The 56,436-nt window shown below is 45.0% G+C and carries 60 protein-coding genes and 1 pseudogene (2 of these 61 running past the window's edge); 36 read left to right on the top strand and 25 right to left on the bottom strand.

The genetic code is table 11. The features are described from left to right. Together FFM78_RS03895 and thrC are read right to left on the bottom strand one after the other, a co-directional pair. On the bottom strand, positions 1-148 hold the 5' portion of the coding sequence (locus FFM78_RS03895) for a hypothetical protein (RefSeq protein ID WP_137637133.1). 107 nt of this gene lie to the left of the window's left edge; the window shows 148 of its 255 coding nt (coding positions 1-148); its start codon is at positions 146-148; the stop codon falls past the left edge of the window. 244 nt (positions 149-392) lie between these two features. Continuing rightward, a complete protein-coding gene (gene thrC, locus FFM78_RS03890; protein ID WP_137637132.1) occupies positions 393-1,889 on the bottom strand; it encodes a threonine synthase in 1,497 nt (498 codons plus the stop codon). Positions 1,890-2,549: 660 nt separating this feature from the next. Between thrC and FFM78_RS03885 the strand changes: the two genes are divergently transcribed. The 4 genes from FFM78_RS03885 (at position 2,550) to leuD (ending at position 6,903) form a co-directional block, all read left to right on the top strand. After that, positions 2,550-3,716, top strand: a complete 1,167-nt coding sequence (locus FFM78_RS03885) for a 2-isopropylmalate synthase (RefSeq protein ID WP_223877001.1) — start codon at positions 2,550-2,552, stop codon at positions 3,714-3,716. After that, positions 3,713-4,765 (top strand): 3-isopropylmalate dehydrogenase, encoded by a 1,053-nt coding sequence (gene leuB / locus FFM78_RS03880; RefSeq protein WP_137637130.1) that lies wholly within the window; start codon positions 3,713-3,715, stop codon positions 4,763-4,765. The genes FFM78_RS03885 and leuB overlap by 4 nt, the downstream gene beginning before the upstream one ends. Positions 4,766-4,786: 21 nt before the next feature. After that, positions 4,787-6,160 carry a 3-isopropylmalate dehydratase large subunit gene (leuC, locus tag FFM78_RS03875; protein ID WP_137637129.1) on the top strand — a complete coding sequence of 458 codons (1,374 nt, stop codon included), beginning with the start codon at positions 4,787-4,789 and terminating at the stop codon, positions 6,158-6,160. A 155-nt stretch (positions 6,161-6,315) separates the two neighbouring features. Beyond that, on the top strand, positions 6,316-6,903 hold the full coding sequence (gene leuD / locus FFM78_RS03870) for a 3-isopropylmalate dehydratase small subunit (RefSeq protein WP_137637128.1): 588 nt from the start codon (positions 6,316-6,318) through the stop codon (positions 6,901-6,903). Positions 6,904-6,912: 9 nt separating this feature from the next. Here the strand turns inward: leuD and FFM78_RS03865 are convergent, their stop codons facing one another. Further along, a complete protein-coding gene (locus FFM78_RS03865) occupies positions 6,913-7,824 on the bottom strand; it encodes a LysR family transcriptional regulator (protein ID WP_137637127.1) in 912 nt (303 codons plus the stop codon). Between the two features lie 81 nt (positions 7,825-7,905). Here FFM78_RS03865 and vprA point away from each other — a divergent pair, with 81 nt between their 5' ends. Both vprA and FFM78_RS03855 read left to right on the top strand, forming a co-directional pair. Beyond that, complete coding sequence (gene vprA, locus FFM78_RS03860; protein WP_137637126.1) at positions 7,906-9,363, top strand: vinyl phenol reductase; 1,458 nt, start codon at positions 7,906-7,908, stop codon at positions 9,361-9,363. A gap of 34 nt (positions 9,364-9,397) precedes the next feature. After that, a complete protein-coding gene (locus FFM78_RS03855) occupies positions 9,398-9,955 on the top strand; it encodes an NADPH-dependent FMN reductase (RefSeq protein WP_137637125.1) in 558 nt (185 codons plus the stop codon). A 90-nt stretch (positions 9,956-10,045) separates the two neighbouring features. On the opposite strand, the gene FFM78_RS03850 is transcribed toward FFM78_RS03855, so the two are convergent. From FFM78_RS03850 to FFM78_RS03835, 4 genes are read right to left on the bottom strand one after another with little or no spacing between them, the layout of a single operon-like run. After that, positions 10,046-10,975, bottom strand: coding sequence for an ABC transporter substrate-binding protein (locus FFM78_RS03850; protein ID WP_137637124.1), 930 nt, complete (start codon positions 10,973-10,975; stop codon positions 10,046-10,048). 17 nt (positions 10,976-10,992) lie between these two features. Next, a complete protein-coding gene (locus FFM78_RS03845; protein ID WP_137637123.1) occupies positions 10,993-12,000 on the bottom strand; it encodes a FecCD family ABC transporter permease in 1,008 nt (335 codons plus the stop codon). After that, positions 11,997-12,980, bottom strand: a complete 984-nt coding sequence (locus tag FFM78_RS03840; protein ID WP_137637122.1) for an iron ABC transporter permease — start codon at positions 12,978-12,980, stop codon at positions 11,997-11,999. Before FFM78_RS03840 ends, FFM78_RS03845 begins: the two co-directional genes overlap by 4 nt. 2 nt (positions 12,981-12,982) lie before the next feature. Beyond that, complete coding sequence (locus FFM78_RS03835; RefSeq protein WP_137637121.1) at positions 12,983-13,792, bottom strand: ABC transporter ATP-binding protein; 810 nt, start codon at positions 13,790-13,792, stop codon at positions 12,983-12,985. Positions 13,793-14,157: 365 nt separating this feature from the next. Between FFM78_RS03835 and FFM78_RS03830 the strand changes: the two genes are divergently transcribed. Continuing rightward, positions 14,158-14,403: a YdeI/OmpD-associated family protein gene (locus FFM78_RS03830; protein WP_137637120.1), complete on the top strand. Its 246-nt coding sequence runs from the start codon at positions 14,158-14,160 to the stop codon at positions 14,401-14,403. Positions 14,404-14,431: 28 nt separating this feature from the next. Here FFM78_RS03830 and FFM78_RS03825 read toward each other — a convergent pair whose 3' ends face one another. From FFM78_RS03825 to map, 3 genes are all read right to left on the bottom strand, one after another. After that, positions 14,432-15,628 (bottom strand): DUF2075 domain-containing protein, encoded by a 1,197-nt coding sequence (locus FFM78_RS03825; RefSeq protein WP_137637119.1) that lies wholly within the window; start codon positions 15,626-15,628, stop codon positions 14,432-14,434. Between the two features lie 99 nt (positions 15,629-15,727). Beyond that, entirely contained in the window at positions 15,728-15,976 is a 249-nt protein-coding gene (locus FFM78_RS03820) for a hypothetical protein (RefSeq protein WP_137637118.1), read from the bottom strand. Between the two features lie 202 nt (positions 15,977-16,178). Then, positions 16,179-16,970 (bottom strand): type I methionyl aminopeptidase, encoded by a 792-nt coding sequence (gene map, locus FFM78_RS03815; RefSeq protein ID WP_137637117.1) that lies wholly within the window; start codon positions 16,968-16,970, stop codon positions 16,179-16,181. 143 nt (positions 16,971-17,113) lie between these two features. On the opposite strand from map, the gene FFM78_RS03810 reads away from it, so the two are divergent. The 3 genes from FFM78_RS03810 to FFM78_RS03800 all read left to right on the top strand — a co-directional run bounded on the left by FFM78_RS03810 (position 17,114) and on the right by FFM78_RS03800 (position 19,512). Further along, a complete protein-coding gene (locus FFM78_RS03810) occupies positions 17,114-17,824 on the top strand; it encodes a B3/B4 domain-containing protein (RefSeq protein ID WP_137637116.1) in 711 nt (236 codons plus the stop codon). A gap of 182 nt (positions 17,825-18,006) precedes the next feature. Next, a complete protein-coding gene (locus FFM78_RS03805) occupies positions 18,007-18,360 on the top strand; it encodes a DUF1827 family protein (protein ID WP_137637115.1) in 354 nt (117 codons plus the stop codon). Between the two features lie 378 nt (positions 18,361-18,738). Further along, positions 18,739-19,512, top strand: a complete 774-nt coding sequence (locus tag FFM78_RS03800) for a hypothetical protein (protein WP_137637114.1) — start codon at positions 18,739-18,741, stop codon at positions 19,510-19,512. An 87-nt stretch (positions 19,513-19,599) separates the two neighbouring features. Here the strand turns inward: FFM78_RS03800 and FFM78_RS03795 are convergent, their stop codons facing one another. Further along, on the bottom strand, positions 19,600-20,910 hold the full coding sequence (locus tag FFM78_RS03795; RefSeq protein WP_137637113.1) for an NCS2 family permease: 1,311 nt from the start codon (positions 20,908-20,910) through the stop codon (positions 19,600-19,602). 300 nt (positions 20,911-21,210) lie between these two features. On the opposite strand from FFM78_RS03795, the gene FFM78_RS03790 reads away from it, so the two are divergent. Together FFM78_RS03790 and FFM78_RS03785 are read left to right on the top strand one after the other, a co-directional pair. Beyond that, positions 21,211-22,029 (top strand): glycosyltransferase family 2 protein, encoded by an 819-nt coding sequence (locus FFM78_RS03790; RefSeq protein WP_137637112.1) that lies wholly within the window; start codon positions 21,211-21,213, stop codon positions 22,027-22,029. Between the two features lie 17 nt (positions 22,030-22,046). Further along, complete coding sequence (locus FFM78_RS03785) at positions 22,047-22,703, top strand: carbonic anhydrase family protein (protein ID WP_137637111.1); 657 nt, start codon at positions 22,047-22,049, stop codon at positions 22,701-22,703. A 122-nt stretch (positions 22,704-22,825) separates the two neighbouring features. On the opposite strand, the gene FFM78_RS03780 is transcribed toward FFM78_RS03785, so the two are convergent. From FFM78_RS03780 to FFM78_RS03765, 4 genes are all read right to left on the bottom strand, one after another. Then, complete coding sequence (locus tag FFM78_RS03780; protein ID WP_137637110.1) at positions 22,826-23,512, bottom strand: hydrolase; 687 nt, start codon at positions 23,510-23,512, stop codon at positions 22,826-22,828. Positions 23,513-23,593: 81 nt separating this feature from the next. After that, on the bottom strand, positions 23,594-23,926 hold the full coding sequence (locus tag FFM78_RS03775) for a hypothetical protein (protein WP_137637109.1): 333 nt from the start codon (positions 23,924-23,926) through the stop codon (positions 23,594-23,596). Between the two features lie 8 nt (positions 23,927-23,934). Then, the gene (locus FFM78_RS03770) at positions 23,935-24,705 is read right to left on the bottom strand and encodes a tyrosine-protein phosphatase (RefSeq protein ID WP_137637108.1); all 771 of its coding nucleotides are present in this window, start codon (positions 24,703-24,705) and stop codon (positions 23,935-23,937) included. Between the two features lie 125 nt (positions 24,706-24,830). Then, positions 24,831-25,067 (bottom strand): hypothetical protein, encoded by a 237-nt coding sequence (locus FFM78_RS03765; RefSeq protein WP_223877000.1) that lies wholly within the window; start codon positions 25,065-25,067, stop codon positions 24,831-24,833. A 324-nt stretch (positions 25,068-25,391) separates the two neighbouring features. Between FFM78_RS03765 and FFM78_RS03760 the strand changes: the two genes are divergently transcribed. The 13 genes from FFM78_RS03760 to FFM78_RS03700 all read left to right on the top strand — a co-directional run bounded on the left by FFM78_RS03760 (position 25,392) and on the right by FFM78_RS03700 (position 37,162). Continuing rightward, positions 25,392-26,786 (top strand): FAD-binding oxidoreductase, encoded by a 1,395-nt coding sequence (locus FFM78_RS03760; protein WP_137637106.1) that lies wholly within the window; start codon positions 25,392-25,394, stop codon positions 26,784-26,786. 306 nt (positions 26,787-27,092) lie between these two features. After that, the gene (gene larD, locus FFM78_RS03755; RefSeq protein ID WP_137637105.1) at positions 27,093-27,809 is read left to right on the top strand and encodes a D/L-lactic acid transporter LarD; all 717 of its coding nucleotides are present in this window, start codon (positions 27,093-27,095) and stop codon (positions 27,807-27,809) included. A 139-nt stretch (positions 27,810-27,948) separates the two neighbouring features. Continuing rightward, entirely contained in the window at positions 27,949-28,371 is a 423-nt protein-coding gene (locus FFM78_RS03750; protein ID WP_137637104.1) for a GNAT family N-acetyltransferase, read from the top strand. A gap of 133 nt (positions 28,372-28,504) precedes the next feature. Further along, positions 28,505-29,239 (top strand): 16S rRNA (guanine(527)-N(7))-methyltransferase RsmG, encoded by a 735-nt coding sequence (gene rsmG, locus FFM78_RS03745; protein WP_137637103.1) that lies wholly within the window; start codon positions 28,505-28,507, stop codon positions 29,237-29,239. 107 nt (positions 29,240-29,346) lie between these two features. Continuing rightward, on the top strand, positions 29,347-30,111 hold the full coding sequence (locus FFM78_RS03740) for a ParA family protein (RefSeq protein WP_137637102.1): 765 nt from the start codon (positions 29,347-29,349) through the stop codon (positions 30,109-30,111). Further along, entirely contained in the window at positions 30,104-30,973 is an 870-nt protein-coding gene (locus FFM78_RS03735; protein ID WP_137637101.1) for a ParB/RepB/Spo0J family partition protein, read from the top strand. The genes FFM78_RS03740 and FFM78_RS03735 overlap by 8 nt, the downstream gene beginning before the upstream one ends. 28 nt (positions 30,974-31,001) lie before the next feature. Next, entirely contained in the window at positions 31,002-31,193 is a 192-nt protein-coding gene (locus FFM78_RS03730; RefSeq protein WP_137637100.1) for a DUF951 domain-containing protein, read from the top strand. A 61-nt stretch (positions 31,194-31,254) separates the two neighbouring features. After that, entirely contained in the window at positions 31,255-32,355 is a 1,101-nt protein-coding gene (gene ychF / locus FFM78_RS03725; protein ID WP_137637099.1) for a redox-regulated ATPase YchF, read from the top strand. Positions 32,356-32,367: 12 nt separating this feature from the next. Further along, on the top strand, positions 32,368-33,060 hold the full coding sequence (locus tag FFM78_RS03720) for a DUF1129 domain-containing protein (protein ID WP_137637098.1): 693 nt from the start codon (positions 32,368-32,370) through the stop codon (positions 33,058-33,060). 398 nt (positions 33,061-33,458) lie between these two features. Further along, positions 33,459-34,946 (top strand): IMP dehydrogenase, encoded by a 1,488-nt coding sequence (gene guaB / locus FFM78_RS03715; RefSeq protein ID WP_137637097.1) that lies wholly within the window; start codon positions 33,459-33,461, stop codon positions 34,944-34,946. 167 nt (positions 34,947-35,113) lie between these two features. Next, on the top strand, positions 35,114-35,548 hold the full coding sequence (locus FFM78_RS03710; protein ID WP_137637096.1) for an SHOCT domain-containing protein: 435 nt from the start codon (positions 35,114-35,116) through the stop codon (positions 35,546-35,548). A gap of 15 nt (positions 35,549-35,563) precedes the next feature. Next, positions 35,564-36,193, top strand: a complete 630-nt coding sequence (locus FFM78_RS03705) for a hypothetical protein (RefSeq protein ID WP_137637095.1) — start codon at positions 35,564-35,566, stop codon at positions 36,191-36,193. A gap of 66 nt (positions 36,194-36,259) precedes the next feature. Then, a complete protein-coding gene (locus tag FFM78_RS03700) occupies positions 36,260-37,162 on the top strand; it encodes a YihY/virulence factor BrkB family protein (protein WP_137637094.1) in 903 nt (300 codons plus the stop codon). Positions 37,163-37,173: 11 nt separating this feature from the next. Here the strand turns inward: FFM78_RS03700 and rbsK are convergent, their stop codons facing one another. Then, a complete protein-coding gene (gene rbsK, locus FFM78_RS03695) occupies positions 37,174-38,103 on the bottom strand; it encodes a ribokinase (protein ID WP_137637093.1) in 930 nt (309 codons plus the stop codon). A 129-nt stretch (positions 38,104-38,232) separates the two neighbouring features. Further along, entirely contained in the window at positions 38,233-38,421 is a 189-nt protein-coding gene (locus FFM78_RS03690; protein WP_223876999.1) for a hypothetical protein, read from the bottom strand. A 139-nt stretch (positions 38,422-38,560) separates the two neighbouring features. Between FFM78_RS03690 and FFM78_RS03685 the strand changes: the two genes are divergently transcribed. The 3 genes from FFM78_RS03685 to FFM78_RS03675 all read left to right on the top strand — a co-directional run bounded on the left by FFM78_RS03685 (position 38,561) and on the right by FFM78_RS03675 (position 40,889). Further along, positions 38,561-38,887: a hypothetical protein gene (locus tag FFM78_RS03685; protein WP_137637092.1), complete on the top strand. Its 327-nt coding sequence runs from the start codon at positions 38,561-38,563 to the stop codon at positions 38,885-38,887. 368 nt (positions 38,888-39,255) lie between these two features. Then, positions 39,256-40,356 (top strand): prephenate dehydrogenase, encoded by a 1,101-nt coding sequence (locus FFM78_RS03680; protein WP_137637091.1) that lies wholly within the window; start codon positions 39,256-39,258, stop codon positions 40,354-40,356. A gap of 2 nt (positions 40,357-40,358) precedes the next feature. Next, positions 40,359-40,889 carry a shikimate kinase gene (locus FFM78_RS03675; RefSeq protein ID WP_137637090.1) on the top strand — a complete coding sequence of 177 codons (531 nt, stop codon included), beginning with the start codon at positions 40,359-40,361 and terminating at the stop codon, positions 40,887-40,889. Positions 40,890-41,033: 144 nt separating this feature from the next. On the opposite strand, the gene FFM78_RS13795 is transcribed toward FFM78_RS03675, so the two are convergent. Beyond that, positions 41,034-41,183, bottom strand: a complete 150-nt coding sequence (locus FFM78_RS13795) for a hypothetical protein (RefSeq protein WP_171001829.1) — start codon at positions 41,181-41,183, stop codon at positions 41,034-41,036. Between the two features lie 176 nt (positions 41,184-41,359). Continuing rightward, entirely contained in the window at positions 41,360-42,634 is a 1,275-nt protein-coding gene (gene hflX, locus FFM78_RS03670; RefSeq protein WP_137637089.1) for a GTPase HflX, read from the bottom strand. A gap of 221 nt (positions 42,635-42,855) precedes the next feature. On the opposite strand from hflX, the gene FFM78_RS03665 reads away from it, so the two are divergent. Further along, the gene (locus FFM78_RS03665) at positions 42,856-43,233 is read left to right on the top strand and encodes a YueI family protein (RefSeq protein ID WP_137637088.1); all 378 of its coding nucleotides are present in this window, start codon (positions 42,856-42,858) and stop codon (positions 43,231-43,233) included. Here FFM78_RS03665 and FFM78_RS03660 read toward each other — a convergent pair whose 3' ends face one another. The 4 genes from FFM78_RS03660 to FFM78_RS03645 form a co-directional block, all read right to left on the bottom strand. After that, on the bottom strand, positions 43,234-44,409 hold the full coding sequence (locus tag FFM78_RS03660; protein ID WP_137637087.1) for a multidrug effflux MFS transporter: 1,176 nt from the start codon (positions 44,407-44,409) through the stop codon (positions 43,234-43,236). 172 nt (positions 44,410-44,581) lie between these two features. After that, the gene (locus FFM78_RS03655) at positions 44,582-45,376 is read right to left on the bottom strand and encodes a metal ABC transporter permease (RefSeq protein WP_137637086.1); all 795 of its coding nucleotides are present in this window, start codon (positions 45,374-45,376) and stop codon (positions 44,582-44,584) included. Beyond that, positions 45,369-46,085, bottom strand: coding sequence for a metal ABC transporter ATP-binding protein (locus tag FFM78_RS03650; RefSeq protein ID WP_137637085.1), 717 nt, complete (start codon positions 46,083-46,085; stop codon positions 45,369-45,371). Before FFM78_RS03650 ends, FFM78_RS03655 begins: the two co-directional genes overlap by 8 nt. Positions 46,086-46,140: 55 nt before the next feature. After that, positions 46,141-47,040 (bottom strand): metal ABC transporter solute-binding protein, encoded by a 900-nt coding sequence (locus FFM78_RS03645; RefSeq protein ID WP_137637084.1) that lies wholly within the window; start codon positions 47,038-47,040, stop codon positions 46,141-46,143. A 521-nt stretch (positions 47,041-47,561) separates the two neighbouring features. Here FFM78_RS03645 and FFM78_RS03640 point away from each other — a divergent pair. Then, positions 47,562-48,122, top strand: a complete 561-nt coding sequence (locus FFM78_RS03640; RefSeq protein WP_137637083.1) for a hypothetical protein — start codon at positions 47,562-47,564, stop codon at positions 48,120-48,122. A gap of 182 nt (positions 48,123-48,304) precedes the next feature. Here the strand turns inward: FFM78_RS03640 and FFM78_RS03635 are convergent, their stop codons facing one another. Continuing rightward, entirely contained in the window at positions 48,305-49,261 is a 957-nt protein-coding gene (locus tag FFM78_RS03635; protein WP_137637082.1) for a ketopantoate reductase family protein, read from the bottom strand. Positions 49,262-49,880: 619 nt separating this feature from the next. On the opposite strand from FFM78_RS03635, the gene FFM78_RS03630 reads away from it, so the two are divergent. The 3 genes from FFM78_RS03630 to FFM78_RS03620 all read left to right on the top strand — a co-directional run bounded on the left by FFM78_RS03630 (position 49,881) and on the right by FFM78_RS03620 (position 52,076). Then, positions 49,881-50,879, top strand: coding sequence for an acyltransferase family protein (locus FFM78_RS03630; RefSeq protein ID WP_137637081.1), 999 nt, complete (start codon positions 49,881-49,883; stop codon positions 50,877-50,879). Between the two features lie 27 nt (positions 50,880-50,906). Continuing rightward, positions 50,907-51,788, top strand: a complete 882-nt coding sequence (locus FFM78_RS03625; RefSeq protein WP_137637080.1) for an alpha/beta fold hydrolase — start codon at positions 50,907-50,909, stop codon at positions 51,786-51,788. Between the two features lie 93 nt (positions 51,789-51,881). Further along, positions 51,882-52,076, top strand: coding sequence for a hypothetical protein (locus FFM78_RS03620; RefSeq protein ID WP_137637079.1), 195 nt, complete (start codon positions 51,882-51,884; stop codon positions 52,074-52,076). 119 nt (positions 52,077-52,195) lie between these two features. Here FFM78_RS03620 and FFM78_RS03615 read toward each other — a convergent pair whose 3' ends face one another. Beyond that, positions 52,196-52,672, bottom strand: coding sequence for a universal stress protein (locus FFM78_RS03615; protein ID WP_137637078.1), 477 nt, complete (start codon positions 52,670-52,672; stop codon positions 52,196-52,198). A 305-nt stretch (positions 52,673-52,977) separates the two neighbouring features. On the opposite strand from FFM78_RS03615, the gene FFM78_RS03610 reads away from it, so the two are divergent. The 3 genes and pseudogenes from FFM78_RS03610 to FFM78_RS03600 form a co-directional block, all read left to right on the top strand. Then, positions 52,978-53,160 (top strand): PspC domain-containing protein, encoded by a 183-nt coding sequence (locus FFM78_RS03610; protein WP_137637077.1) that lies wholly within the window; start codon positions 52,978-52,980, stop codon positions 53,158-53,160. 183 nt (positions 53,161-53,343) lie between these two features. After that, positions 53,344-53,751, top strand: a complete 408-nt coding sequence (locus FFM78_RS03605) for an ArsC/Spx/MgsR family protein (protein WP_137637076.1) — start codon at positions 53,344-53,346, stop codon at positions 53,749-53,751. Positions 53,752-53,939: 188 nt separating this feature from the next. After that, a pseudogene (locus FFM78_RS03600) lies at positions 53,940-56,436 on the top strand (YhgE/Pip family protein); it runs 712 nt beyond the window's last position.

Genomic DNA, 56,436 nt, shown 5'->3' with positions numbered 1-56,436 from the left:
AGAATAATGGATCTTCACGTTGTTTTTCAGAAGTTTTGATCGTTAAAACTTCACCACTTTCTGCTTTAGCTACGATCTGCGGATAGGCCACGCTGACTAGTTGGGCGGTGATGATATTTTTCATTTTCTGGTCATAATCAAGAATCATATTTAGTCATCCCTTGCTTTAGTTGATAAATACAGTTTACTGGTGCTGGCTTAAAGCAAACCTAAAAAAGTGTGATCAAAGTGTAGCGATTTGCTTAGGAAAAGGTTAAAGGATTAAACAAAGGTAAAGAACAACCGGAAAATCGGTTGAAAGCCAGTTTTGGCGTAGGTGCTTCCACGCCAAAAAAACAAGCGACCAGGGCAAAAAGTCCTGGTCGCTTGTTTTGGATTGATCAGCTAGTTATTTAGGCGTGTAATTTAAGCACATCAGCAATAATGCTGCGCATTTGTTCAGGCGTTGTTTCCCGTTTATGCAGGACTGGGGCGCCGATCAAATCACTGACGGCGCTGGGCAAAGGTAGGTTAATGAAGTTAGCTAAACGTTCATCAGCTAAAACGCCATCAGTTGCCTCACGTTCACCGGCTAAAGCCGCTAAAACGGTATTCGGGAATTTAAACGGACTAGCAGTCGCCACCGTAACCGTCAAAGTTTTGTCACCAGTGGCTTCCCGGTATTGGCGCGCAACGGCTGATGCCACTGCAGTATGGGGGTCGATCGTATATTGATTTTCCCGGAAAATACGGTTGATTTCTTTGGTCGTTGCTGCTTCATCCGCGTAACCGGCGTAGAAGCCACTTAATTCCGCTCGCATCGTTTCATTGATGGCATAGGAGCCGGTGGTGGTCAATGTTTCCATGAGCCGTTTTGTTTGTTCACTGTTGTGGCCAGTCAGCCGGAACAATAGCCGCTCTAAATTACTGGAAACTAGAATATCCATTGATGGCGAAGAAGTGACGAAAAATTCACGATTGCGATTATAAATACCGGTGCGGAAGAAATCGGTGAGCACATTATTTCGGTTAGAAGCACAGATCAACTTATTGACCGGTAAGCCTAGTAACTTAGCGTAGTAGGCAGCCAGAATATTACCGAAGTTACCAGTAGGTACGCTGATATTGATTTTATCACCCAGCTGGATTGCTTTTTGATTTAATAACTGCGCGTAAGTATAAATGTAATAAGCAATTTGAGGCACTAACCGGCCGATATTGATTGAATTAGCTGATGAAAACTGATAATGATTGCGCGCTAATTCTTGCCGAAAAGCTGTGTCGTTGAAAATCGCTTTAACGTGGCTTTGGGCTTGGTCAAAGTTACCGGTTAAGGCAACTACGGCAGTGTTAGCGCCAGTTTGAGTCACCATTTGCTGCTTTTGGATCGGGCTGACACCATCACGCGGATAAAATACGATAATTTTCGTGTGCGGTACATCCGCAAAACCAGCCATTGCCGCTTTGCCAGTATCACCAGAAGTTGCCGTTAAAATGACGATGTCCTTAGCGACCTGATTTTTCTTAGCCGCTGTGGTCATTAAGTGTGGTAATAGCGAAAGCGCCATATCTTTAAACGCGATCGTCGGGCCATGGAATAATTCTAAAAAGTAGCCATCTTGTGATTGGCGTAAAGGCGCGATCGCCGGCGTATCGAATTTCTTATCGTAAGCTTGATCAATACAAGCGCGTAATTCTGTTTCAGTGAAGTCGCTGAAAAAAGGCTGCATGACCTGGTAAGCCACTTCTTGATAAGAAAAAGTGCTTAGCTTAGCAAAATCTAAATTGATCGTTGGCATTTCCACAGGAACATACAAACCACCATCGGGAGTTAAACCTTGCAAAATAGCTTGCGAAGCTGTGACTGCCTTAGCAGCCGCATCCCGAGTACTACGGTAAAGTGTTTCCATAATCAAATAATTCTCCTTCAAAGTTAGAATTAAGCTTCGCTAGCGAAGTTTTATTAGCAATTATTAAGTATCTATTCTGATCATTGCGGTATTTTTAAACCGTAAGTCCAGTATGACTAACGGTTGCATTACTTTACTTACAGTCAGAAAATTGACTACCCAAATGATACCATATTGCCGGCTGGTTTTTGCAGCCCTTGCAGTAACTTTTACTAAAATGTTAGGCGGCCTGCTGCGTATTTTGCTGGCTAGTGGGAACACCACTTGATTGGTGCCTTATGAGGATAGGATTAGTTATAAGTTATAAATGAAAAATAAATGAAAATTAATGTTGACAAAGAAAAATTAAATTGATAGGATAAGGACATCAAATCAAGCAAATGAATCGTGAAAGGGAGCTGATCGTTATGACGAAACAAATTAATAATCAATCGAACACCTCCTTATTCTTTGCCCTCCTCCTCTAAACAGGACTCTACACAATCTGTGTTGAGTCCTATTCGCTTTAGGGAAGTAGGGCTCAATGCAAGGCAATTAGCTTAGCACCCTATTTCTTAACCGAGATAGGGTGCTAATTTTTTTGCTGTGAGTGTGATGCAAGGCGGTCAGCTTGCAGAGCACGTTGATATAGACAAAACTTAAATGAGGAGCGTGTTCAAAATGAAAAAAATTCAATTCTTCGACACAACGTTACGTGATGGTGAACAAACGATCGGGGTCAATTTCAGCATTGAACAGAAAGTTCAGATTGCTAAACAATTAGAAAAATGGGGCGTTGATGTTATCGAAGCCGGCTTTCCCATTGCTTCACCCGAAGACTTTGCTGCTTGTAAAGCTGTTTCTGAAGCCGTGACCCACACTATGATCACTGGCTTAGCCCGCTGCAAAAATGCGGATATCGACTCTTGTGTTCAGGCCACGCAGAACGCGCAACATAAGCAGATCCACGTCTTTATTGCCACTAGCCCGATCCATCGCGAAGATAAATTACACATGACCAAAGCCGAAGTGATTCAAAGCATTCATGATCACGTTACTTACGCTAAACGTTTCTTCGATATCGTTCAATTTTCGCCAGAAGATGCCACCCGAACGGAATTAGATTTTCTGGCTGAATCAGTTCAAACTGCGATCGACGCCGGAGCGACAGTGATCAATATTCCGGATACCGTTGGTTATACTAATCCGGCTGAATTCGCACATTTGTTCCAATACTTACAGCAACATATCGCTAACTTTGCTGAGATCACGTTCTCCTCTCATTGCCATAATGATCTAGGGATGGCCACCGCCAATACATTAGCCGCCATCGAAAATGGTGCCACCCGTGTTGAAGGGACGATCAATGGGATCGGTGAACACGCCGGTAATGTTGCGTTGGAACAAATTGCCGCTAACTTCTATGTCCGCCATGATTACTATCAATGTGAAGATAACATTAAATTGGAATATACCAAGGAAACCAGTGAAATGGTCAGCCGTTTCTCCGAAATGACGGTTGCCAATAACCAACCAGTTACTGGGGTCAATTGTTTCGCAATCGAATCAGGGATCCATCAAGATGGCTTCTTGAAGAACCCACAAACTTACGAAATTTTAACGCCGGAAACCGTGGGCATGCCCGCAACGGCCTTACCATTAGGTAAGTTATCTGGTAGCCACGCAGTTATGGAAAAATTGAACCACATTGGTTACCGCGTCGATCGCGGTGACATGCGGCGGATCTTCCCGATGTTCAAAGACATCGCTGACCACACCAAATTAGTTTCCGACGCAGAATTACGCACTATGATGCAAGAATACAAGAAGGACGTGATCTCGGCATGAGCGCAACAATAGCCGTATTACCTGGTGATTATATTGGCCCAGAAATTATGCAAGCAGGTTTAGCGGTGCTGGCCGCCGCTGCCGCAACAACGGATTTCACTTATTCGCTAAAAACTTATCCCTTCGGTGGCGCTGCAATCGACGCAACTGGTGAACCATTGCCGGAAGCGACATTAAAGGGTGCGCAAGCTGCTGATGCGATTTTACTGGCCGCAATTGGTGGGCCTAAGTGGGATGCTGCCCCGCAACGGCCTGAGGCAGGTTTGTTGGCGATCCGTAAAGCATTAGGCTTGTTTGCAAATATTCGGCCGACCCAGGTGCTACCTGCGTTGGTACCGCGCTCACCATTAAAGGCAGAGTTGGTTAACGGTACTGATTTTGTGATCGTTCGGGAACTGATCGGTGGTATTTATTTCGGCCAACCACGGGAATTAGCGGCGGATCACGCCATTGATACGATGGTCTATCAGGCTAGTGAGATCCAGCGAATCCTTCAGGCTGGGTTTGAACTAGCCCAGACGCGGCGGCACCACGTAACGGTTGTCGATAAGGCCAATGTGTTGGCGACCAGTAAACTTTGGCGGCGGATCACTGAGAAAGTGGCCGCTGCTTATCCGGATGTGACCGTCGACTTTGAATATGTGGATGCTGCTTCAATGAAGATCATTCAACAGCCGACGCACTTTGATGTGATCATTACCGAAAATTTATTTGGGGATATTCTCAGCGATGAGGCCGCGACGATCACGGGTTCACTGGGAACGATTCCGTCAGAAAGTCGGGGGATCAGCGGGCCTAGTCTATATGAACCGATTCATGGTTCGGCGCCGGATATTGCTGGCACTGGTCAGGCCGATCCATTGTCAATGATCAACTCGATCACGTTGATGCTGCGCAATAGTTTTCAAGCGACAGCGACGGCCGCCAAAATTGATCAGGCGCTTGCGGCAACGTTAGCCGCAGGGATCATGACCCCTGATCTAGGGGGCAGTGCAACCACCGATTCAATGACGCAAGCCATTATTGAACGGATCAAAGCAGCAGATTAAAACGAAAGAAGCGATGAACGAATGGCACAAACAATGTTTGATAAAATTTGGAATAAACATGTGATCACAGGTGAACCGGGACAACCACAATTAATTTACGTTGATCTACACCTTGTGCACGAAGTGACATCGCCTCAAGCATTTGAAGGCCTACGAGAAAATAAGCGGCAAGTTCGCCGCCCTGAGCGGACTTTTGCGACGATGGATCATAATGTTCCCACTGAAGATATTTTCAACGTTAAAGACGTGATCTCACGGCGGCAAATGGATACTTTGAAGAAAAATTGTACTGAATTCGGGGTCCGTTTAGCGGCATTAGGTGATCGCCAACAAGGGATCATTCACGCGATCAGCCCCCAATTAGGCTTGACACAGCCCGGCCAAGTCGTTGTTTGTGGGGATTCGCATACCTCAACGCATGGTGCATTTGGTGCGATTGCTTTTGGGATCGGGACCTCCGAAGTGGAACATGTCTTTGCGACCCAGACCATCTGGCAAGCCAAACCTAAAACCATGGGGATCCATGTGTCAGGTAAGCTACCAAAAGGGGTTTACGCTAAGGATTTGATCATGGCCTTGATCGCCCAAAATGGGGTCGATTTTGGTACGGGTTACGCCATTGAATTTTACGGTGATACGATTGAACGCATGTCCATGGAAGAGCGCATGACGATCTGTAACATGGTGATCGAAGGTGGCGCTAAATCAGGGATCATTAAACCAGATCAAACGACTTTTAACTATGTAGCAGGCCGTGAATACGCACCGCAAGATATGGCAGCAGCCAGTGACTATTGGTCACAATTCTATACAGATGACGAAAGTGCTTTTGATCAACAGTACGATTTTGATGCCACTAAGTTAGCGCCTTATGTTTCGTGGGGGACTAATCCAGGGATGGCCGTGCCGATCGATCAGCCTTTTCCGGAACCTAAAGATATCAATATGCAGAAAGCTTATGATTATGAGGGCCTAAAGCCGCAAGGGCAGGCTAAGGACATTGATCTAGGTTTTGTATTCATTGGTTCTTGTACTAATGGTCGCTTATCGGATCTGGAAATTGCGGCTAATATTATGCGTGGTCGTAAAATCGACCCAAACATTACGGCGTTGGTGGTGCCCGCCTCACGAGCAATTCGTGATGAGGCCGAACGGCGTGGCTATGCTAAAATTTTCCAAGATGCAGGCTGTGAATGGCGTGAACCTGGCTGCTCCGCTTGTTTAGGCATGAACCCTGATCAAGTGCCAGCTGGTGTGCACTGTGCTTCCACCTCTAACCGTAATTTTGAAGGCCGCCAAGGGGCCGGCTCAATGACCCATTTGGCCAGTCCAGCCATGGTCGCCGCGGCTGCAATCCACGGCCACTTTATTGATATTCGCAGTGAAACGATTTAGCGTGTAAAAATGGTGTTTAAATTGTGTGTAGCGAATCATTTGACTGACACAAGCACACAACAAGCGCTCTTTTTTACGCCGTTTTAGCTAACTCAATGCTGAGAAAATTAAGGCCATAGAAGTTGTTATTTATTAAATGAAAGGCGGCAATTAAAATGGAACCAATCACAATTCATACAGGTAAAAGTGTTGCTTTGATGCGCAACGATATTGATACTGATCAAATTATTCCTAAACAATTTTTGAAAAATATTTTAAAAACTGGCTACGGGATCCATGCCTTTTTTGACTGGCGCTATTTAAAGGGAAGTGGCCGGCCTAATCCCGACTTTATTTTAAACAAACCAAGTTCCCAAGGCGCAACGATCCTTGTGACCGGTAATAACTTTGGCTGTGGTTCTTCCCGAGAACACGCGGCGTGGGCGATCAAAGACTGGGGCTTTAAGGTGATCATTGCTGGTGGGTACAGCGATATCTTCTACATGAACTGTACTAAAAATGGGCTATTGCCGATCGTATTACCGCAAGCAGCTAGAGATATTTTAGCGCAGGCTACGCCAGAAGAAACGATCACTGTCGATCTAGAGCACCAAAAAGTGAAGTATAATGGCCGCGAATTTGCTTTTGACATCAATCCAACTTGGAAAGATAAATTTATCAACGGGATCGATGATATTGATCTGACCATGAGCCATGAACAAGAAATCGAAGCCTTTGAAGCCCGCATCCCTAGTTTTGGTTAAAGGCTGATGTTAGTCCGGCCGATTTAATTGAATGAATTGTTTCAATAGCGGGTTTTGATTCGTCGGCTTATAGAAAGCAATGATCGCGTAAGTTTGTTGGCTAGCAGGTGCACTGATCGGTCTAAATGTGATCTCCCGGTTGTGTTCTAAGTTGGCCAGTATATTAGCGTGTAGCAGTCCTTGGGGATAAAAGGCCAGGGCCTGATTCAAGGCGACCAGGAGTTGCATTTGCTCAAAACTGGGAACGCGTTGAATGTGTTCGTAATTTTGAATACCTGGATTATTGGCTAAAAAGCTCTCCAATAAAAAGGTGGAGCCTTCAGGGCTGTAGTACAGAATCGGCTGGCGTTGTAGATCGTTTTGTGTGATCACCGTTTGTTTGGCCAGTGGATTAAGCGGGCTAAGGCCTAAAACCATTTGATTTTGATACAGATTAAAACTGGCTAATCCGGAAGTTAGGGCCAATGGGTCGATCCCAAAATTGATGGAAAAAGCGAGATCCAAATTATCATTAATAATGCTTTCAGTTAAATGCTCATTACTCAATTCTTGCAACACGAATTGACTAGTGGGTATTTTTTGTTGCAGTTTTTTTAATGAGCGCTGCACCAACGCTGCTTCAAAAATGGAAAAATAACCGACCCGGAGCACGGTGGTTTGTTGATCAACAGTTTGCAGTTGTTGCAGCGCACTTTGATAACTTTGTAGTAGGTCCTGCGCGGTGCCGATAAAATATTGGCCCGCTGCAGTTAAAGTGATTCGGTTCGTTTTGCGTGTAAAGAGTTGAATGCCGACTTCTTGTTCTAGACTGGTGATTTTTTTAGAAACTGCCCGTTGCGAGCGATATTGGGCCTGGGCTGCCTTTTCAAAGCTACCTAATTGTGCAACTAATAGAAAAGTCTTTAATTTGTCTGAATCGATGTTAATTCCTCCCCAACTATAAGTTCGGCTGGCGAACTTATTAAACCGTTTTGCTCATGAAATCACCAGGAGGGTCAAAATATGCAATTACAAAAAGATAAATACGATATTGTGGTCGTTGGAACGGGTGCCGCTGGTTTGGCGGCAGCAGTTGAAGCGGCGCAAAATCAGGCCAGTGTTTTATTGATTGAAAAAGGCCGCCATACCGGCGGTAGCAGCAATTATACCGAAGGCCTATTTGCCGTTGATAGTTATTTGCAAAAAGCCGCGGGTATCAAAGTTTCTGGAACGGCCGTTTTAAAGGAAGAAGTTAGTTATTCAAAATATCGCGCTGATTCCCGTATTTGGCGTCAATATATTGATGCCAGTGCGGATACCGTCGCTTGGCTTCACGATCTAGGTGTTGAATATGAAGGCGTTCAGGCAATGGGTGCTGGCGAAGCAACTTGGCATATTTATAAAGGTATGGGCCAACAAGTGATCAACCAGGTCATGTTGCCTAAAGCGCAAGCATTAGGAGTTGAGGTTTTGACCTCAACGGCCGCTGTGGGCTTGAAAACTGATAGTACCGGTGCGATCAGTGGCATCCAATTACGCGATGAAGCGACGCAGGCGACGCAAACCGTTGCCACCAAAGCAGTCGTTCTCGGTACAGGCGGCTATCTCAATAATCCGCAAATGATGGCTGAACTCACCCATTATGATACTAAACGGTTGATTCCGGTTAGTTCAGGTAAAGGTACCGGTGATGGTCTCCAAATGGCGTGGCAAATTGGGGCACAACAATATGGTACCGGAATGGCCATGTTATTCGGCGGCTATTTACGTGATCCTAGTCAACCGCCATTTGCTTATATGGCCTCACAAATGAATGCTGCGGCAACTTGTCAGCCTTTGCTATGGGTCAATGAAGCGGGCCAACGTTTTGTTGATGAATCAGTTGTTTATAATTTTTCATACGCAGGGAATGCACTGTATACGCAAAGTAAGGTATTCAGTGTGCTTGATCAAGGGGTGATCGACCGCATGGCGACCCAAGGTAACTTTATGGGCCTTGGTGTGTACGTCAAACGCGGCCAGGTTATGGATAAGTTACAGGATGAGTTAGACCAAGCGGTGCAGGAACAAAAACCGTTTATTTTCAAAGCTGATTCCATTGCGCAATTGGCAGAAAAAATGGGGGTACCGGCTGAACAATTAACGACTACTGTGACAACTTATAATCAAGCCGCCGCTACTGGCACTGATCAATTATTTGGTAAGCCAAGTAAATACATGGTGCCGTTGCAAAAAGGGCCTTATTACGGCTTTGCTTTAGCTAACGGGGCTTTCTGCACCATGGGCGGGTTGAAAGTGACGCCAAATAATGAAGTTTTAGACAAAAACGAGCAACCGATTGCTGGCCTATATGCCGCTGGAAATGATGCTTCTGGGCTGGCCGGTGATACTTACGGTCCTAATATGCCGGGGACCTGTGTCGGTTATGCTTTTTATTCCGGCCGGAATAGTGGTCAGCACGCCGTTGCCTATATTAAATAATCAGCTTGAACTTAACGCATAAGGAGCGAACAAATTGAAAGTAATTGGAATTGTCGGTAATAATGCAGATCTTTCGTATAATCGGCTTTTGTTAAAACAAATGGCCGAACGTTACCCTAATTTAGAAATAGAAGTCGCAGAAATCAAAGCGATACCGTTGTTTTGCGAAGCGGCCACTGAGCAGTTACCGGCGGTTGTGACGGCGTTGGCAGCAAAAATTGCGGCGGCCGATGGGGTGATCATTGCCACTCCAGAATATGATCATACCATTCCCGCTTGTTTAAAGAGCACGATCGAATGGTTATCTTGTACAGTCCATCCCTTCACGGATAAACCGGTGATGATCGTCGGGGCTTCACTAGGACCCCAGGGAACTTCACGTGCGCAAGGTCATTTACGTGAGATCTTGAACTCACCTGGTTTAGGCGCTCATGTTTTACCCGGCAATGAATTCCTGTTAAACTTCGCTAAACAAAAGTTTGCCTCAGGCGCTATTGTTGAACAAGCCACGCTAGATTTCATGGATAGTTGTGTTGCGCATTTTGTTAACTTCATACAGGTGCACACGCAAGTACAAACAGCCATCGTTTAATGCCGGTTTTTAGAAGACCGGCGCGCGTTGCGCACAAAACATAAATAAAGCCTTCTTACTCGATCGAGTAAGAAGGCTTTATTTTGGGTGCTATTGATTTGCCTTGAGCAACGCATCGGTGACTAGTTTTAACTGAGCACGGGTTGCGAATGGATCGTAGTAATACATTTTGTTGAAGGGCAATTCAATAACGTGTTTATTTTTAACGGCCGTCAATGATTTCCAGATCGGATTTTTCTGCATGGCCACTAAGGCTGGATCCTGATGACCCTTAGCACTGGAGGAGGTGACAAACATGTAATCGGCCTGATATTTTGGTAAGGATTCCACGGAGATCTCTTTGAAGCCGGCACCAGAATCAACTTTTTGTAAAGGCTTGGATAGTTTGAAGCCTAGTGCTAGCATCGCCTGGGCACCACGGCTAAAGCCAGAACCATAAGCGTATAATTTGCTACTTTGCATTTCGTAGACCCCAAAGGAACTATTGCGATTGATCTTAGCCGCCTTTAACCGGTTGACCTGCTTTTTAGTGGCGGCGCGGAACGATTGCTTGAACGCTTGGGCTTGTTTTGGGCGCTTTAATAATTTAGCAAAGTAATTCATTGAAGCGGTAAATTGCTGTGTTTTTTGATACGGAATTTCCACGGTTGGCGCGATTTTTTCCATTTTCTTAGTGTCGCTGTCATTACTAGTAATGATCAGATCGGGTTTCAGCTTTAAAACAGCTTCGGCACTCATCGGCGTCCCAACGTCGGTGATTTTTTTAACTTTGCTTTGATTTAAAAATGGATTGGCCAGTTCTAGCTGGGTGGAACCGACAACATGCACATTTAACGCCATCACTTGACCTAAGTACAGGCCAGCGACGACACGCTTTGGATGATCAGGAACTTGGACAGTACCGTTAGCGGCCTTAAAGGCGTGGGTGGCAGCAGCCGCAACCGGACGTGGTGTAAATATAACGAGCAAGGCGACTGCGATCAATAAGCTACTGCAGATCCGCCGTAATTTTTTTGACATCATGAAACCCCCCAGAATTAAATTATTGTGCGATCAGTTTGGTGTAGTAATAAATAAATGAAGTAAGGCATGGTAATAACAGCCACGACTAAGCCTACCGGTAATTGGTTAGGGGCGAAAATGTTCTCCGCCAAAACCGCTGCAAAAAGAACGATGTTAACGCCGAGTAGTGCTGTCAGTGGTAAATAATAACGACCGTGATTGCCGACTAAGCGGCGGGCAATATGTGGGGCCATCAAGCCAACAAAGCTGATCGCACCGCCGCCGGCTACGGCCAAACCGGCGAGTAATACAGCCATGAGCAACAATAACTGGCGTTTGCCGGCAACACCTAAACCCAGCCCGCTAGCTGCTTGCTGACCCAGTGAAAGTAGATCACTAGCCCATAGTCCGCGGATGGTCAGCGGTAGTAAGAGAAGTAAGCCTAGGCTGAGTACCGCAATGTACGACCAATCTTGATTCCAAAAATCACCGCTGATCCAGATGATCAACTTATCAAAATCGAATTGGTTGAGCTGTAGTTCGATCAATAGAATAATGCCATTTAATAGGGTGCCGCTGGCGATCCCCAGCAATAAGAGCTGTAATGGTTGCTGTAAACGGCGTTGAATGAAGACGATGCTGGCACCAAGCAGACTGCCAAGTACCGCAAATAGTGGTAGTCCGTAGGTTTGCGGCAGCGGGATATTTAAGTAACCTAGCGCTAGAAAAACGACTGCCCCCAGGCTAGCTCCGGCATTGATGCCCATAATACTGGTATCGGCCAATGGATTTTCGGTGACCAATTGTAAGATCGCACCGCTTAAACTTAAGCAAACACCACAAATGACGCTTAAAGCGATTTGGGGTAAGCGAAATTGTAGCAAAACTAGTTTAGCCTGGGCACTGCCTTGGCCGCGTAGAACTTGGCCAATTTCTGGTCCCGTCAGGTGAATACTGCCATGGGTCAATTGAAAAATGATCAGGCCAACAAATAAGAGGTCGAACAAGGTACAACAAATACGAAAGCGCTGTTTCTGCTTCATGTTGTCAACGCCCCCTGTTTACGCCAAAGAAAGACGAATAAGAATAAACCGCCGAGAATCGCACTTAACGCTCCTAATGGTAGTTCAAATGGTGGCCGTACTGATTTAGCCAAGGCGTCACCAAAACTGAGGAAGGCGCCTCCGGCTAACAAAACTTGGCCCACAGTATTTTTGAAGCGATGGCCGCTGAGCAGGGCGATACACTGTGGGATTCCCAAGCCAACAAAAGCAATATTACCGGCTACGGCCACACAACCACCAGCGGCTAAAACGATCAATAATGCGGCTAGGATCCGCGTTCCATTACGCTGACTACCCAGACTTTGGGCCAGCTGATCGTTTAGGGTCAGCAAAGTCAAGGCCTCCCGAAGGTAAAAAATACCCACCAGTAAGATCAATAAAAGCGCCGTCAAAAGCCAAACTGAACTATAAGTAATGCCGGAGAAGCCACCGACTAATAAAGTTCGGTATTGGGCAGTCGTTTCCGTCAAAAGACTGACTGCGTACGCAACGCTGACCAAAAAACCAGAAAAAATACTGCCGCCTAAAATTAGGCGTAGCGGCTGCATACCATTGCGGGTCAGCGATAGGCCGAGTACAACGCAAAAAGCGAGTACCGCACCGATCAGTGCTAAGCCGAAGCGAGCGCCGATTGTAAACGGAATGCCCAGCACCGTACCAACGATCAAGGCTAGGTTAGCCCCGCTGTTGACACCTAGAATTGCCGGATCAGCAATCGGATTTCGGGAAATCGTTTGTAACAATTGGCCGGCAACAGCTAGCTCAGCGCCAACTAAGCCACTGGCTAGTGCGCGTGGTAGCCGCACAAACAGAATTGTTTTTGTCTGCAGGTCCGTCTGGGGATGAATAAGTTGTTGTGGACTAAACCAAGTCGGACCACTACACAAATTTACGAGCAAGCCGGCCACTAATAAAATGATCAAAATAAGGTAGCGGCGTCGGTTTTGTTGTGCCCCCATTACTAGACCTCCATTGCTGTGGCTGCAGTAGCCAAAGTATCGTAACTGGTGATCATCGGACAGTTTAGCCGGGGTTCTAAGGCCACTGTCGCGTCGATCTGGAAAACCTTTGCCAACATTCGCGCCGTGAAAATTTGATCAGGCCGCCCTTGATACATGACCTGCCCAGCCTTTAAACAAACTAGGAAATCACAAAAGCGGGCGGCTTGATTTAAATCATGCAGCACGATGATGATCGTTTTGTGTTGGGTTTGATTTAAGGTTTGTAGCAGCTTTAGAATTTCTAGCTGGTGGGTCAGATCAAGGTAAGTGGTGGGCTCGTCTAATAAAAGAATATCGCTGTTTTGTGCCAACGTCATTGCGATAAAGGCACGTTGGCGTTGACCGCCAGAAAGGTTAGCTAAACTACGTGTGGCTAGCCCTTCAAGATTAGCGGCAGTTAAGGCTTGATCAATGGCGGCTTCGTCAGCAGCTTGTAAACCATGTAGCGGTTTTTGGTAGGCAAAGCGACCGTACGCCACTAGATCACGTACTAGTGTATCTGCCGGTGCTTGCGGATTTTGCGGTAAACTAGCAATATTTTGTGCCCGGATTTTAGGTCGAAACCGATTTAATGGCTGCTGATTAAGCATGACCGTGCCGGCGGCTGGTTGCCGGAAGCCAGAAAGCACGTTGAGTAAGGTTGATTTACCACTACCATTTGGGCCGATCAAGCCGATGATCTGTTGGTCCGGAAATTTTATATTTAAATGCTCAATGATCATGTGGTGGGGATAACCGATGCATAGATCATGGCCTTCAAGTTGCGTCATACTGATCACTCCTAACTAGCAAGTGGTGCGTTAGATTTTGCGTTAAATTTATGGCGAGGCACTAAATAGTTTATGTTATAAACATAAACTAGCGGTTTAATTTAACGGAAAATGCCGTAAATAGGTCGGTGCAGTAAATATTTAGCTATTGTACCGAAAATTAGTTTAAGATTAAGAATAAATTAAAATAAGCTTGCTTAAAATCCTATTTTAGCAGAAGAAATCGCGACTGACTAGGCTAAATGAAAAATGTTCTCAATTAGAATGAAACGCGCTTCGTTCTCATCTTGGGTTAAAGGCCTTTTCAGCTTGCCTAGTATTTGCTATGCTAATTGCAAATGGATCATTGAAGGAGTCGAGCAAACATGGCAGAAAAGAAAACACTTGCTGATTATGAAGTGGATATTCCTAAGGTAAGTGCCTTACTTACGGCAACACCGACAACTAAGAAGTTCTTCGATGAACTAACGCCAGGTTATCAGCGTGAATGGGCGCGTTACATATTTGGGGCTAAGGCTGAAGCAACTAAACAGCGGCATATTGCGGATATGCAGATGATTCTAGCAGCTGGCTTTAAATCTAAGCGCGGTTATGGGCAACGGGCAAAATAAAAATGGACTGGCATTTGCCAGTCCATTTTTATAAGGCCAATAATTGTGCACGTAATTTGGGATCGCTGGCGTAAAGATAAAGACCGTAGCGACCACGTTGTAATAAAACATTGATCGAATTAAGAATGATCTGTTGCTTTACCTGTTGCGCTTGCTGTTCACTTAGATCAGCGCGCCGTTTAAAGGCTTCATGATCTTGATATTTATCGGGTATTAGCTTAAGGCGCCGCGTAGCAGGGTCATAACCGACTGCAGGACCTAGGATGATGCCAACATAATTCAGATCGAAGCCTTGGATCGTATAGATCGAGCCGACCTCATCTAAGGTTGCCGGTCGTTCTGCCCAGGTCACGTTTGGGTCCATATTTTTATCCCACGGCAAGCGGAAACCTGGTGCGGTCACATAATAAGTCTGACCATCTAATTTATAGGGAAAATCGGCTGTGGCAACTAACCGTGCCAGTCCGTATTCGTGATCACGTTGGCGTAGTTGTTGATAAAGTTGGCTGGCATCAGCGAAAATGCGCAGGTCAAAAGTCGGATCAAGCGGGCGTGGTAATAACTTACCCTGTGTGCCCAGTGCAGTTAACCAGTGTTGCGTTGCTGGTTGGGCGTGCACCCGAAATTGTTGGGTCAATTGAAAAGTTTCGTGGGGGCGGTCAGCGAGAAAGGCTGCTAACTTAGTATTATTCCAGTAGCTTTTCATTTTTAAAACTTGGTGCTCATCAAAAACTAGAATAACGATTCGGCTATGTTTGCAGATTTCAGTCAATTGATTTTCTTGGGTAAACCGATTGTAACGGTCACTTTTGGTCAACAGCAGATGGGCTTCATCTACCAGCACAATATCGGCCATTCGTTTTTGTTTAGTCAGCTGGTTAATGAACGGTGTTGGCTTCATAAAATCCTTTTTGTGCAGACTAGCTTGGGTAGCGGCGATCTGTTTATACGTTTTTAGCATTTCCGGGTGATTGACTAGTAGGTAATTATGGGTTCGATAAAAAGGGCTACTGGCATTCTGGCTGGCCTGTTGCAGAGTATTGATCAATGCGCTAAGCACAACGCTTTTTCCGGTACCAGCCGCCCCTTTGATAACGAATAAACCTGTTTGCCGGGTGGCTAAATGTTCTGCGCTAAAGTCAAGCAGCTGCTGCATTAACGTGGCCTGCTGGGCTGATAGTTCAGTTTGTGGAGCCAACTTAGCTGTGGCAGTATTAGTTAACAAACTTTTCGACCTACTCTCTATTCTGAAATTCAGTACCAGTAATTGGTTAGGGCTACGTTGAATTTACCAACCAGATCAACAAACGCCAACATTTTCAAATTAGGGAATGTAGCGATTGATCGCTTTTTGTAAGTTATGGATCTCCAATAAAGTGATTTCTGGAAAAATTTTGAACACAAAAGAAGCAAAGGTATCATGGTGATACTTGTAATTCATTTTCCCCACTGAATAGCTACTAGCTGCGTGCTGGCGGCGGATCTCAAGATCATAACTTGCTTCAGGATGGAGAACGATATAGGTGGTAGCGTCAATCTGAATAGCTGCAATATTGGTGTCAGTCATTGGCATAACGGTTCAACTTCTTTCCAAAAGATAGTTCTATCATACAAACATATGTTCTTGATTGTCAAGCTGTTTTGGCTAAGAAGTCTATTAATTTAGCGGCCGTTGCTTTACATATTGGGGCAAGTAATGGTAATCATGTCTTGCTGAAACAAAACGGCCGTTATATAAAAACACGCACTGAAATAGGTCAGTGCGTGAGGTGAGCTTATAAATATTTAGCGTCAAATTCAGGGTCTTGTGAGGTTAAAATCTTAGGGCCTGCTTTGGTGATCGCCAAAGTATGTTCATATTGTGCGGCCATTGAGCCATCTTCAGTCGCATAATATTCCCAAGTATCATGTGGGACGACCCGGGTCGTTAAATGCCAGGTGCCGCGTGTGATCATCGGTTCGATGGTAATGGTCATACCTTCGCGTAGCCGTAACCCTTTGCCGGCCTCACCATAATGGGGAACATTGGGTGCTTCGTGAATGGTCGGTTGGATACCATGACCGATCAATTCACGAACATCGCCGTAGTTATTTTCAACTTCGGTATATTGTTGGATCGCATAACCAATATCACCGATCCGGTTACCGATAACTGCTTGGTCAATACCCAAGTATAACGCCTTTTTAGTGACTGCCATTAACTGCTGGTTTTCTGGAGAAATTTCACCAACGGCGTAGGTCCAGCAAGAATCACTTTCGTAACCGTCTAAATTAACGCACATATCGACCTTAACGATATCGCCGTTTTTAAGGTCCAAGCCACGCCGCGGAATGCCGTGGGCAACTTCATCATTGATGCTGATACAAGTCGCGTATTTATAGCCGTCAAAACCAATTTCTGAGGCGGTTGCGCCGTGAGCCTCAATGAATTCGCGGGCGAATTTTTCGATGGCCCAAGTTGAAATGCCCGGCTTGATCAAGTCGCGCAAACCTAGATGCACGCCGGCCAAAACTGCGCCTGACTTACGCATACCCTCAATTTCACGTGCTGATTTTAAAGTAATCAAAATAGTAGCCTCCATAGTAGTAATCTCTACTATTGTAAACTTTTTTTGTTAAAATAACAGCACTTGGATATATAATGAAAACAAGCGCTTGCGCCGGTTACCGCCAGTCGCTGCATTCAATTCAAAGTGAGGAAGGTTTGCTTATGTTTAAGTTTGAAGTTGCGCCAGAAGTGTTCCGTGAATTACCTGATGTTTTGTTTGGTGTGGTCTACGCACAAAAACTGGATAATAAAACTGCTCAACCTAAGATCGAACAACGTTTGGCGGCCAATATTGCGGCGGCAGAGCAACAATTTCATGACAATACTGAAGTTCGGGCTAATACTAATATTGCCTTGTATCGCGCGGCATTTCGTACACTGGCGATCAATCCGAATAAATATAAGGCGTCGATCGAGGCGTTGCTTAGTCGCGTGGCTAAACAAAAAGGGTTGCCGCGGATCAATCCACTAGTCGATTTAGGTAACGCTATCTCGCTGCAATATCAAATTCCCATTGGTGCCCATGATGCGGCAACCTTGCTTGCGAATACTGAAAGTGTCCGCTTTACTACCGCCGGTGATGCCTTTGTTCCCTTTGGTGAAACCACTGCAGAAACGCCAGATGAACATGAATTAGTTTATGTTTCCGGTCACGAAGTGCGGACACGTCGCTGGATCTGGCGCCAAAGCCAGCAAGGCGAAATGACGCCAGACACCCAGGCGGTCTTTTTCCCATTGGACGGTTTTACACAAAATAAAGCTCAGGTCTTAGCCGCCCGGGATGATCTAGCGCAGACCCTGCAGGCGATTTATGGCGTTACGGTGACTTGCGGCTTGGTGGACGTCACGCAGCCGACCTTTATAGTTGAGTAAATAATTGGTAATTTAGGCGTCATTTATTTAAAATGAGGATTAGCGGGAGGTCAGCGTTTAAGCGAATCACGCCTGACCTGCTGCAGGGTTTAAAATAAGCTTAGTACTCAGAAGCTAGGCGCTTTTCCCAACACACGCTAATTGAATGACCTGTTACGGCTGCTATAAGGAGGTTACGATTTATGAAACTAATTGAAACACCCATTAAAGTAAATACAAGTTTACGTAAAATGATTCCTAATACGATCGCCTACCTGTACGGCAATAAGGCGATCCGTTATTTCCGCAAATATTCGCTAGGTAATACCAGCGTACATTATGTTGATGACTTTGAACATTTAGACGTGATTTTAACCAACAGTAACCGGCGAATTCGGGAAGATGAAATAAAATTTGTTTGCGAACGGCTGTTACCAGGGCAACCGATCAATGAAACAAAGCGTTTCAGTAAAGAGCAAATTGAAGCGGCCCGGCACCATAAAATTCGTTCGATGAAAGACATTGTGATCATCGAAGCACCGAATCCAGCAGAATAAATTAAACAGCGCCTACCGCATTAAGCTGCGGTGGGCGCTGTTTTTCTGCGGTAGCAGGTGTTGAACCGCTAAGCAACACAGCGCTAAAAGGTAACAAGTCCCAGTAGCAAGGCAACTAATTAGGTTGCATTTAAATTGTTGGTGCGGCGAGGAACTTAACGGGGGTTTTTCTCTGTTTAGGGCATTGATCTTTGTTCTCATAATAGTTACCGCTTAGTTTTTTCAAGCGCGCTTAAAACGGTGATTAATTTTAAAAATAATTGCCGCCTGACACTAAATGCCGTATTGTGACACAAGGCGCGTGTAGAATTTGAATCAGCACTTGGCGGTTAACTAGCAGCAACCACCAAGAAATTCATTATGATGGGAACGATTCAAATGAACGCACAAGACTTTCGCAATCAAAACCTATTAAACTACGCCGACTATCAACGAATATGTCAGAAATATTCCCAAGTTGCCAGCTTTGCCTACTGGGTCGATAATTTTGTGGCAACCAAGTATGCGGCACCTGATCTGTTAGTCAATAATGAGACCGAATTTGATGAACGGTTAAAGGGCAATCTGCAAAAAGGGGTCGCCATGATCGGTCTTAATTTTGGTGCACGGAAAAAGGATAAACTTTATACTGAGGTCATGCATTCGGCGCAGTTACCAGTTGCACAACGCCTGGCTTTACGGCGGGAAATTAATAATTTATCGAATCAATACGCCAAAAAAGGGGCTTACCGTTCCATGTATCCCGCTCTAGATACTTATCAAGCAGCGCCTTCCGTTTTCAAAGGGGCTTACATGACGGACCTGTTTAAATTTGCGTTGGACGAGAAGCAGGCCTGGATCGGGGCTGGGATCGCCACACCTGAAGGTCGCGATTTGCAGCAAGTTCTTGATGGCCAGCCGGAATTAATCGCCGAAAACATTCAAGGTTTAAAGTATGAGCTGCAAACAGTTGTCGGCATGCCTGAACGCTGTATTTTGGTGTTAATGGGCGGACAAGTTCAGGGTTATGCAGCGCAGATCAAGCAGGCCTTTCCCCAAGCCTTGGTCCTGAATTTCGGCCACTATTCGGCTTATCAATTTAGCCATGAGCAATGGTTAGCAAAGGGTGAAAAGCTAAATGCTACTGCGTTGGCAGGCATTGCCAATTGGTGAGCGCCGTGTTTTTAAGCGTGCGGATTTAAAATAAAAGGTTGTACCACTGATCACTGGGATCGGCGGCACAACCTTTTTTTGCAATAATTACTGGTTTAATATCCAAATGAACAGCACGAAAACGAAGAATAGCGCGTACATCAGCGGGTGCACTTCTTTGCCCCGTTTGGCAGCGATCATGGTGATCGGGTAAACGATGAAGCCTAAAGCGATTCCGTCAGAAATACTATAAGTTAATGGCATTCCGAGAACGATCAAGAAGGCGGGAATGGCGACTTCCAATTTGTCCCACTGAATTTCGCGTAAAGACTGCGCCATTAAAACGCCAACGATGATCAAGGCTGGCGCGGTGACCTGTGTGGTGACCACCGCTAATAACGGTGAGAAGAACAGGCCAACGATAAACAGTAAGCCGGTGGTAACGGCAGTTAGGCCAGAGCGGCCGCCGACTGCGATTCCGGCCGAAGATTCCACGTAAGCGGAAGTTGGTGAAGTTCCTAATAAGGAGCCGACTAACATTGATGACGAATCCGCTAATAAGGCGCGCCCGACCCGGGGCATTTTGTTATTGACCATGAAGCCAGCCTGTTCAGCCAAACCGACTAAGGTACCGGCGGTGTCGAAAAAAGTGACCAGCAGGAAGGTCAGCACGACCACCAACAATTGCAAGGAATTGATATCCCCAACATGAAAAGCCCCAACTAAAAAAGTCGGTTTCAGGCTCGGTGCGCTGGAAATGATGGCACTAGGCGCGTCGATCAAACCAGTGAGCAACCCTAAAATAGCGGTGGCCACCATTCCGATAAAAATAGCGCCAGGTACTTTCCGAACCATTAAAATAGCGGTGACGAGCAACCCAAAAATCGTTAACCAAGTGGTGCCAACGCCAAATGAACCGAGACCAACCACCGTTGATTTATTAGCGACGATCAGGCCACCATCGTGCAAACCGAGAAAAGCGATGAATAAACCGATCCCCGCCGCAATGGCCAGTTTTAAATTCCGGGGGATCGCGTTGATGATCGCCTCACGCAATTTTAAGATAGTGATCAGCATAAATATCAGCGAAGCGACGAAAACGCCAGCTAAAGCTGTTTCCCATTTAATTTTCATGCCAATAACAACTGAATAAGTAAAGAAAGCGTTGACGCCTAGTCCTGGTGCAATCGCAATTGGATATTTAGCCAAAATACCCATAAGGATACAACCCAATGCACTGGCTAAAGCTGTCGCTGTGAAGACAGCACCTTTATCCATGCCGGCAGCCCCTAAAACACTAGGATTGACGAATAAAATATAGGCCATTGAAATAAAAGTTGTAAAACCAGCCAAAACTTCCCGGCGGACAGTGGTGTGTAAGTTAGATAAATCGAAGTAGCGCACCAAATTTTCTTTCACGATGAATACCCCTTAACTGTAAATGTTTAAAGCCCTTTTTAAAATATCGTTCGTGTTTAACTTGAATACAGCACCTATATTACTATGAATAAGGGATATTTACAATATAAAACTGAACATTTCGGTTTAAATGCTTGATCTTAATTAGTTGCTGCCCCACTTTTTCAGCTGGGTGTTGGCCAAATTATTCAGCAAAACATGATTTTTAAACGCGATTCAACGGTGTTTTTGGTATACTGAGGCTGAGCTGGTGCTTATGAGTAGAATTTTTCTAAACACGCGCTAAGGGTGGTGACGAATGTGGCAAAACAGTTTACGGTGATTGTACCGTTGTATAATGTGGCGGCTTATTTGGCGCGTTGCCTTGCTAGTTTGCAGGCGCAAACATATACTGACTTCAACGTGTGGTTGATCGACGACGGTTCAACTGATAACTCGGCGGCATTGGCCAAAACGTGGGTACAAAAAGATCAGCGCTTTCATCTTTACCAACAACCGGCTAATCGCGGTGTTTCGGCGGCGCGGAATGTTGGTTTGCGGCAGGCACAAGGGGACTATGTCTGTTTTGTTGACGGCGACGATTGGTGTGAGCCGACTTATTTAGCCAGTTTTGCCGAACAAATGGCGCGGCCGCAAGCAGATATGGCCCTGTGCGGTTACTATACTGATTGGCCTAGCCTGAAGGTATTGTTGGGCAGTACGACCCAGAAAGTGTTGACGCAACCGGCTATGTTGGCGGCCGTTTTGAAACCTAGTGGCGATGTTCGGGGGTTCTTGTGGAATAAATGTTACCGTTTGGCCGTGATCCGGCGGTTTCGGCTTCAATTCGACGAGAAAATAACGTTGCTAGAAGATCAATTGTTCAACGTGGCGTACGTCCTGCAGACGCAGTGTTTTTACTACGCGGCTACACCGCAATATCATTATTTAACGCGTAAAGATAGTGCGATCCATAAATGGTCACCACAAAAACTGACTGCAGAACTGCAGGCTCTCAATCAGATCCAGCAACTGCTCAATCAGCATCCAGAACTACAGTTTAGCGAGTTACTGGCGCAACGCCGCCAACAGGCCCGCCAGAATTTGACCACACATTTACACCAGGTCGCTAGAAAATAAGATAGGAATGGTTTGTTATGGTAGAAAAATTAGATTACACGCAACAAAATACATGGTCGTTTACTAGCGGGCAACAACAGTCACCGATCGCCTTAAGTGTAGCCTCCAGCCAAGTGGTCGAGGCACCAGATTTGTTTGAATGGCAAGTTCCTTATTATGGCGAAATGCTTAGCGATCAGGGCAATAACATGCAGTTGACCGGTAAGGGGTTTGCTAAATTGGATCGGCGACATTATCGGTTTGTCCAATTACATTTTCACGCGCCGGCCGAGCACACGATCGAAGGCCAGCAACCAGTAATGGAGTGGCATTTTGTGCATGAAAATGCTTTAGGTCAAAAGGCCGTTGTCGCTGTTACCGCCATCATTGGGCAGGCTAATCCGCAGCTGGATCAATTATTAGCTGCTTTTGTCCCTAACACTGCACTGCCAGTACCAGAAGATGTTTTGCTGACCACATTATTACCTACTAAAGGGTTGATCTATCGTTATATCGGCTCGCTGACAACACCGCCACTAAGTGAAGGGGTCGAGTGGTTTGTCGCAGCGGAACCGTTAACCGTTTCGGCCCAACAATTAGCGCAATACCGCGAACTATTCCCACAGGATAATAATCGGGCACTGCAAGCGTTGAATCAGCGCGCGATCATGGGTTATGACTTAAACGGCAAGTAAGTTCTTATTTAAGTTTAAATAGAACGCAATCACCAAATAACGCCAGCAAAAGTAGATTTTTACTACTTCTGCTGGCGTTATTTTAGTTAGACTAAAGATGGGACTAAACAAGCTTTAACCCATCATTTCTTGGTCGTTCGGGCAATTTCTGCAGCACGGTAGCGGGCCATTTTTTTACTGAAAAGTTCGCCGTTACTAGGCGGGGTATAGGTGACGGCATTAGCACCAGCCGCAATGACCGCCGCGATGTCGGCAGTGGTTTTGCCACCGGTGGCAATGATCGGCAGATCGGGGAATTGTTGCCGGACTTGGGTCACGATCTGTGCGGTTTGTTGACCGCCAGAAATGTTAACAATATCCACACCAGCAGCTAACCGTGGTTGCAACTCAGTTTGTTCCGTAACAACGGTGAGAATAATGGGAATATCCACCACTTCATTGATCGCGCTGATCGTTTCGATCGGTGTGGGGGCATTGACGACCACCCCTAGGCTACCTAAACTTTCGGCAAAGAGGCTAATATTGACCGATCGTTGGCCATGAGTTAGGCCACCACCAACGCCTGCAAATACGGGAATATCGGCGACCATACTGATTCCTTGCATAATAGCAGGATGGGGTGTAAACGGATAAACTGCGATCACCGCATCGGCATTGGTATTTTTAATGATCGCCATATCGGTAGAAAAAATAATTGAGCGGATTCGTTTACCAAAAATAATAATGCCACTGGCTGTTCTGATGATCGCCGGCATTTTAACAAGGTCTTGCCGTAGTTCAGTCATGATTTCTGGCGCCTGGGGTTTCATCAACAGTACCACCTTTCAAAAAAATTTTTAGTGCCTTATTTTAAAATATGCTCGGGATAGCAAACAACCAGCCAGCGCAGCTCAGTTATTTTGAGCGACGTTATTTTCTTGCAAAACCGCGTTGGTTGCGTTTTTGAAGGCGGCTTGCTTGGCGCTATTTTCCGGTTCATCGTGTAATTGTGCCTCGGCGATCGCCCAAGCGACTATCGCAGCAGTTACTCTGAGCTCATCGGCTAATAGAGTAAAAGCATAATTAGCGGTTAACATTTTGGTTAGATCCCGGTAGCGCCGCCGATTAGAGATTTCGCGAAACTTGTTGCCGTCCTTCCGGCTAGTTGCTTCGAAAATCAATAGTGGTGATTCCCGAGCAGCGCTGATAAGTTGATTTTGCAGTTGTTTCATTTTTGGTGACATAGTTGGCCTCATTCTAAATAATTTGTGCGCAAAGTAGCGATATCTGCCGTTGTAAGGCCAAGTTGATCGATCAGGTAACGTTCGATCCCACCTAGCGCTTGGAGCGTTGCAAAAACAGCATCAAAATTTGCGTCCTCAACGGATAGGGTTTGGTTCATCCGATTACTTAGATCTTCACTTTCATTTTGCGCGACCACTTGTTGGAGACTTTGGCGATCACCGGCACCAAAGATCTGGTTAGTCAGCAAATAATCACGTTTGATCGTTTCTGGGGTTACGCCCAGCGCGCTAAGCACTAGCATCGCTCCGACACCTGTTCGATCCTTGCCGGCGGCACAATGGAATACGACGCTTTCTTGTTTGCCAGTAGCGGCCAGCATCGCTTGAAAAATAGCCCGCCAAGCCTGTTGTGGGTGCGGATCAGCAACCATTTGCTGATAGACTTGGGAAAACATGGCCCAGTGTTGATCTTTCAGCTGAATGTTTAACCCACTTAACGCGTCCCGCTTAGTGAATGGGTAGACTGGTGCCGGGATCAGTTTAGTTGCCGCTGGTAAACGATCAGGAAAAGAAGTCATTTCGTGCTCAGAACGTAGATCGACATCGTAACGCAAGCCGTAGTTACCTAAGGCGGCAATATCACTAGGTGTTAATTCATCGAGGCCACCCGCTCGCAAAATTTTTTGCCATTTTACTTGGCGACCATCAGTTGTTGGGTAGCCACCAAGCTCACGAAAGTTAATGCCACCTTCCAGGTCAAGTACACGCTGCGGTTCCATAGCAATCGTTCCCTTCTTATCACAATTATTGGTGGATAATGATGTTAATTATACCACCGCGGGTAGTTCGTAAAGTGCTAAAATGATGCAAAAAAACGCCCAGCCAGTAGCCGTGCGTCTTTCGTTTATAATCGTCCCGAATAGATCATGAAACTGATGTAGCAAACATCGGCGTTAGGTAATTTATAACCGGTATTGATATTACTGCCGTCGTCTTCATGTAAAACCACGAATTCGCCAGTACCGTAGTCTTGTTGATTAAGGTAGTTGACCAATTTTTCGTCGCATTCGGCCAAGGTTTTACCGGTAACGATCCGTTTGTTCCAGCCGCGATGGATCGCGTTATTTGTGTTTGTATTCATCAAAATCATCCCCTATACGTGTCTAATTTAAGTATGAGCTTTGGCCGATACGCGGTCAAGTTTTTCTCTGCTACCGCCACAGGTTAAAGCAATTGAAAAACGCTGACCAAGCATCGCCTTAGATCCCAGCTTAAAATGTAGCCCAAGAATTTAGAGATCGTTGTCGGCCGCAGGTGTGTGAAGCTAAAGCCACCAGCTAATCATTGGTTTAGTTGCATGGCTCAGTCAATTGTTTAGGCAAGGCGAATTAATTGCGCTTACTTTTAGTCATCGTTATAATCTGAGTATCAGAACATTATTTTATTTTGAAAGGGAGTTTTAAACATGGCGTTTTTCCCGGCTTATGATGATACAGAAATTATTGATTATTTACGTGAACAGACCCCGAATGCTGACGTTATTTTTGAACCAAGCGAACTAGCAAAGCATCAATCCGGTAAATATGGTATGGGAACGGGTGCCGGACAACTGTTAGCTTATATTGAAGTTGCCGATGTGGCAGATATTCAAGGTGTTTTACGCACAGCACGTAAATTCCACTTACCTGTGATTCCGCAGGCTGCCGCAACTAGCACTGTGGCTGGTTCTGACGGTATTGACCACGGCTTAATGCTTTCCACGCGCCGGATGAATAAAATTATTGATGTTAGCCGGGCTGATCAGGTAGCAGTGGTTCAACCTGGCGTGATCAATCAGGACTTAGATAATATGGCCCGTAAAGTTGGTATGTTCTACGCACCTGATCCAGGTTCTAAACCGTTGTCTGCTATTGGCGGGAATGTGGCTACAAATGCTGGCGGAATGAGTACTGTTAAGTATGGTGCCACCCGTGATAATGTGCTAGGGGTTAAAGTGGTGCTGGCTGATGGCCGTGAACTGTCCTTAGGGCACCGGACGTTGAAACAGGCTTTCGGTTATAATTTAACCCAATTATTCGTTGGTTCTGAAGGGACTTTAGGGATCATTACCGAAATAACCGTCAAATTAATGCCAATTCCGCTGGGGCAGCCGGTTACCGGAATGGCGTTTTTCCCAGATATGAAAACTTTAGCTGCGGCAGTCACTGAGATCCGCGCTTCTGGTGTTTATCCAGCAATGTTAGAAGCCTTAGATAGTGCAACAGTTGCAGCTTTGGATCGTTATGAGGGAACGCATTATGCCCAAGGTAGCAGTGCCTTACTGATCTTAAGATTAGATGTTGGTGGCGATGTGGCACTTAACCGGGTCAAAGAAATTTTGGCTCATTTTGCGGCGCAGCATTTAAGTGTGACCAGTGATCCCGATGAACAAGCTGCAATTTTGAAATTACGGCAAGATATGTTACCAGCAGTCTTTGCTAACGGTAATCACGTTATGGAAGATATGGCGGTGCCATTATCTAAATTAGCGGCTATGATGGATTATATTGCTAAGCTTGCCCAAGAATTAGATGTGGAGATCTATACTGCTGGCCATGCTGGTGATGGGAACGTTCACCCAACCTTGATCTGGCCTAAGGAACAAACAGAAGTCCCCCAGAAAGTCACCCAAGCCCTACAATTAATGTTCCGTGAAGCCTTACGTCTAGGCGGAACGATCTCTGGTGAACATGCAGTCGGTTTATTAAAGAATCAATGGAACAATGAAGAGTTAGGTGAGGGTGTTGATCAATTACAACATCAGATCAAGGCCTTGCTCGATCCCTTTAACTTATTGAATCCGGGACGCAAAATTAATTGATCACAAGGTAGTTTAAGCGGCAGTCACCAATTATTGGTGGCTGTTTTTTAGTGGAATGTGAAATTATCTGTTAACTCAGATTGAATTATGGTATGGTTATTCAGGTGGTTTTCATGCAAGAAGGTAAACAGCGCTATATCTGGCTTGTTAAGCTTTTGAATTTATACATAAAATAACCGGCGAAGTGGACAGTCGCAATCACGACTGCTTTTTTGTTGCCTAAGAGCCTGAAACAGCCACCAAAAATGACACGGTCAACTTTTAAGTGTAATTAAGCGATACCGTCAAAATTCAGGAGGAAAAGTTTTGGTTCATCATTTATTAGCAGAGTTCATGGGCACGGCGCTGATGATCATCTTTGGTGTTGGCGTTCATTGTAGTGAGGTTTTGAAAGGCACTAAATATCGCGGTTCTGGCCATATTTTTGCGATCACAACTTGGGGTTTCGGGATCACGATCGCCTTGTTTATTTTTGGCGACGTGTGCATCAATCCGGCTATGGTATTAGCGCAATGCTTGCTGGGCAACCTTAGCTGGGCATTATTTATTCCGTATTCAGTTGCCGAAGTACTAGGTGGGATCGTTGGTGCTGTGATCGTTTGGATCATGTACGCTGATCACTTCAAAGCTTCAGAAAATGAAATTTCACCGATCACCATTCGTAATTTATTTTCGACGGCACCTGCTGTACGCAATTTGCCCCGTAACTTTTTCGTCGAATTCTTTGACACCTTCTTATTTATCTCCGGTATTTTAGCTATTTCAGAAATTAAAACGCCAGGGATCGTGCCGATCGGTGTCGGTTTGCTAGTTTGGGCCATTGGGATGGGCTTAGGTGGACCAACTGGTTTCGCTATGAATTTGGCCCGGGACATGGGGCCGCGGATTGCCCACGCTATTTTGCCGATTAAAAACAAGGCTAATAGTGACTGGCAATATGGGATCATTGTGCCTGGAATCGCACCCTTTGTTGGGGCTGCCTGTGCAGCTTTGTTTATGCACGCCTTTTTCGGGATCAGCTAATTTGATTCATTTAACCGGTTGTGTAGGTGTAAAATAAGATTACCGATAATGTTTGGAAGAAGGAGCCGTAACATAACTTGCTTATGTTACAGTTTCTTTTTTTGTATCATGCTGGATTCAAATTAGGGAGGAATAAGCGATGGAGATTCGTTGGGCGACTAAGGCTGACTTGCCACAGTTAGCACGAATTTATTTACTTGTGCGGCAAACCACCTTTACTTGGGTGCCGACACCGCAATTGGCAGATCTACGGCGAGAAACACAGGGAGAACGATTATTGGTGGCCACGATCGACCAACAAATTTGTGGTTTCGCGGCTTTCTATCGACCGGCTAATTTTGTTCATCTATTGATCGTTGCTCCTGTTTGGCAGAGCCATGGTGTCGGCCGGGCCCTCTTACAACAGTTGCAGCGCAAATATCAGCAACCACTACAATTAAAATGTGTTCAAGGTAATACGGCGGCACTGGCCTTCTACGCTCATTTAGGGTTTAAAATCGTTAAAATTAACACCGCTTCCCAGCCGCCAAACGTTACTTTACAGGCGACCCATATGCTTTAGAGCGGATCTTAAAGTTAACGCCGCATTTTTGGCAAGCACGACTTGCATTTGGCAGTGATTTTCGGTACAGTTAATAGGTGTGTGAAACATTCGTGTTTCACGAAAACTGATGTCAAGCGAAAGGACGGCAGCCATGACTCCGACTACTTTTCAAGCGGCTTTAGCTGAACAGGGAATCACCTTATCTGATCAGCAAATGGCCCAATTTCACCGTTATTTTGAAGTGCTGGTCACCGTTAATCAGCAGATGAATTTAACCAATATTACGGCGGAACCGGAAGTTTATTTAAAACATTTTTACGATTCATTGACGCCTAGTTTTTATTTACCGGCGTTACGGACGACAGCATTAAGTATTTGTGATATTGGTGCTGGTGCCGGATTCCCATCAATTCCTTTAAAAATTGCTTTTCCGCAATTGCAAGTGACCATTGTGGATTCTTTGAATAAGCGGATCAACTTCCTCAATCAATTGGCAGGAGAATTAAATTTAGCTAATGTGGCCTTTTACCATGATCGGGCCGAGACTTTTGGCAGTAAACGAGGCGAACACCGGGAGCAGTATGATCTAGTGACGGCACGTGCGGTAGCGCGGTTAAACGTGCTCAGTGAGCTTTGCCTACCACTAGTTAAGAAAGGCGGCCATTTTGTGGCTTTGAAAGGACAATTACCTGATGGCGAGCTAGCAGAAGCGGACTATGCGATCAGCAAGTTAGGCGGCAAATTAAGCACGACCACTGCGTTTAATTTGCCGGAAACCGGTGATCAGCGCCACTTGATCGTGATCGCTAAAAAACGGCAGACGCCTAAAAGTTATCCGCGTCGTGCCGGTATCCCTAATCGTGAGCCCCTGGTGGCCGCAGATTAATTGGGGTTCTTTCAGCTTTTGTTTGGGTTGAATTTATCGAAATGGATTAGCTAAGCACCATTGCAAAACAGATGTTGGTAACTTCTATAGTGAAAGGAACTGAATTTATGGCACAAGTGATCGCCATCGCAAATCAAAAAGGCGGCGTTGGTAAAACAACCACTGCGATCAATCTCGGTGCCTGTCTGGCCGAGTTAGGCGCACGGGTTTTGTTGGTGGATGCCGATGCGCAGGGAAACGCCACAAGTGGCGTTGGCATTGAAAAAAGTCATATTGCCCATGATATTTATAATGTATTGATCGATGAATATCCGTTAGTACAAGCTATTCAGCAAACGCAACATCAAAATTTGGCTATCGTTCCGGCAACGCTGCAATTGGCGGGTGCTGAAATCGAGCTCACTAATTTGATGGCCCGTGAGTCGCGCTTAAAGTTAAGCTTAGCGCCTGCACGGAAGCTATATGATTATATTCTGATCGACTGTCCACCGGCGCTAGGTAATTTGACTATCAATGCCTTTACGGCTAGTGATAGTATTTTGATCCCAGTTCAAAGTGAATATTATGCCTTAGAGGGCTTAAGTCAATTATTGCATACAATCAAGTTGGTTCAGAAGCACTTTAACCCTGAGCTACGGATCGAAGGGGTCTTACTGACGATGTACGATGCGCGGACTAATTTAGGCGCGGAAGTAGTCGCCGAAGTACGTAAATTTTTCCCGCAACAAGTTTACCAAACGATCATCCCCCGCAACGTGCGCCTGTCCGAAGCGCCTAGTCACGGGCTACCGGTGATCGATTATGATAGCCGTTCTAAAGGCGCGGAAGTCTATGATTTATTGGCAAAGGAAGTGTTAGCTGCTCATGAGTAAGCAAAATAAAGGACTTGGGCGTGGAATGGACGCGCTATTCAGTGATTTTAATGAGTTCACCACGCCGCAAGCCAGTGAGCAAGTCACTGCGCTTGCCTTAAAGGAGATTCGGCCTAACCCCTACCAACCACGCCGGCAATTTGACGAAACGGCGCTGCAAGAGTTAGCCGCTTCGATCAAGGAAAATGGTGTTTTTCAACCTGTGATCGTGCGTCAAAGTATCAATGGCTACGAACTGATCGCTGGTGAACGGCGTTTTCGGGCGTCTAAATTGGCTGGTAAAACAGAAATTCCGGCGTTGATCCGAGAAGTTGATGAACCGATGATGATGGAGATCGCGGTGCTTGAAAATTTACAGCGCGAAGACTTGAATCCATTGGAAGAAGCCGCTGCCTATGATATGCTGATGAAGAAGCTACATTTGACGCAAGAGCAAGTGGCTGCTCGCTTAGGTAAGAGCCGGCCCTATATCGCTAATTATTTGCGTTTACTGACTTTACCGGCTAAGGTGAAACAATTAGTTGAAGCCGGCGCGCTGTCCATGGGGCAAGCGCGGACCTTGCTTGGTTTAAAGGATAAAAGTAAAATGGCGGCGGTGGCGCAAAAAACGATCAAGGAACAATTGACTGTGCGGGAACTCGAACGGTTAGTGAGTCAGTTAAACACCATCAAGCCAGCTAAGCCAGCGGCGCAGCCTCATAAATCGGCATACTTAAGGGCCAGCGAGACGCAGTTGCAACAGCATTTTGGCACTAAAGTTAATATTACTGCTCGTGGTGATAAAGGCCAAATTGAGATCAACTATTTATCGACTGAAGATTTGAACCGGATCTTGGATTTGCTGGGGATCAGTGCGGATTAGTTGGTTCAGAACATAAGGGGGAAGTACGATGTTTGATCTAAATGATATCGTTGAAATGAAAAAACCGCATGCTTGCGGCGCTAATCGGTGGCAAATTATTCGTGTGGGCGCAGATATTAAGATTCAATGTACCCAATGTCAACATATTGTCATGATGTCGCGGCGTGATTTTACCCGTAAAATGAAGAAAGTTTTGGAAAAAGCAACAGATAGCGAATAATATTTATAGTAGGCGTGATGGCGTTCACCACGCTAATTCTAGAAAGCGAGTGACAATAAAAATGGCATTAACTGCAGGAATTGTCGGCTTACCGAATGTCGGCAAATCAACATTATTTAACGCAATCACGAAGGCCGGTGCGGAAATGGCGAACTATCCTTTCGCCACTATTGATCCTAACGTTGGGATGGTGGAGGTGCCGGATGCACGTTTGGCGCGGATCGACGAAATTATTCCAGCTAAAAAAATCGTACCAACGACCTTTGAATTCACTGATATTGCCGGTATCGTTAAGGGTGCTAGCAAGGGTGAAGGTCTAGGCAATAAGTTTCTCGAAAACATTCGCCGCGTTGACGCTATTGTACACGTGGTACGGGCTTTCGATGACGATAATATTACCCATGTGACTGGTAAGGTTGCCCCACTAGATGATATTGAGACCATCAATCTTGAATTAGGCTTGGCCGATCTAGAAAGCGTTAATAAACGTTTGGCAAAGGTAGAGCGCGAAGCTAAATCACGGGATAAGGATGCGTTGGCAGAATTAGCAGTTTTACAAAAGATTCAACCGGTGCTAGAAAATGGTGGTTCTGTTCGTTCGATCGAGTTTGATGAAGATGAACAGCCGATTGTTAAGGGCTTGTTCCTCTTGACGGCTAAACCAATTTTATACGTCGCTAATATTGCTGAGGACGACATGGCGGAACCTGAAAAATCAGTTTATGTTCAGCAGATCACCGAATATGCTGCTAAAGAAGGCGCTGAAACGATTGCTGTTTGTGCAGAAACAGAAGAAGAAATTGCCGAATTGGATGATGCGGATAAAGCCGATTTTCTTGAAGCTGAAGGCGTTGAAGAGCCAGGCCTGAATCGTTTGATCCGCGCTTCGTATCATCTGTTAGGATTAGGGACTTTCTTTACCGCTGGTGGTAAAGAAACAAAAGCATGGACGTTTAAGCGTGGCATCAAGGCACCACAGGCGGCTGGTATTATCCACTCTGATTTTGAACGGGGCTTTATTCGCGCCGAAACGGTTTCATTTGCGGACTTAGATCAGTATGGTAGCATGCAAAAGGTCAAGGAAGCTGGCCGGTTGCGCTCAGAAGGTAAAGAATATGTCATCCAAGATGGCGATATCGTTGAATTTAGATTCAACGTTTAATGGAGGGTAAGTATGAGTGAGGATAAGCAGGGGCGCAATTCTGGTGTGCAGCAACACAAGCCGACTAGTAGAGTGCCTGAAGAATTGACTAAAAGAAACCAAGATTATTTATTCCATTTAAAAAAAGCATTAGCCGAAACTAAGTTAACGCCGGAAAAACAGCAAGCGGCTATTGATGATATGGTGCCCCAGATGTTGGCTGCCCAGAAAAAAGGTCAGACGGCGCGCCAGCTATATGGTACCGTTGCGGAACGGGTCACGGCGATCATCGAAGGGCCGAAAGCTGACCCTAATGCACCGCAGAATAAATGGTTATTGATGATGGATAGCTCATTAATGGTTTTCATGGTGTTCAATCTAATGTACGGCCTGATGTTCTTGTTTAGCAGTCGTTCAAAAGTTCAAACGGGACAAGCAGGTATTCTATCAGAAGTGATTCTGGCGGTTGTTGCCGGCTACGGTATTATGATGATGCAGTCAACATTTGCGGTACGTGGTAGCAAACGACCACCAATTTGGCGGTTGATCATGTACGGGGTGATCTTCTTCATTGTGCTGACTGGGACCTATACATTAGTGATGCTGATCCCAGGGCCGTTGAATGCTAATCTACCGGCAACAGTCTATATTGTGATCGGGGCCGTTACGTTGGCCGCACGGCTTTACCTTAAACGGCGCTTTAATATTAAAAACACTGTCTTTTAAGCGCGCAAGAATTTAATAGCACTGCTAAAAGTAGTTTTTTCGTTACTTTTAGCGGTGCTATTTATTTGCTAAGTATTACTAAATTGAGCACCGCTAGGACGATTTAATTGCTTGGGTTAAGTCAATATTCAACTAATAGCGGCTAGAATGAAATCTGATTAAGGTATCTGCGCCGTTTTTCAGGTTAAACGGCCGCAATTTACTTCAACAATTATTTTTTATCCGAACAATAATATAAAGTCATTAAATTATATATGGAAAACACGAACATAAGATATTGTTTCTTAAATTTTGTTTATGAAAAAACGATTAAAAACCCTTGACGCTACCGGTTATCTCTGGTAAGTTAGTCGGTAAACTAAAATCTAAGTTAACTACCGAAGGAGTGGATAATCGCCATGTCTAATTGGGACACGAAATTTGCGAAACAAGGTTATACGTTTGATGATGTATTGTTAATTCCTGCAGAGAGTCACGTTTTGCCGCACGATGTTGATGTCAGTGTGCAGCTAGCTAAGAATTTACACCTGAATGTACCGATCATGAGTGCCAGCATGGATACGGTCACGGAATCAGAAATGGCGATTGCGATGGCGCGCCAAGGTGGCCTAGGCGTGATCCATAAAAACATGACAATCAAACAACAAGCCGATGAGGTGCGCAAAGTTAAACGTTCTGAAAGTGGCGTTATTGTTGATCCATTTTATTTAACTCCAGAACATTCGATCCAAGAAGCTGAAAATTTGATGAAGCGGTATCACATCAGCGGTGTGCCGATCGTTGATTCTTTGGATAACCGTAAATTAGTGGGAATCATCACCTTCCGTGATATTCGTTTTGTTAGTGACTATACGGTTGCTATTGATACTGTCATGACGAAGGAACCTTTGGTGACAGCACCAGAAGGCACTTCTTTAGCAAATGCAGAAAAGATTTTGCAACAACATAAAATCGAAAAATTACCTTTGGTTGATGATGCTGGCCGTTTAAGTGGCTTAGTTACGATCAAAGATATTGAAAAGGCAGTCGAATTTCCTAATGCCGCCAAAGATGACCAGGGTCGTTTATTAGTTGCGGCTGCAGTTGGCGTTACTAGCGACACTTTTGAGCGCGCTGAGGCCTTGCTTGAAGCTGGTGCTGATGCGATTATCATTGATACTGCTCACGGGCATTCTGCCGGTGTGATCCGCAAAATCGGTGAGATCCGTGCACGCTTCCCGAAGGCAACGCTGATCGCTGGAAATGTTGCGACAGCTGCGGCAACGCGGGCACTGTATGATGTTGGTGTCGATGTTGTCAAGGTCGGCATTGGCCCTGGTTCGATCTGTACAACCCGGATCGTTGCCGGTGTCGGGGTACCACAGTTAACTGCTATTTACGATGCTGCTAGTGTGGCCCGTGAATATGGCAAAACGATCATCGCTGATGGCGGGATCAAGTATTCCGGTGATATTGTTAAGGCTTTAGCCGCTGGTGGTAATGCGGTGATGCTCGGCTCAATGTTAGCTGGAACTGACGAAGCACCCGGCGAATTTGAAATTTATCAAGGTCGGCGTTTCAAGACTTATCGTGGCATGGGCAGTATGGCCGCAATGGACAGTTCCCACGGCTCTTCCGATCGTTATTTCCAAAGTGGGGTTAACGAAGCCAACAAGTTGGTACCGGAAGGAATTGAAGGTCGCGTTGCCTATAAAGGTAGTCTTGCCGATATTGTTTACCAAATGGTCGGTGGTCTTCGTGCCGGAATGGGTTATGTTGGCGCAGCTAATTTACAAGGTTTGGCTGACGATGCGCAATTTGTACGGATATCTGGCGCAGGCTTACGGGAATCACATCCCCATGATGTGCAGATCACCAAGGAAGCGCCTAACTACTCAGTTCAATAAGTTTTAACGGCTATTTAAAAATATTAGCGAAGGTCATGGCGTAGTTTACTTACGGCATGACCTTTTTTGTGGTGAATGAAAAATACTCTGGTGGGAATGTTGTGCTTCGTTACTTAGCAAGGTAAACTTGAAGTACGAATACTCGGTGTGAAGAGGGGGTTAGCCTGATGGAAATTAAAGTCAAGAAGCCTAGTGCGGTTAAATTATTTTTAGATGAACAAAACTTAGTCATCCAGCAAACGGTTAAATCTGGATTGCGCCGTAACTTGGTGACAACGAATATTCCGCGGACCACAATGATCGGAATGGAAATGCATAAACCTACCGCTGCTACCAATGGGCACTTGCAACTGACCTATAAAATGACCAAGGAAGCGCCGGAACAAAATATTGAATTCTGGTTTATGGCAACGGATGAACCTTTTATTCTGACATTACAACAAATTTTAGAACAACAGATCGATAAAAATAGTGCCTGGGGTGAAGATGATTTTGTGGCCAACGGGCAGTTGATCATGGATTATTTAGCAATGCGGGATCAAGGGCTACTGACCGATGAAGAGTTTGAAGCCAAGAAACGAGAAATATTACGCCTGGATTAAGGGAGGTAAGCGATTATGGCCAAGCAGCGGCAAAAACAATTAAAAAATAAACTTAAAAATTTACAACGTGCGACCCAGGAACGGCAACGACGTTTAATTAAAACAACACCACAAAACGAAAATGCGCTGGCCCAGAATTTAGCGCTATTATCAGATGAACAGCCTCAATCAAGCGCGCTTGAAACGGCGCTTGATATTGAAAAAGTTCCGATCACTAAACAGCCAGATGTTTTGGCTGATCTACGGCAGTTAATTGCCGAGCAAAAACTGACGCCTTTGCCTGCTAGCCGTTTGACACCTGCGCAATTAACCGCTTTGACCGCTGCATTACCGTTACCACTACCACGTGGTTATCAACAAATGTTACGGGAATTAGGTGCTTTACAAGGCTTTGGTTACTTCTTTGCCGGTTGCAGTCAAACTAACGTTGCTGCCGATTTAGTTTATTTAAATCAAGCAGCGCGGCACGATTTATTAACGGCAAGTCAGGCGAAACAATTGTTAATTTTTGCCGCCAGTGAGCAACGTTACTTGGCCTTTTCCTATGCCCAGGCTGGAGCGCCGCGCGTTGTTCGTGGTGATGGTCAACAACAAACTGATTTGGCTGCCAATTTTGCAACGTTTGTGGCGCGGCTTAGTGAATAACGCCGGTCTTTTCTTTTTTATGGTCGGACTTGCTATACTAGATCTAGAAAGCGAGGCGGGGCGGCAATGAAAAAAATTCGGCAGCAATTAACTTATTGGCAACGAAAAAGTGCGCCGTTGGTAGCCGCCTACTCGGCCGCCAATATTAGTAAAAATTCAGTGGTGGTTGCTTACTACGCGCTGCTGTCGATTTTTCCATTACTACTTTTTCTCGGTAATTTGTTACCGTTCCTGAATATTCCGGTTAAGGAAGTATTGACCTATATTCAAGCGTTATTACCACATTCGATTTATAAAATGTTGGCGGCACAGATCAAAATTTTCTTAACGGAAGGTAGTGGCAGCTTATTATCCGTTGGGGCCGTTGTTACATTGTGGTCGGCCAGTCGGGGAATCGTCAGCTTGCGCGATAGTATTAATCAAGCTTACGGTATTAAAACGCCACAGAACGCCTTATTAGCACGTTTATTTTCATTGATCATGACGCTTTTTTTTGTTTTAGTCGTTATGATCTTAGTACTAGTTTTTGGGTTCGGTCAGGATATTCTGGATTACATCGGCCCGCGCTTAAACTTACCGGTAATGATCACCCGCGTGTTTGCACAATTAAAATTACCAGTAACCGGGTTAATGTTGCTGATTATTTTACTGTTACTGTTTTATTTTCTTCCTAATGTGCGGTTACACCTGCGCTGTGTTCTTCCGGGCGCCTTATTAACCGGTGTCGGCTGGTTGGCTTTATCGCAATTTTTTGCCTTATATGTGCGCTACTTTGCCCGCTCAGTCAGTAGTTATGGTGCGATCGGGACCTTCATCGTCTTTATGTTTTGGTTGGTTTTTATTGCGGAGATCATGTTATTCAGCGCCTTCCTAAATCGCTTGACCGAAGAATATTTTTACGGCAAAATTCAACCGATTCCCGGTAAATTACGGGATTGGTGGGAACGACGCCATAATAAAAAAGCGTGATCATTGTAAGATCACGCTTTTTGAATATCGCCGTCGGCTAAAATTTCGCTTAGGTGGGGGATCGAAGGTTGAGCCCCTAGTTTTTGGACGGTCAGTGAGGAAGCTTTATTGGCAAAGCGGATGGCACTGGCTAAATTACTAAGGTCACCTTGTAATTGGGAACTTAACGCACCGATAAAGGTGTCACCAGCTGCGGTTGTATCCACGGCATCCACTTTAAAAGCCTTGATGAAGCCTTGTTCTGTTTTCGTTTGATAATAAGCACCTTTAGCGCCGACAGTAATGATCACTGCCTTAACGCCTTGGTTGAGCAAAGCGTGGGCCGCGGCCTGCATACTAGGTTCATCGGTGACTTTGATCCCAGTTAAAGTTTCGCTTTCGGTTTCATTAGGAACGATCAAGTCAGTTAATTTAAGTAATTCAGGGTCTAAATCGGTTTTAGCCGGTGCCGGATTTAAAATAGTCGTCACGCCAACCGATTTAGCGTAGCGAAAGGCAGCTAAAGTGGTGGTCAAGGGCGTTTCAAATTGTGCGATTAAAAAGTCCGCGGCATCGATGCTGGCTTGCGCTCTTTCGATGTCCGCAATTTTAATTTCTTGATTAGTCCCACCATCAACTAAAATGCTGTTTTGGCCCTCATCATCTAACAAAATAAAGGCTTCACCGGTATCCGCGTAATTACTAGTACTGATCTGGGTAATGTCAATTTGTGCGGCTTCTAAGGCCCGGCGCATTAGTTTACCATTCGGATCGTCGCCAACCTTACCGATAAAAGCCGTTTCGGCCTTTGCTCTGGCCGCGGCGATGGCCTGATTGGCACCTTTACCGCCGCCGGCCACTTGCTTACCGCTCATGGCTAGAGTTTCGCCTGGTTTAGGTAAACGGGAAATCTGTAGAATCGTATCGACGTTGATGCTACCAAGAATCGTTACGTGAGTCATAATTACGCCTCCAAAGTTAAATTTATCTCCATTATACCTAAGCAAAATAGGTTTAGGCAAAGAAATAAGTGGCATAGCGTATAAAAATAGCGCTGTGCCATGATTCACAGCGCAACGCTATCATTAAGTTTAACGATATTGCCGTAGTGCCCGTTGATATTCAGCAGTTGTTAGGCGACCCGCAGCATATTCGCGCGCTAACATTGCGCGGTTCATTGGCCGTTGGCTACGCACTTTAACTGCCTGCAATTGCCGGAAATTAACGCCGATCAAGCCAGCCATTAATAGGATCATCAAAATACTTAATTGGATCATCATGGTCACCACCACTTTCTGTTTAAATCGTTACTATACATCTATTGTACCCCTTAAGCACCATTTTTGGCGATGATTTAGTTTAAGAAAAGGTGAAAATTTGTTACAGTAGAAAGTAATTCTAATAAAATGAGGTAAAGCTATGTTTGAACCAACAAAAAAACGGCAAACAACGGATGAAGTTAAAGCGCGCGTTCCTGCGGCTGTGATCAGCTTATTGTGGCAAACCATCAGTGATTTTCGGCAGCAAAAGAAAATCGTTTCTTCACCGTTAGCAATCGCGTTTAGCGACGATCATGATGATACCAATATTTACGTTTTAGTCATGCAGGAAAATGGTCATGTTGCCGAAGAAGTCACATTAGCTTATAATGGGCCGACTGATTTCTTAGGGCAAGGCACCATCGTGATCGTCACGGATAAACAGAAAAGTATTAATATGACGCTTAGCGCAGTTAACAAGGACTAAGCGCATTATTAAGCGCGCTTAAAACTAGTTACTGGTCAAAATAAAGTTGACGCTTTTCATTTCATGTGCTATTCTCATAATAATTTAATATTCGGATTTGTTGGCACAATGCTTACAGTAGTGTATTACCTCAGTGAACAGAGAATTGGCGGTCGGTGCAAGCCAAGCAGGGTAATAAAACGAATTATTTTGCGGCAGCAATGGGTTTAACCATTATCGATGAATAAGTGCAGAATAATTTCTGAAGCTGGGTGGTACCACGGTAAATCGTCCCTGTTGTCATAAGACAGCAGGGACTTTTTTTATAGAATGGCTAAAGGAGCCGTTTAACGGACTGTTTTAAATAAAAATGAAATGAGGTGTCAGTCATGACAACAGTGGTTATTGAAGGCTTAGGTTTGATCGGTGGTTCACTCGCGCTTGCGCTTAAACAGGAGGTGGCTGACACTTATCTGATCGGACTTGATCGTGATCTGGCCGGCCTACGCTTTGCTAAACAAACGGGGATCATTGATGAGATTGGGACAAGTTTAACGGCGGTGGCGTCACGGGCCGATGTGATCATCTTAGCGACGCCGGTCAAAAATATTGCAACTTCGCTCCAGCAATTAACGACGGTTACTTTGAAGCCCAACGCTATCGTTACTGATACCGGCAGTACCAAACAGACTGTGCTGGCTGCTGCTGCACCATTAGCGGCACAAGGTATTACAGTGATCGGCGGTCATCCAATGGCAGGTTCACACAAATCGGGGATCCACGCCGCTAATGCTGACTTATTCCGCAGTGCTTACTTCTTCTTGGTGCCACAACAAAATGTGGCACCACTACAAGTGGCGCGGCTACAACGTTTGTTGGCCGGAACGCACGCTAAGTTTTTACAGGTGGCACCCGCCGAACATGATCACATTGTGGGGATGCTCAGTCATGTTCCCCATATGTTAGCTGCTACATTAGTCAATGAGACGACGCAGCAATTTCAGGATTCACCGACGGCGTTGCGGTTGGCTGCTGGTGGTTTTCGGGATATGACCCGGATCGCTTCATCCGATCCGCAGATGTGGGCCGATATTTTATTGACCAACACTGCTGAGATCCAACAGATCCTTCAGCGTTATATCGCAGATCTGACCGATTTAGAGCAAGCGATGACGACCCGTGATCAGACTGCATTATTGAATTTTTTCAAGCAAGCTAAGGTCACGCGCGATGCGATCAATCCTCAAAAAGCAGGGGCGATTCCCGGATTTTTCGACGTTTTTGTTGATATTCCTGATCGAACTGGGGCCATTGCGGAGGTGACCACGATCTTGGCGCAAGCGCAAATTCAACTAGTTAATATTCAAGTGTTGGAAACGCGTGAAGAGTTAAGTGGTATTTTACAGTTAACCTTTTCCAGCGCCGCCGCACAAGCGCAGGCACAGCAATTATTAGCTGCACAACAAATCAATATCCTAAGGAGGGCGTAATAATGTTAGATGTTATTTTAGTTGGTTTCATGGGCACAGGCAAAACAACCGTTGGTGAGGTGTTAGCCGCTAATTTTAAACGTCCGCAAATTGATTTGGATGACGAGATCGTGGCGACTGCCGGAAAATCGATCAAACAGATCTTTGCTGATTCTGGAGAACCTGCTTTTCGAAAGTTAGAGACCGAAGTTTTACGGCAGGCCTTTGCTAAAAGTGGTATTTTATCCACTGGTGGTGGGGTCGTTGAATCAGCGCCAAATCGTGAATTATTACAGCAAACTGCGATCCCAGTGATCTACTTGCAAACTGGACCGACAACTATTTTTGAACGGATCAAAGATGATGATGGTCGCCCCTTAGTCCAACAATTAGGCGAAGCGGGCTTACGTGACTTATGGCAACGGCGCGAGCCACTCTATCAATCTGTGGCCAACCACATCGTAGTTACCGATACCCAGACACCAGAACAAGTTAGTCAACAGATCCAACAGTTTTTGGCCCAAGTAGCACTGAATCAAGAAAAACTAGCCTGAGGTAAAAAAATCAACGTTGACCGCGTTATTTTGTGGTCGTAACGTTGATTTTTTGTTACGGCGCAACGCAGCTCAAGTGTGGTAGAGCACTACTTCAACCCCAGCGTTTAATTAAGCCGTAGTCTAAATTGATGTTAACCGGGTCTATTTATGGCGGCGACTTTTGATCAGAAGTATGGCCAATGTTGGGACCAAAGCTAACAACCACCAGGGACTGATGTGCGCACTGAACCAGAGTTCAAAACCAACTGCAAGTAGAAAGCCAACCATGAGTAGATAGTATTGCCAGGCCATTATTCAGCACCTCCGTGGTAGCATTTTTCTACCTTAAGTATAAATGATACATTGCTTAAGTAAAACAAAAAAGCAGCCTATTCAAAACGGAATAGACTGCCTAAAGTGTTGGTGTACCTTTATCACTAAAATATTAATGCTACAGTACCGACGCTAAAAATTTTGGGAGCCGTGGTTTAAACTTCAACAAGATACTTGGCCAAACGTTGCCGGTCTTCTGGCGTTACTTCAACCGTTAATTGCGTACCGTTAGCAGTATAATCTTGAGCTAAAACGCTGGCCCGTTCGTTGAGGTAATCGACCCATTTACCATCAGCAAACGGAATCAAGAACGTGACTTTAGTTAGATCGGCAAATAATTCCTTGGTGATCATCTGGGTCAATAATTCCAGTGAGGCCTGATCATTTGCTGAATAAACTAGGTCATGCTCGCCGGTTTGTAATGGAAAGGCGGTATTTGCTTGCCGATCGGCCTTATTGTAGGCGTAGATCATTGGAATATCAGCAATCCCCATGGCGTGCAATGTTTTTTCGGTGACCTTGATCATTTCTTGGTAATTAGGGTCAGAAAAGTCGATCACTTGTACCAATAAATCTGCGCCGGCCGCTTCGGCCAAGGTAGAACGAAAGGCTTTTACTAACTGTGTAGGCAACTTATTAATGAAACCAACGGTATCGCTGAGCAAAAACTTTTTATTATCGGGTAAGGTGATCTCCCGCACACTGGTATCTAGAGTCGCAAATAACATATCGCGCTCGAAAACGGTTTTAGTGGTGGCAGCATCAAAATGGCGCAATAAACCATTCATAGTTGTTGATTTGCCGGCGTTGGTATACCCCACTAACGCCACCGTTGGAATGGCTGCCCGCTCACGTTGTGCCCGTTTTGTTTGTTCGGCGACTTCCATCGTTTTTAATTCGTGGCGCAATTGACTAATTTTATTTTTGATCGTCCGTTGGTTCATTTCCAGTTTAGTTTCACCACTACCACGATTGGCGAAGCCAGGTCCGCCGCCTTGTTGCATCATATTGGCCTGTTCGCCGACCCGTAACCGTGGTAATTCATATTGTAGGCGTGCGATCTGAACTTGCATTTTGGCTTCACGGCTTTTTGCGCGGTTGGCAAAGATAGCTAGGATCAAGCCAGTTCGATCCAATAAATTCATTTTGAGGTCGCGTTCCAGATTGCGAATTTGCGACGGACTTAATTCGTCATTGACCACTAAGGTGTGGGCTTCATTTTCGGCCGCTAATTGGCGAATTTCGTCCAGTTTACCACTACCAAAATAGGTCGCCGCCACACTACGTTCTAAGTTTTGGCGAATATCACCAACTACGGTCATATTATTGGCTTTGACCAACTCGGCCAATTCAGCCATGTCGCTTTCAAAATAGGCTTGGTTCTGGCTGACCCCACCGATCAAAACTTTTGTTAATTCGATTTCTTGCATATTTCCTCCCTAAAATTCAAACTTAAGTTACGGTTAATTATTGGGAAATACGTTTCTTATTACTCATCATAAAAGGCTCCTTTATACCAGCAGGCGCACACTGTGCACAGCTGATATTGAACATTGGTTATGAATTTGTGACGGTACCAATATTCGGTTGATTTGTCGCACTATTATTGTAACATGGCAGTAGAACAAAAACATTGAGAGGATGTTTCTAAATGGCAGATGATATTCAAGATTATTTAAAAAGCCATGTTTTCGGCCAACCACAATTAAAACCAGATGAAAAGCGCTCGTTTCTGGGGAATTTTCGTGAGCGAGTGGCGTTAGCATTGACGATCAAACAATTGCGCACGACTAAGGCCGAAAGTTTAGTCCGGGATGTTTTGAAGCGTTATCCGGGTATGCGGATCTACATTAACGGACGGATGGGGAAGACCCTGATCAACCGTTACTTGCGGGTAGCGGTGGAATTAGATTATCCCTTTACGATCTTGGCCCAAAATGGGTTACGGGTAAGCCAGCCGCTGACTGAGCAAGATTTTGGCTTAGTGATCGCCGGAAGTAAGAAAATAACGCGGCCAGTTGTTCTATAATTAATGACTTAATGGCGCTAAGTTACGCTGATAAATGATCAGCGCCACAACTTCGCAAAGTAAAATTAACAACGCCATCGGCATGTAGGAAGCTTGCCCCATAACACCAACAAACGGTGAAAGGATACCGCCCAGTAAATTTTGCGTTAGGCCGAGCAAGGCAGAGGCACTACCAGCATTGGCGTGAGCGTATTGCATGGCCAGCGAGGCGGCTACGGTACTGACAATGCCCACCATTGCCACAACTAAAAATAGCGGCACTAACACTGCGATCAGATTACGGGGGAAGAACAAGGTGGCCAATAATGCAAGTGCACCAAGTAAGGCCGTCAGTACGCCGCCTTGCAATACACGGTATTCGTTAAAGCGCGTCGCTAAATAGCCAGCTAGTTGCGACATTGCCACGATACCTAAACCATTTAAGGCATAGACTAAGCTAAAGCCTTGGGATGTTAGGCCAAAAATATTTTGTAACATAAATGAAGAACCGGCAATATAAGCAAATAACCCACCAGCAACTAAGCCGATCACTAAGGTGTAACCCATAAAAATACGATCATGAAGTAAGGCCGTCAATACAGTTACGGGTTTTTCAGTTACGGTTGTTTGCGTTGGGTGTGTTTCGGGTAACCCTAGCCAAACACCAACGAACAAAAGTATGCCGATCCCAGCTAAAATATAGAAGATGCCGCGCCAAGTGGTAAAGGTCAGCACATAGCCGCCGATGATCGGTGCAATAACTGGGAAAATACCGTTGACGCCCATTAACAGCGCATAAAATTGGGTCAGCTTTTTGCCGGTGAATAGATCGGTGGCGATGGCGCGAGCGGTGACAAGGCCTGCCGCGCCAGCTAAGCCTTGAAGTGCCCGTAACAAGATCAACCAGCCCACGTTAGTTACTGATCCTGCTAGTAAAGAAGCACCGGTGAAACCGATCATTCCCAGCATTGTCGGTAACTTACGGCCGACACGGTCACTCCACGGGCCAATGAAAATTTGGCCAACTGCTAAGCCGATCAAACAAGTGGTGATCGATAATTGTGTCAATGATGCGCTGGTATGTAACTGTTGTTGCAATTGCGGTAGTGCTGGTAAGTACATGTCCATTGATAGCGGACCAAATGCGCTTAAAGTTCCTAATAAAACTAACAACCATAATTCCCGACGTTTAGTCATACTGTTTGCCTCCTAGATCTGGGCTGTGTTTTAAACTTGATTCCTCACTGGCTTTAGTTGAAACTTAGCCAAAATGTTAACGTTTTTTAGGCCATACGCTAAATTTTCCAAAAAAAATTAGACCCCCAGCAAATTACTGCTGCGGTCTAATTTGTATTTAATCATGCTTAAGTTATCCCTGTCGCCAATGATTATACCCTAAAGCGACCAAATAAAACAAACATTCAATCGACGCAATGAAGAAGGTCACCGGCCAATTAGTGACAAAGCCTAGGTAAAGACCACCCCAAACACCGACCAGCGCCATTCCAACGGCGACCACCATCATCCCGCTAACAGTGTGGGCAAAGTAACGCGCGCTAGCAGCAGGCAAAGTTAGTAAAACAAAAATCAACAGGGAGCCAACGATTTGTGCGGCAACACTGACTGACAAAGCCAGCAGTACAAGAAAGGCGATCGACAAAAAGTTAGTGCGCAACCCCTTGACCCGAGCACCGATATGATCGAAAGAATCAAATTTTAAATCCCGGTAAATAAACAATACTACCAGTAAAACCACGGCCGATAATAAAAGTACTTGTAACACGTTGGTTCGGCTGATCCCGATGATACTACCGAATAAAATATTGGTGGCGTAGCTGGCCGTTTTATTAGCTAAAGATAAAAACAAGATCCCTAAGCCGATGAATAGACTGGAAATTGCACTGATCGAGGCCTCACGGCGGGCAGCTTTGACACTGAGCTGACCAACGATCACAGAACTGACCATGGTGAATAGCAGCATGCCATTTAACGGTGGCCAACCTGCAAAAATACCGAAGGCCGCACCAGCAAAGCCGATTTCTGATAAGGTGTGCGTGAGAAATGACATGTTACGTGCGATCACGAAGACGCCGATAATGCCACTGATAATGGCGATAAAAGTACTCGCTAAAAAAGCATTTTGCATGAACGGTAAACTAAGCATGGCTGACTTCACCTCCGCATTCGTTGCTGATCAAAGCGTCTTCTGGTAACTCTGCGATCGGCCCGTATTCGTAGCCGGTGTGGCGTAATAATAAATATTCGTCTGCGTATTGTTTAGCCAGCGGTAAATCATGGGTCACAAAGATCACGGTTAAATTCTGTTCACGATTAAAGTGTTTGACCAAATCTAAAAGTTCGTATTTCATCATATTATCTAAACTAGCCGTCGATTCATCTAAAATCAGTAGGTTAGGTTGCTCAACTAGGGCTTGGGCCAAATAGGCGCGTTGCTTTTCGCCACCAGAAGCCATTCCCAACGGTCGCTGGGCGATCGCAGTCAAATTAGTACTGCGTAGCGCGGTGGTCACGGCCTGCCGTTCTTTACGCGATAACCAAGGTAAATGAAACCCGCTGAGGTTTAAGCCGACAAAATCGCGGATCGATAATGGATACTCTTCATCTAAGTTACGAAATTGGGGGACGTACCCGATCCGCATTGCCTTACGTTCAGGATAAAAGCGGATCGTGCCGGCGCTAGGTTTTAGCTGGTGCAGTAGGGTGCGGATCAACGTCGTTTTACCAGCGCCGTTTTCGCCGACGATACTGAGAAAGCGACCGCGTTGCAAAGTGAAATTCAAATCTTGAAAAACTTGGTGATCAGGGAAGTTGACCGCCAAATGTTCAACTGCTAAAAGTGGTGATTGCGTCATGGATGACCTTCCTTTGTATAGTAATTACGCTAAGTTTTGTTTTGAATGGCTGGTTTTATGATTTTGCTTGTTGGATCTTAGCCAATTGCTCATATTGACTTAACATCCACTGACGATAATTCTGACCGTGGGGCATGGTTTCAGTCACTTTGATCACCGGGACGTTGTGTTTATGGGCTAGGTTAACTAAATTAGCGATCACTTTATCCGTTGATTGACTATTTTGTACAAAAAAGGCGATTTGATGCTGAGTGATCGCTGTTTGTAGTTTTCTGATGTCGCTAGGCGACGGATCAGTACCTTCTTCAATGGCGCGAGCAAAATGTTGATCGCTGATTTTGTAATCTAGTTCGGCTAAGGCGTAGTTGAATACTGGCTCGCTGACGGCAACGTGCTGCTGCCGACTGTTTTGCTTCAAACGGGCTAATTTAGTTGTGATCGGGTGCAATGACTTAATGTACTTGGCCGCGTTGCGCTGGTAGTCAGCCTTGTGCTTGGGATCACGACGGGCATACACCTTAGCTAAATGGCGGGCTAACTTCGGCATCGTGGCCTGATTGTACCAAAGATGTTCGTTGGCGCCGTTTTTTTTGCCCATTAAATCTTCGCCGACGCGCAGATCAGTGACCTTTGAATTGCCGTTGGCGTTGACTAATTTTTGCATCCACGCATCGTAACCAACTCCATTGGCAATAATGACATCTGCTGCCGCGACGGTGCGTGCGGTTTTCGTGGTTGGTTCAAAGTCATGGGGATCAGTATTGGGATTAGTGATGATCGACGTGACCGTACCATGGTCGCCTAAAACGGCTTTGGCAACTTCACCGTAAAAATTCAATGAGCTGACAACTGTGATCCCGTTATGTTTGGTGGTTGGTTTAGTGGTGCAACCAACTAGGAGCAATAAAAGGCTGGCTAGCATCATTACGCTAGCCCAAAGTTTACGTTGCTTCATGGGTAAGGTCTCCTCTTAGTTAAAAAAGTATAATATTAGCGACTTCAGCCTAAATGACACACCTTAATTTGTTATACTAAAACTTAATTAGGTGTTTTTTAGAATACTTAGCTTAGTTTACTGGTAAAATTTATTTTGTCAAGTAGTTTTATCGCGCTTAATACCCGTAAAGCTGAACATGGACAGCGACTAAATTTACATTTAGTTTCCTTGAAAACTATTATTAAAACCCGTTATTGAACTAGTTCTAAAGTTATTTAAGTGTTAAACAAATGATCAGAGGCGAGTTCAAATAAAATTTGGCATAACGGGGCTTAAAAAGTGCGGGTACTGATTTCAATTTTCTATTGGGTGGGCTAAACTAGGCTGGCGCTGGCTGGGTACAGGTTTCGTTGCTGCGTTAATTTATGGCCCACACCAATGGTTGGTTTTAAAATGATTTTGGCAGTCCGGTAAAATATTTGGGTAAATATATGGCTTATGTTTTGGTGGTATTGCAATTAAAAAAACGGAGGGGTTTCATGGCGATCAGTAAATCAACTCAGGCGGAGTTACAGCGTTACGCGCGTACACAGACGCGGCTGCGACTAGTTAAAAATGAACGAACTTATTTTGAACAATTAGGGATGCGCGTGGGGCGCGACATTCATTATCATGGTATTTTACGGTTTACACCTAAAACTCATTTGGTTGAAGCGGATGAACTGGCCGGTTACATGATCGATTATATTCAAGCATTAACTGCAGCTGGGTTGGCGGAAGATGCAGCATTGGCCCAGGCGGAGGATGTGTTCACCGTCGATTCACCGCAAAATCCGTTGGTGATCAATCCAGAATACCGGCAATGGCAAACTTATTATGCTCAATTGGAGCAAGTCACGTATAAAATTTTGTGGCTAGTGTTTGGCAGTCGTTTGCTGATTGGTACTGTTGTAGGGGCAATGTTAGGTGTTATTGCGGAAAGCCGTTATGCTGATCGTGCGTTGGGCTGGCTTTTCTGGCTATTATTAGTGCTTGGGGCCTTGCTAGGTTTAGGAATGGGGATTGCTGGTATGTTGAAGGTTGCGTGGTCAGAACGTTAACTCAGTGGTCCAAAACGATTAAAACACCGCCAAAAGCAGTTTAACTGCGATTTTGGCGGTGTTTTTAAGGTTCAATATTTAAGCTGGCGGCTATTATTGAAATAAACGGTAGGAAATTGATCCGCTTAAACTGATTCATCAGTTTAATTTGTCTGTTGCAACAGGTTTAACGGTTTATATCGCTAAGCCTTTTTATATTTGCGCATCATTTCTGCTAAATGAACTTCATGGGTAATGAACTCATGGGTCCGGCAAACATAATCATGTTCACGGCCTAATTTTGCGATGTAGCCATTGATATAATCCACTTCAGTTGGTCGGCCTTTAGAAAAGTCTTGGTACATCGATGGGTAATGCAAAGGATTACCGATGCGACTAACGTAATCGACGGAGTCAATTTCTTCTTGCCGCGTTGAGATCATTTGAATACCGGCCCGTTCGCAGGCATCGTAGGATTCGTTCATTAACTGTGTCGCCATGTCTTTGGCGCCGGGATACTCAATGAATTGGCCCATGGTTAGTTCGAACATGGTGCATAAGGTATTGACAACGGCGTTGAAAACAACTTTGGCCATCAATGTTCCCATGAAGTTATCCGTGACGATCGGATTTAAATTAGCGGCCTTAAAGTCGGCCGCAACAGCTTTGATCTGCGGATTGATCTCTTCCGTATAGTTAGCCATGTGCATTTCGCCAGCACCCGCTTCACCAATAAAGTCAACGTCGCCGGCGCCGTTTAAAACAGTGGCGATCATGGCCGTACCACCAATCACTTTGTCGTCAGCAAAGTATTGGCGAATTTTGTCGATATGCCCCATCCCATTCATGGCCGAGAAAGCGACTTGCTGATCATTAAATAATGGTGCACAGCGCTTTAGGACATCGGCTAATTGCATCTGTTTAACGAAAATGATCCAGACGTCAGGCGTGCCTTTGTATTCTTCAGGATAGAAAATGTCGATCGGTACTAAATGACGATTTTCGTGGTTACGAGAAGCGTAAACGCCACCTTGTTCGCGAACTTTTTCCACATTCGGTTGCCAAGTATCAATAAAATCAACTTTGACCCCTGCGTTTTCCTGTAATAATACCCCAAACCGATACCCCATAGCGCCGGCACCAATAATCCCATAATGCATAATAATCTTCCTTTCTGTTAATAAGATTAATTTTAAATGAAAAAAAGCCCTGAAGAGTTTTAACTCCTCAGGGCGACTAGCGCGGTACCACCTGAATATTAATATCACTTACATGATATTACTCATTAAGCGTTTATTTAAACGCTTAAGCTTGATATTGGTGGCTAGCCAGCATTCCTCGTAAAGATTGCGTGTTCAATGACTTTTGACGTAAGGCAAGGTATCTTCTCAGCAACGATACTTTCTGGCAACATTACCTAACGGGGACTCCTCAATTGAATTCACAGATTATTTTCATTTATTTTTAATGGTTATTAGTTTATCTGTAATTTTTATGAATGTCAATTACTATTTTTCAAATAAAATGCCCATCTGGTGGAAAAAAAGCGGTAAAAGTGAATTTGTAGCGATTAAAAAAATTGTAATTAACGTGCTTTTTTCATGCTTCATTCAAAAAATTGCGTTAGGCTTAAACTATGTCTTGGTACTGTTTGCACGCTAGGTTTGGCGTGTAAGGCTGTTGCAATATTATTTTAAGCAGCAAGTTAAGCTGGACGTTATTTTTGCGGTATAGCGTCAGGTTCTAGAATAATTAAAAAAATGAGGGAGGAGTTACTTAATGATCGGAAAACGCCGGATCGCGTGGATCGATATCGCTAAGGCCATTGGTATTATTGCCGTAGTGATCGGCCATGCTTATCCTGAGCATGATACGTTTTATAAAGTTTTGTATTGGTGGCATATGCCGCTATTCTTCATGATTGGCGGTTTCTTTCTTCGCCCTTTGCAATTAGGCCAATTTAAAACTTTTGTCCACCACAAGTTACTGCCGCTGCTTCGTGAATATTTTGGTTTCGGTTTGTTTTTGACGATCGTCAGCGCGTGGATCACGCCGGCGCATTGGCCCGGAGTATTAGCAGCATTAAGTAATCTGTTTTATGGTGGTACTCGTCTCAATGGGGTGCTTAGTGCCTTTTGGTATATGACGGTTTATATTTTGGCAGTCACGTTGTTAACCATGTTGATTTCGTTTATCCCGCAAAATTGGTTACGGTGGTTGATCGTCACGGTGGCCTTTCTATTGGGGACCAGTTATTCTAATGCGGCGGATTTATTTGGGTTTACTTTGCCTGGCGATGCAGATGTGACCCTTTGTGCATTATTTTATATGTATGCTGGGCGTGAATTGTTTCGCTATCACCGCCAACGGCTACGTTCTAATTGGTGGTTAGCGGTGATCATTGGTGTTAGCAGTATTAGTATTATGGCGCAACAGTGGGGGATGATCGATCTACATTTATATTTGAAATCGCACGAGATCACTAGTCCAAGCTTAGCGCTAGTGCTACCTTTGATTTTATGTAACGTAATTTTTATGCTGGCTTATTGGCTTCAATATACACCATTAGTTAATGGCCTGACCTTTATTGGTAAACATACAATGATCATCATGTACTTACACAAATTAATCTTTGCGATCTTTCAACAGTTGACCGGTAGCTCGTGGTTGCTTTTGGTTATTGCTGGCATTGTGATACCATTGATGATAATGATGCTATTGGAGCAGTTAAAGGAAAGTCGCCAACGACTATTTTGGCTGGCCCCACAACTACAATGAAAATTAATGAATAGGTGTGATCTAGGAATGAAGAAGTGGCGGTTATGGGTGATCGGCTTACTTGGAACGTTCTGCTTAGGGGCGGTACTATTGACTTGGTATCAGCAGCATCAGCAAAGCAGCCGTTATTTAAGTTCGCCGACGCCAACGTTATTTGTTCACGGTTGGCGGGGAACTGCCCATTCAACGGACCAAATGATCACCGCCGCGACTGAAGTTGGCGCGGCTAAAAAAGTTCTAACGGTGACTGTTGGTTATCATGGACGGTTAACGTATAGTGGTTTTTGGCGAAAAAATCAGCGTAATCCGATCATTCAGGTTGTTTTTGCTAATAATCGGGCTGGTGAAGTTCAGTATACGCGGTGGCTTTGTAAGCTAATGCGCGATCTCAAGCGGCGCTATCATGTTAAGCAGGTTAATTTAGTGGGTCATTCCATGGGTGCCTATGCGGTAGTTGCTTACGCCATGGCGGCAGGTAATAGGCGGGCCTATCCGCGCTTGAATAAATTAGTGGCGATCGCCGGGCCTTTTGACGGCATTATCGGTAGCTCAGCAGTGTCCCATCCAGATGATGGCACGACGTGGACTGATCGACCGCACCAAAACCGCCTAATGGCCAACGGCGAACCGTTGATCGTTCATCCAGAGTATTTACGTTTGGAACGTTTACGGCGGCGTTTTCCTCAGCAGGCGCAGGTGTTGAATATTTATGGTGATCTCAAGGATGGTACTGCAGCAGATAAAGTGGTCACGTTGGTTTCCGCTAAATCATTACGTTATTTGGTGGCTGATCAGGCGGCCAGTTACCAAACCCAGAAAGTAACGGGACCTAATGCGGAGCACAGTCGCTTACACCAAAACAATCCAGTAGTTGATGGCGCTTTGATCGCTTTTCTGTGGGGGAAATAAGGGTAACTTTGCAAGTAGCAGGTGAATATGCTAAGATAGCTTTTGTTTTGAATGACGAGGAAACTCGTTAAAAAGGCAAAGGTGGCTTAATTGATGAAGACAAGCTGGAAGATCGTCTTTGCGCTCATCGGCTGTTTAGCAGTTGTGCTGGGTGTTTTGGCAATATTACAGTTGCCGTGGGCATTCACGTTGCTAAACGCAGTTACGACTGTGCTGCTAGCCAGCATTTTAGTGGCGATCATTGCTTACGTTTTCGGCGTGATCGAGTCGAGTATACGCCGTAATTAGAACATGTCTACGGACATGAGTGAAGAACTTAGTACAAAACACTGGACGATATAAAAAGCAAGCCGTTAGTTGTGAAGAAACACAACTAACGGCTTGCTTTTTTATATCAACCTGCCGATTTATTTTTCTAATGAAGTGTGATTATCAAGCTTGGTTTTAACCACAAGCACATCGGGTAATGCGTGGCGATTAACATATTCCGTAACCGAACCCACTAACACGCGTTCAACGGCATTTAGGCCCGTTGCGCCGATCATGATCAAGTCATTATGATGTTCTGCTGGAAAATCTTGGGCGATCACCGTTTTAGGACTGCCAAAACGGACATGAATATCAATATCTTCGAAGTTGTCATTGGTTTTAGCTTTGGTGACGATTTCTTCTAAATATTTTTGTGCATCTTCAGACATTTTATAGATCACATCGCCATCGATCAAACCAGAATAATTATAACTGTATTGTTTGGTGTCGAGAATGTTTAAAAGATCAATGTGCGCTTGATTCCGTTTAGCAACTTCGATGGCCTTTTCTAAAGCTAATTCTGCTTCGTCAGAACCATCCATGGGCACTAAAATGTTGCGATATTCTTGTAACATAATACTTCCCCCGCTTTCGTAATATAGTTGACAATACTATTATAGTCTAATTAGGCGTAACTTTTCAGCAAAAAAGGATAAAAAATGCCCACTACTAAGTAGCAGGCACATCATCTTAAGAAATGAGGTTAAGCAGTCCTCAAGTCAAATTTACCATTAAATTCGCTGCAGGTAAATCTTTTTTCGCAGAAAGTTCAGTCCTCAGCGCAAGACAAAACTCAGCCGTAAGCATGATGCTGGTTGCTTGATTGTTTTTTATAATTAACTTAACAGATCAGGAGATTAGTAAAGGGGGGAGCTTGGTGATGAATAAACTACACAAATCCGCGAATAATCGGATGGTTGCCGGCGTTCTTGGTGGTTTTGCGGAACGCTATGGCGTCGATGCAACGGTTCTACGGGTCATTTTTGCTGCATTGGCAGTGGTGACGATCGGTTTTCCAATGGTGATCCTTTACGTTTTAGCTGCGGTGATCATGCCTGATTAAAGGTAGCGACTAAAATAAGGTTGTTCCGCTTGAAAAATGACTAAAAAAAGTTTTTAATGCAATTTAAAGCGTTATACTTTTTACCACCGCGCAGGTTGCGCGGTTTTTTGCATAGTTGATGGTGATCAATTTATTTTACTAAGTATTCCCGTAAATTAAGTTAAAGAGAGCGAGGCTAGACTTATGATCAAAATGTATTTTCATACCAGTGACCCGGCTAAAAATAAAATGGTTCGGTGGTTCAAGCGCCAACATTTAGGCGTGCAAATTCGCAATATTTTGCAAAAGCCGCTGAGCAAAACAGAAATTACGCAACTATTTTTAATGTCAGATAATGGCACTGCTGATTTATTGGCACAACGTTCCAAGGCTGCTCAGGCGTTAAAATTAGACGATGACGTGACTTTTAACCAAATGGTGGATACCGTACAGGCCCACCCCCAGATCTTGAAGAATCCGATCGTATTTGATGAGCATAGTTTGATCACCGGCTTTAATTTGGAGAAAGTCGGCGTCTTTATTCCGGCCAAGCAACGCAAGCGAGAGCGGTTGTCATTATTTGGTCAACTTTACCAGGCGGATTTGATTTAAATTGGGTGTTTTTTAGGGTTGTCAGTCTAAAATGAAATCGTTTTAATTTGTAGCCGGACATTTTTATTAAAGTGTCCGGCTACAAAACACTGGTTTATTTGTAGAATATTCTCTAGAGTGTTTTATGGATATTAAAAGTAGCGGTTTTCTTTTAGATAATTAGGTGGGGAAGGAATTAAGTAATGAAAATGGTTAGAAATGAGTGGCGTTTTATTCGTCACAATCGGTTGATTTTACTATCGGTGATCGTCATGACGTTGATCCCGTTTTTGTATAGCGTCTTCTTTTTAAAGTCGGTTTGGGATCCATACGGTGAAACCCAGGCGTTACCAGTGGCGGTGGTCAATCAGGATCAGCCGGTCAAGTATAATGGGGAGACTTTAAATGTTGGCCAACAAACGGTCCAAAAGTTGAAGCATAATAAGCAGTTAGGTTGGCGTTTTGTTTCGGCTAAGCAAGCACAACAAGGGCTGAAGGCGAAGAAATATTATACAGTGATCACGTTGCCGAAGAATTTTCGGCGAACGCGACCACAGCGCTAAATAAAAACCCGAAGAAAATGGAATTAACTTATAAAACAAATGATTCGTTGAATTATATCGGCGAGGTCATTAGCCAGGTTGGAACCACGGCCCTGGACAAAGAAATTCGGGCAGCAGTCACTAATGCCTATGCTAGTGCTATGTTTGACCAGTTACATGTAGTTGGCAAAGGAATGACAACGGCCGCCAAAGGGGCGACGCAACTGGATAATGGCTTGGTCACATTCAATGATGGCCTTGGCCAATACACAGTGGCCGTTTCTCAAGTCAATGCTGGTGTTCAAACACTGAAAGTCAGTGTTAAACCGTTGGCCAGTGGGGTGCAGCAACTTGCTACTGGTGGCGATCAACTAGCCACCGGCGTTAAAACTTATACTAATGGTGTCGGCCAATTGGCCACCGGTATTACCACGCTACAAAGTGGTGTCGGGCCATTGGCCAGTGGTGTGACCAAATTGGCTACTGGTGGGAATCAGTTGGCAGCAGGGACGACCACATTGCAAAATAGCGTTGGCCCATTGGCTGGTGGTGTCACCAAATTGACCAGCGGCGGCAATCAGTTAACAGCTAAATCCAGCGTACTGAACAGTGGTGCACAACAGGTTTCCGGCGGCCTTGCCACGTTGCAAAGTAATGTTGGTCCGTTAGCTAGCGGCGTCCAACAATTAGCCACTGGCGCCAATACGCTGCAAACTGGCGTTTCAAAATATACGGCGGGCACTGAAAGCGCACAAAAAGGTAGTGGGCAACTCGCTACTGGGTTGACCCAAGTCAATAGTTCGGTCAAAACGTTACCCGCAAAGGTGACCGAGCTCAATACTGGTTTACAGCAGTTGGAAACAGGCAGCAAAGCAGTAGCTGATGGTATCTTAAAAGTTAATCAAGGTGTTACCAGTCAAGATGCACAATTAACGGCTTTAAATACTGGTTTAGATCAAATGAAGAGTGGGCTGACTGCCTTAAATGAGCAAGTCAATGCCACCGAAGTAACAGCAACCATCAGCCAGTTACAAAGCCAAGTTGATCGCCTTCAAGGTGCGGTAACAACTACAACGACTAGTTTGACTACCATCGGTAATAATACAGCAAGTTCGGCTAAGGCTGTGACCGCGATCGATACTAATGCGGTTCAGGCCAGCAATTTAAGTGCGGCGCAAAAAGCAGCGATTATCAGTGCCGTGTAGACTGTTGGTACCGCACAGAAAAGTAACCAAACTGAGTTGCAAAATGTTCAGACTGCCTTAGCACCTTTGAAATCAATTGATGTGACTCAGTTAAAAACATTAGCAACTAAGGTACAATCACTCCAAGGTGCGATCAACCAGCTATATGCTGGCTACGTTACAGGTACTAATGGTCAACCATCACTCTATGCTGGTAGTCAAAGTGCGATCAAAGGATTACGGACAGTTGCTACTAATACGGCTTCGGATAGTGAATTATATCAAGGAGCTACCCAAGTTACGGCTGGCTTAGATCAGAGCGTTACCGGCGTTAATGAATTAGCGGCTAAGTTACCTAGTTTGACCACGGCCTTAGCCCAATTAACAACGGGCGCCAACAGTTTAGATAGTGGGTTGAACCAATTAACCGCTAATTCGGTTGCCTTAAACTCTGGGGCGACGGCGTTAACTGGTGGGATCAGTACAATGAACACCCAGTTACCGACTTTAACGACTGGTGTCGCTAAATTAGCAACAGGTTCAAATCAGGTAGCAACTGGTGTTGGTCAATATACTGCAGGCACCGACCAAGTTGCAGCCGGACTGAATACAATGAATGGGCAAGTACCGGCTTTAGTTGCTGGTGTGGGGACTTTAAATTCTGGGGCGACTCAGTTAGCCGGTGGTTTGAATACACTAAATGGCCAAGTACCAACTTTAGTTAGTGGTGTTAGCCAACTTTATTCCGGCGCGCAAACGCTAAATGCCAATTCAGGCACTTTAAATTCTGGCGCGACGCAATTAGCCGGTGGCCTGAACACGATGAATAGTCAGGTTCCCACATTAACTGCCGGGGTAACTAAATTAGCTACAGGGACAAGTCAACTAGCCGCTAAATCGCCAGAATTAACGACGGGCGGTGATAAATTAAATAGTGGCTCGAAAACTTTAGCAGTGGCCTTGACAGCCGGTGGCAAAAA

The sequence above is a fragment of the Loigolactobacillus binensis genome (genome assembly GCF_005405165.1).
In the GTDB taxonomy this organism is placed as follows: domain Bacteria; phylum Bacillota; class Bacilli; order Lactobacillales; family Lactobacillaceae; genus Loigolactobacillus; species Loigolactobacillus binensis.
Note: the sequence above shows the minus strand (reverse complement) of the source record. Positions and strands in the feature narration are given on the sequence as shown.

Bases quoted from the DNA above. Each gene is read 5' to 3' on its own strand.
- FFM78_RS13795 (WP_171001829.1), bottom strand. From the start codon at position 41,183: ATGGCCTGGCAATACTATCTACTCATGGTTGGCTTTCTACTTGCAGTT.
- FFM78_RS03615 (WP_137637078.1), bottom strand. From the start codon at position 52,672: ATGTTACAAGAATATCGCAACATTTTAGTGCCCATGGATGGTTCTGAC.
- FFM78_RS03710 (WP_137637096.1), top strand. From the start codon at position 35,114: ATGGAAATTAAAGTCAAGAAGCCTAGTGCGGTTAAATTATTTTTAGAT.
- leuD (WP_137637128.1), top strand. From the start codon at position 6,316: ATGGAACCAATCACAATTCATACAGGTAAAAGTGTTGCTTTGATGCGC.
- FFM78_RS03605 (WP_137637076.1), top strand. From the start codon at position 53,344: ATGATCAAAATGTATTTTCATACCAGTGACCCGGCTAAAAATAAAATG.
- FFM78_RS03655 (WP_137637086.1), bottom strand. From the start codon at position 45,376: ATGCTTAGTTTACCGTTCATGCAAAATGCTTTTTTAGCGAGTACTTTT.
- FFM78_RS03845 (WP_137637123.1), bottom strand. From the start codon at position 12,000: ATGAAGCAGAAACAGCGCTTTCGTATTTGTTGTACCTTGTTCGACCTC.
- vprA (WP_137637126.1), top strand. From the start codon at position 7,906: ATGCAATTACAAAAAGATAAATACGATATTGTGGTCGTTGGAACGGGT.
- FFM78_RS03760 (WP_137637106.1), top strand. From the start codon at position 25,392: ATGGCGTTTTTCCCGGCTTATGATGATACAGAAATTATTGATTATTTA.
- FFM78_RS03680 (WP_137637091.1), top strand. From the start codon at position 39,256: ATGACAACAGTGGTTATTGAAGGCTTAGGTTTGATCGGTGGTTCACTC.
- FFM78_RS03800 (WP_137637114.1), top strand. From the start codon at position 18,739: ATGAACGCACAAGACTTTCGCAATCAAAACCTATTAAACTACGCCGAC.
- FFM78_RS03705 (WP_137637095.1), top strand. From the start codon at position 35,564: ATGGCCAAGCAGCGGCAAAAACAATTAAAAAATAAACTTAAAAATTTA.
- FFM78_RS03885 (WP_223877001.1), top strand. From the start codon at position 2,550: ATGAAAAAAATTCAATTCTTCGACACAACGTTACGTGATGGTGAACAA.
- FFM78_RS03630 (WP_137637081.1), top strand. From the start codon at position 49,881: ATGATCGGAAAACGCCGGATCGCGTGGATCGATATCGCTAAGGCCATT.
- leuB (WP_137637130.1), top strand. From the start codon at position 3,713: ATGAGCGCAACAATAGCCGTATTACCTGGTGATTATATTGGCCCAGAA.
- FFM78_RS03650 (WP_137637085.1), bottom strand. From the start codon at position 46,085: ATGACGCAATCACCACTTTTAGCAGTTGAACATTTGGCGGTCAACTTC.
- FFM78_RS03835 (WP_137637121.1), bottom strand. From the start codon at position 13,792: ATGACGCAACTTGAAGGCCATGATCTATGCATCGGTTATCCCCACCAC.
- leuC (WP_137637129.1), top strand. From the start codon at position 4,787: ATGGCACAAACAATGTTTGATAAAATTTGGAATAAACATGTGATCACA.
- FFM78_RS03635 (WP_137637082.1), bottom strand. From the start codon at position 49,261: ATGCATTATGGGATTATTGGTGCCGGCGCTATGGGGTATCGGTTTGGG.
- FFM78_RS03685 (WP_137637092.1), top strand. From the start codon at position 38,561: ATGTTTGAACCAACAAAAAAACGGCAAACAACGGATGAAGTTAAAGCG.
- FFM78_RS03820 (WP_137637118.1), bottom strand. From the start codon at position 15,976: ATGCCAATGACTGACACCAATATTGCAGCTATTCAGATTGACGCTACC.
- FFM78_RS03775 (WP_137637109.1), bottom strand. From the start codon at position 23,926: ATGTCACCAAAAATGAAACAACTGCAAAATCAACTTATCAGCGCTGCT.
- FFM78_RS03610 (WP_137637077.1), top strand. From the start codon at position 52,978: ATGAATAAACTACACAAATCCGCGAATAATCGGATGGTTGCCGGCGTT.
- FFM78_RS03720 (WP_137637098.1), top strand. From the start codon at position 32,368: ATGAGTGAGGATAAGCAGGGGCGCAATTCTGGTGTGCAGCAACACAAG.
- FFM78_RS03665 (WP_137637088.1), top strand. From the start codon at position 42,856: ATGGCAGATGATATTCAAGATTATTTAAAAAGCCATGTTTTCGGCCAA.
- FFM78_RS03625 (WP_137637080.1), top strand. From the start codon at position 50,907: ATGAAGAAGTGGCGGTTATGGGTGATCGGCTTACTTGGAACGTTCTGC.
- FFM78_RS03735 (WP_137637101.1), top strand. From the start codon at position 30,104: ATGAGTAAGCAAAATAAAGGACTTGGGCGTGGAATGGACGCGCTATTC.
- rsmG (WP_137637103.1), top strand. From the start codon at position 28,505: ATGACTCCGACTACTTTTCAAGCGGCTTTAGCTGAACAGGGAATCACC.
- FFM78_RS03770 (WP_137637108.1), bottom strand. From the start codon at position 24,705: ATGGAACCGCAGCGTGTACTTGACCTGGAAGGTGGCATTAACTTTCGT.
- FFM78_RS03765 (WP_223877000.1), bottom strand. From the start codon at position 25,067: ATGAATACAAACACAAATAACGCGATCCATCGCGGCTGGAACAAACGG.
- FFM78_RS03850 (WP_137637124.1), bottom strand. From the start codon at position 10,975: ATGTCAAAAAAATTACGGCGGATCTGCAGTAGCTTATTGATCGCAGTC.
- FFM78_RS03690 (WP_223876999.1), bottom strand. From the start codon at position 38,421: ATGATGATCCAATTAAGTATTTTGATGATCCTATTAATGGCTGGCTTG.
- FFM78_RS03675 (WP_137637090.1), top strand. From the start codon at position 40,359: ATGTTAGATGTTATTTTAGTTGGTTTCATGGGCACAGGCAAAACAACC.
- FFM78_RS03740 (WP_137637102.1), top strand. From the start codon at position 29,347: ATGGCACAAGTGATCGCCATCGCAAATCAAAAAGGCGGCGTTGGTAAA.
- guaB (WP_137637097.1), top strand. From the start codon at position 33,459: ATGTCTAATTGGGACACGAAATTTGCGAAACAAGGTTATACGTTTGAT.
- FFM78_RS03660 (WP_137637087.1), bottom strand. From the start codon at position 44,409: ATGACTAAACGTCGGGAATTATGGTTGTTAGTTTTATTAGGAACTTTA.
- hflX (WP_137637089.1), bottom strand. From the start codon at position 42,634: ATGCAAGAAATCGAATTAACAAAAGTTTTGATCGGTGGGGTCAGCCAG.
- FFM78_RS03620 (WP_137637079.1), top strand. From the start codon at position 51,882: ATGAAGACAAGCTGGAAGATCGTCTTTGCGCTCATCGGCTGTTTAGCA.
- thrC (WP_137637132.1), bottom strand. From the start codon at position 1,889: ATGGAAACACTTTACCGTAGTACTCGGGATGCGGCTGCTAAGGCAGTC.
- FFM78_RS03730 (WP_137637100.1), top strand. From the start codon at position 31,002: ATGTTTGATCTAAATGATATCGTTGAAATGAAAAAACCGCATGCTTGC.
- FFM78_RS03700 (WP_137637094.1), top strand. From the start codon at position 36,260: ATGAAAAAAATTCGGCAGCAATTAACTTATTGGCAACGAAAAAGTGCG.
- rbsK (WP_137637093.1), bottom strand. From the start codon at position 38,103: ATGACTCACGTAACGATTCTTGGTAGCATCAACGTCGATACGATTCTA.
- FFM78_RS03750 (WP_137637104.1), top strand. From the start codon at position 27,949: ATGGAGATTCGTTGGGCGACTAAGGCTGACTTGCCACAGTTAGCACGA.
- FFM78_RS03830 (WP_137637120.1), top strand. From the start codon at position 14,158: ATGGCAGAAAAGAAAACACTTGCTGATTATGAAGTGGATATTCCTAAG.
- FFM78_RS03805 (WP_137637115.1), top strand. From the start codon at position 18,007: ATGAAACTAATTGAAACACCCATTAAAGTAAATACAAGTTTACGTAAA.
- ychF (WP_137637099.1), top strand. From the start codon at position 31,255: ATGGCATTAACTGCAGGAATTGTCGGCTTACCGAATGTCGGCAAATCA.
- FFM78_RS03785 (WP_137637111.1), top strand. From the start codon at position 22,047: ATGGTAGAAAAATTAGATTACACGCAACAAAATACATGGTCGTTTACT.
- FFM78_RS03640 (WP_137637083.1), top strand. From the start codon at position 47,562: ATGGCGATCAGTAAATCAACTCAGGCGGAGTTACAGCGTTACGCGCGT.
- FFM78_RS03645 (WP_137637084.1), bottom strand. From the start codon at position 47,040: ATGAAGCAACGTAAACTTTGGGCTAGCGTAATGATGCTAGCCAGCCTT.
- FFM78_RS03840 (WP_137637122.1), bottom strand. From the start codon at position 12,980: ATGGGGGCACAACAAAACCGACGCCGCTACCTTATTTTGATCATTTTA.
- FFM78_RS03810 (WP_137637116.1), top strand. From the start codon at position 17,114: ATGTTTAAGTTTGAAGTTGCGCCAGAAGTGTTCCGTGAATTACCTGAT.
- FFM78_RS03780 (WP_137637110.1), bottom strand. From the start codon at position 23,512: ATGAAACCCCAGGCGCCAGAAATCATGACTGAACTACGGCAAGACCTT.